Origin of the sequence: Gracilimonas sp. (genome assembly GCF_031581265.1) — a bacterium.
Taxonomy (GTDB): domain Bacteria; phylum Bacteroidota; class Rhodothermia; order Balneolales; family Balneolaceae; genus Gracilimonas.
Genome location: NZ_JAVLBQ010000024.1, coordinates 1 through 45491, shown reverse-complemented (window position 1 = coordinate 45491; position 45491 = coordinate 1). Strand labels below are relative to the sequence as shown.

The window sequence follows — 45491 nt, the reverse complement described above, 5'->3', positions numbered from 1 at the left end:
TTTATAATACTTGTTAACCATTGTATAGCAATATGTTACAAACAATCATAACATGCTATACTTCATAAGACCCTTAAGAATTACGTTTTCTTCGCTTCTTCAGAAGTGTCTTCTTTCTTATCCTTTTCTTGCTGATCACCATTCGTAGTCTCAGCAATATTATTTTCATCAGAAGACTCTGCTTCATCCCAGTCAAAAGCCAGTCCATCTCTGGATTTATTCATTTTGATCTTGATGACTGAACCTTCGTTATGCTTGTTTTCAAGGAGCTCTTCAGCTAATGGGTCTTCGATATATTTTTGGATGGCCCGTTTCAGTGGACGTGCACCATATTTCTGATCAAAGCCCTTATCCGTTATGAACTCTTTGGCTGCTTTGGTTACCTCAACATCGAATCCAAGCTCTTTAATTCTGTTAAAGAGTTCCTCGTTCATAAGATCAATAATCTTGAAGATATCTGATTTCTCAAGAGGCTTGAAGGTGATGACATCATCAATACGATTCAAAAATTCGGGATTGAATACTTTCTTAAGAGCATCCTGAATAGTTGACTTCATTTTTGCATAATCAAAAGCGGAGTCGTCTGTATCAAAGCCAATACCTTTGCCCATATTTCTGATATCACGTGCACCGATGTTGGAAGTCATGATAATAATAGTATTACGGAAGTCTACTTTTCTACCTAAACTGTCCGTGAGAATTCCATCATCCAATACCTGAAGTAAGATGTTGAATACATCGGGGTGAGCCTTCTCAATTTCATCAAGAAGGACTACACTGTACGGCTTACGTCGAACTTTCTCAGTTAACACTCCGCCTTCTTCATATCCAACATAGCCCGGAGGTGCACCTACTAATCGGGAAACGGAAAATTTCTCCATATACTCACTCATATCAATACGAATGAGCGTATCCTCTTTATCAAATAGATACCTGGAGAGAACCTTGGCCATTTCAGTCTTACCAACACCTGTTGGTCCCAGGAATATAAAGGAACCAATAGGACGTGTAGGATCTTTGAGTCCGGCTCGGGTTCTTTGAATGGCTTTTGTAAGCTTGATAATGGCTTCTTCCTGACCAATAACTTTGCCGGAAAGACTTTCCTTCATTTTCAGAAGTTTCTGTCCCTCATTTTGGCTGATTTTGTTGACAGGAACACCGCTCATCATAGCGATAACGGAAGCTACATCGTCTTCCTCAACATCATAAACAATGTTTTCAGATTCTTTTTCCCATTCTTGTTGTGCTTTCTCAAGCTCTTCAATCAGTCTTTTTTCTTTATCCCGTAATCTTGCAGCTTCTTCAAAACGCTGCTTTTTGACCATGGAATTTTTTTCTTCTCCTGTTTTCTCAATTTCTTCTTCTAAGTCGATTATGTTTTGAGGAACATTAATGTTCGACAAATGAACTCTTGCTCCGGCTTCATCCAGAGCATCAATAGCCTTATCAGGTAAGAAGTGATCTGAGACATATCGGTCAGTTAATTTTACACAAGCGTCAATAGCTTCATCTGTATAGTGAACACTGTGGTGCTTTTCGTATTTAGATTTAATTTGGTTTAAAATCTCTGTGGTTTCTTCCGGAGTTGTTGGGTCAACCATGATCTTTTGAAAACGACGCTCCAAAGCACCGTCCTTTTCAATAAACTGACGATACTCATTTAAGGTTGTAGCTCCAATAGCCTGAACTTCTCCCCGAGCCAAGGCAGGCTTCAACATATTCGAAGCATCAAGTGAACCACTGGCACCGCCGGCTCCAACAATAGTGTGAAGTTCATCAATGAATAGAATTACATCTTCTGTTTTTTCGAGCTCAGTCATAACTGCTTTCATGCGCTCTTCAAACTGACCACGGTATTTAGTACCTGCTACAAGTGCCCCAAGATCTAAGGCAATGACTCTTTTATCATATAGCACGCGCGAAACTTTGCGTTCTACAATTCGGGTGGCAAGCCCTTCGGCAATGGCAGTTTTACCAACGCCCGGTTCACCAATAAGTACGGGATTGTTCTTTTTGCGCCGACTTAGAACCTGCGCTACTCGCTCAATTTCTTTTTCTCGCCCAATAATTGGATCAAGTCCGCCTTCTTCAGCAAGTTCAGTTAAATCGCGACCAAAATTATCGAGTACAGGTGTTTTTGATTTTTCCATTTTCTTTTCTCTGGAACTCCCTGATCCGGATGGACCTTTTGAAGTGGAAGCACTCGCTTTCATAGAAGATGAATCTTTTTGATCATCGCGAGACTTGCCTGATATTATTAAATCCAGTTCTTCACGAACTGCATCATACGAAATGCTAAACTGTTGCAATATTTGAGCGGCTATATTCTCATCATCTCTTAACAGAGAAAGAAGCAGGTGCTCAGTTCCTATGGTGTCACTTTTGTAGAGTTTAGCTTCCAGGTACGTAATTCGAAGAACTTTTTCGGCCTGTTTGGTAAGTGGAATATTTCCCACTTGTACTGAGCCTCCGGTTCCTCGAACGGTATCTTCAATTGTTTTTTTGAGTTTGAAGAGATCGCAGTCTAAATTTTTGAGAATGCGTACTGCTACTCCATCGCCTAATCGAACAATTCCTAATATTAAATGCTCCGTTCCAATGTAGTCGTGTCCTAACCTGAGAGCTTCCTCTCGGCTAAATTGAATAACATCGCGAACTTTGCTTGAAAAATTTCCCTCCATCTGACGTATTCCTTAGTCTTTTTTATAAAATAATATCTTTGTTGTTTGAGTAAAAAAACGAGTTAAATAAAGCTTTAGTTCATCACTGCTTCAAGGTAGTAGCGCGGTAAAGTAAATGCAAACTAAATGCCAAAGTGAAGAATTAAAATAAAGATGTACCGGACATCTCTTCAGGCTTCTCAATTCCCATAAGTTTCAATAAAGTAGGAGATACATCTGCCAAAATGCCATCACGCATAGTAATTTCTTTCGGGGAGTTTACAATAATAGCCGGGACTAGAGCAGTTGTATGAGCGGTGTGTGGACTTCCGTCTTCATTAATCATGCAATCGGCATTGCCGTGATCTGCTATAATAAGCGAACGATATCCATGATTGTTTGCAACTTCAATTATTTTTTTAAGCTCCCTATCAATCGTTTCAACAGCTTTGATAGCCGCTTCCATCACGCCGGTATGCCCTACCATGTCGGGGTTTGCATAATTGAGTACTACAAATTGGTATTCTTCTGATTGTAGTTTTTCAACCAAGGTATCGGTGACTTTCTCGGCACTCATTTCAGGTTGAAGATCGTATGTTGCAACTTTTGGGCTTGGAATTACCACTCGATCTTCGCCTTCGTTGGGTGCTTCAATTCCTCCATTAAAAAAATAGGTTACATGTGGATACTTCTCAGTTTCAGCAATACGAAATTGTTTTAATCCTTGCTTACTGATCCATAGACCCATTGTATTTGGGAGCGTTTGAGGGGGATAGGCCACTCTCGCAAAATCGAATGTTTTATCGTAGGAGGTAAATGTAGTGTAATGCAGGTTCAAATCCTCCACTTCAAATTCATTAAAACCAGGTTCATTCAATGCACGGGAAATTTGGCGTGCCCGATCTCCCCGAATGTTATAAAATAAAACTGCATCTCCTCTTTCAATTCGGGAATCAGGGGAATCATTCAGAACAATTGGCTTAATAAATTCATCAGTAATACCATTATCGTATGAACTTTGAAAAGCTTCTTGGAAAGAATCGAATTTTTCTCCTTTTCCATGAACCAGTAAATCATGTGCTTTTTTGATACGCTCCCAGCGGTTATCACGATCCATGGCATAATATCGGCCTATTACAGATGCGAGTTCGCCAACACCAATATCTTCTGCTTCTGAAAGAAAGGATTTAGCATAATCGATGCCACCATGAGGAGATGTGTCTCGCCCGTCGGTAAAAGCGTGAATATACACATTATCAATTTTGTGCTTCTTACACAGCCGGAGAAGTGCGAATAAATGGTCGTTATGGCTGTGGACACCTCCATCTGAAAATAAGCCCATGATATGGATCTTATTTTTCTCTTTAGCCTTTTCTATAGCCTCAAGGAGATGTTTATTTTCAAAAAACGAACCGTCTTTAATGGCTTTATTAATTCGGGAAAGCTCCTGCCAAACAATTCTGCCGGCACCAATATTAAGGTGCCCCACTTCAGAATTACCAAACTGTCCGTTCGGAAGACCTACATTTTCTCCGCTGGCAGACAGTTTTGAGTGTGGATTTGTTTGGAAGAGCGAATCAATGAAAGGGGTGTCAGCTTTATCAACGGCGCTAACTGATGGATCTTCAGCCAACCCGAATCCGTCCAAAATGACAAGTAATGCTTTTGACTCAGGGTTGGTCATCCAATTTATTTTATAAGTTATTTACGTACTTGGTAAGCTGAGCTTTTTTACGGGCTGCGTTATTTTCGTGAATAATCCCTTTCACACTCATTCTGTCGAGGTAAGAAACTGCTTCTTTCAGTGCTTTTTCTGCTTCTTCTTTATCAGAGATTTCGTACACTTTTTTAATCAGTGATCTCATTTTAGAACGACGGCTGCGATTATGTTTTCTGCGCTCTTCAGCCTGGCGAACTCTTTTCTTTGCTTGTTTGGTTATTGGCATTTCGAAATATGCTTTTAGAATTAATTATTCCTCGAAAATTTTCGAGATTCCAAAATTAAGAGTTATGGAAATATTAAACAAGAAATGATTGAATAATTAACAATATAAGTTTAATTTAGCTGATCTGTATGATAGTGGTAATTGATGGGCCGGCAGGATCCGGTAAAAGTTCAACAGCAAAAGCCGTAGCGGCGCAACTTCAGATTCAATTTCTTGACTCGGGAGCATTGTATCGTGTGGCTACGCTAATATATTTGAACTCTCAAAAAGATTATCCAACGTTCTTTGATCAGCTTGAAGAAACTGAGATTTCCTTTTATTTCAAAGAAAAAAAATTCCATGCGTTCATAGATGGTCGCGATGTAAGTGATGAGATACGAAGTATGGAGGTTTCTGAGAATGTAAGTGAGGTTGCCTCAAATCCACGGGTGAGGACATTTATTAATGAACTCATGCGAGAAGCTGTCAAACATGATGTATATATAGCTGACGGCAGAGATTTGGGAACCGCCGTATTTCCGGATGCAGATCTTAAATTTTTTATGATCGCAGATTTGGAAACCCGGGCTGAACGAAGATACAGGGAAGTCAAGGAAAGTGATATGAATGTGACGCTTGATGAAGTGAAACAAAATATTACTGAAAGAGATGACAGAGATTCCAACCGAAGCTCCGATCCTCTTAAAAAAGCCGATGATGCTATAGAAGTGGATACTTCAACTATGATGTTTGAAGAACAAGTCGCTTTTATAAGCAACAAAATCGAAGAACTAATATCATCACAGAACAAAACTTAAATTTTAACTTATCCCACAGTTGAAAGTCAATTGTGAGGTAAACCCATAACCAATACATAATGACAGAAGAAGTAAAACAAGAAAATCAAGAACAAGAAACAGCCGAAGAGCAAGTTGAAGAAACTGCAGAAAAAGTAGAAAAAACGAACTCTGAAGAGCAGGAAGAAGCAGCTGAAGTTGAAGAAACTACGGATGCCGAAGCGGTTGAAGAGAATGAAGATGAAGTAACTGCTGAAGAAGAAGTTACTGAAACAAGTGAAGAAGAAACTGCTGAATCAACTCAAGAAGAAGAGGCTGAAGAAAAGAGAGAAGAAGCTCTTACTCATGTATACTCCGGTGATGTTGAAGGAGATGTGTACAAGCTCGAAGATCTGCAAAGACCATCTGATGAATATTCTGATGATGAGTATAATGAGATGGTGGGGATGTATGAAGATACCCTCAACGAAATTGAAGAAAAAGAAATTGTACAAGGACGTGTAGTCTCAGTTGATGAGAAATATGTTGTTGTAGATATTGGATTCAAATCTGAAGGTATTATCCAGGTTAATGAATTTACTAATGAAGCCCTGGAAGAAATGGAGCCGGGCGATGAAATTGAAGTATTCCTGGATAGAGTAGAAGATAAAGAAGGACAACTGATCCTTTCTCGCCGTAAGGCAGATATTCTGCAGGCATGGGAGAAAATTGAATCCTCTCATGAAGATGGTGAGATTCTTGAAGGATATATTAAACGTCGTATTAAAGGCGGTATGGTTGTTGATGTCATGGGCATCGATGCTTTCCTTCCCGGTTCACAAATTGATGTACGTCCGGTCAGAGACTTTGACGCTTATGTTGGCAAGACCATGGAATTCCAGGTTGTTAAACTCAACATGGCTGCTGAAAACGTAGTTGTTTCTCACCGTGCTCTAATCGAATCTGATCTTGAAGAACAGCGCGAAGAGATTCTCGAAACTATTGAAGCCGGACAGGTTCTTGAAGGAGCTGTTAAAAATATTACTGACTTCGGTGTATTCATCGATCTTGGTGGTGTTGACGGCCTGTTGCACATTACAGACCTATCTTGGGGTCGTGTAGATGATCCAAATGAAATCGTATCGCTCGATCAGCGCATGAACGTAGCTGTTATCGACTTTGACGAGAAGAGCAAGCGTGTTTCTCTTGGATTGAAACAATTACAACCACATCCATGGGAGAAAATCAACGAGAAGTATCCTGAAGGTAATAAAGTTCAGGGTCGCGTTGTTTCCATAGCTGATTACGGTGCGTTTATTGAACTTGAGAAAGGCGTTGAAGGATTGATTCATATTTCTGAAATGTCTTGGACACAGCATATTAAGCATCCATCTCAGTTGGTAGAAAAAGATGACATCATCGAATGTATTGTCTTGAATATCAATGAAGAAGAGAAGAAAATTTCTCTTGGTGTTAAGCAACTTGAGGAAGATCCTTGGGCAGATATCCTTGATCGATTCCCTGTTGGTTCCAAGCACACCGGTGTGGTTCGAAACCTTACCAACTTTGGAGTATTCGTTGAACTTGAGCCCGGTATTGACGGCTTGATTCACGTTTCTGACCTAAGCTGGACTGAGAAAGTAGATCACCCAAATGAAGTGGTTGAAAAAGATCAGGAAATCGAAGTAGTAATTCTCGGTGTCGATTTTGATAACCGACGAATCACACTTGGCCACAAGCAAGTGGAAGAAAACCCTTGGAAAAAATATGCTGAAGAGTACGCTCCCGGAAGTAAAGTTGAAGGGGAAGTTGTTAAAACAACCGATAAAGGCGTATTTGTTAAACTTCCATTAGGTGCTGAAGCATTCTTAAGCTATAATAAAGCTACTGAAGCTGAGCATAAAGAAGGAGATAAGGTTGAAGATGCTTTTGTTCTTAACTTTGATGAAAACAGCAAGAACATCGAACTAAGTCAGCTTGATTCAGATAAAACAAAGGCCAAAGAAGCCAAGAAAAAAGTTGAAAGTGCCAATACTGAAACCGGAGCTCCAACACTTGGAGAAATGTCTGGCCTTGCAGCACTGAAGAAAGACATGGAAGAAAAAGAAAAAGTAGAAGCTCAGGAAAAAGCGGATGCTGCCAAAGCAAAGAAAAAGGCAGAAGAAGAAAAAGAAGCTAAAGCTGAGAAAGAAACTGAAGCTAAAAAAGAGGAAGACGAAGACGCTTCTGATGAAGAAGAGTAATTCCCGAATTAGCTAAAGGTTATTAAAAAGCCCCGTTCATTAGCTTGAGCGGGGCTTTTTTAATGGGATATGATTTTTAAGGATGCTTATTGGTGAATTTCAAAAAATAGAAAGGCAATTTGGCAGGTAAAGAAACACTTACACCTTGCACCTAAAACCTTTCATCTCCTTTAGGGAACCTGAACCGTATTCATAATCTTAGTTACGATATCTTCCGGACTTATATCCTCGGCTTCAGCCTCAAAAGTTGGAATTATGCGGTGACGTAAAACATCCATCGCAATTGTCCTGACATCTTCAGGGGTTACGTATGCTCGGTGCTCCATAAAAGCATTTGCCTTTGAGGCAAGGTTTAAGTTGATGGTAGCACGGGGAGAAGCACCAAAACTGATGAGGTCTTCCAGATCATCAAGGTTATAATTTTTGGGCTTTCGTGTGGCAAATACCAGATCAACGATATACTGTTCTACCTTTTCATCCATGTAAATTTCGTTGATAGTTTGCCGGGCCTCAAGAATTTTTTCAGGACTTACCACTTTGTCGAGTTGTTTCTTTTCCCCGGTTCTTGCCTGCGCTCGCATAATCTGCATTTCTTCTTTCTCGGTAGGATAGTCGATCTTTAATTTCAACATAAAACGATCTACCTGTGCTTCCGGTAGCGGATAGGTTCCCTCTTGCTCCACAGGATTTTGAGTAGCAAGTACCAGAAATGGTTCATCCAGTTTGAAAGTAGTTTCACCAATAGTAACCTGTTTTTCCTGCATGGCTTCAAGTAAAGCACTCTGCACTTTAGCTGGCGATCGGTTGATCTCATCAGCTAAAATAATATTCGCGAAGATGGGACCCTTTTTAACCAAAAATTCGGCTTCTTTTTGATTGTATATGAGCGTCCCAATAAGATCGGCAGGAAGTAAATCGGGGGTAAACTGAATACGCTGAAAGGCAGTATCCAGCACAGTTGCTAAACTTGAAATTGTTAATGTTTTGGCTAACCCGGGTACTCCTTCAAGTAAAACGTGCCCGTTAGTTAATAATCCAACTAAAAGTCGGTCAATCATATACCGCTGACCAACTATTACTTTATCCAATTCATTTCGGATGTCGTCTATAAAAGCACTTTTCTGTTGAATTTTTTCAGTTAGTGCTTCCATGTCCACTGCGTATTCACTCATATTTCTTAAATTCTTTTTAGTATTAGCTTATGATATGACTATTTTTTCGCCTTAAAAAAGATATCAAATATAATAATTGAACATGGACGTTTTACAATCTTTTTTATTGGGGATTATTCAGGGGTTAACCGAATTTTTACCAATAAGCAGTTCCGGACATTTGGTGTTGGGAAAACAGATTTTAGGGGTTGAAGTTGAAACCGGTATAACATTTGAGATCGTCGTTCACTTCGGGACTTTATGCAGCATCCTTATTTATTATCGTAAGATTATTTGGGATATCATTGTATCGGGAGTAGGATTTATAAGATCACCGGCGCAAAAGAAAGAAGATCCAAAAGTAAAACTTATCGGGTTTATCCTGATTAGTATGATACCGGCTATGGCCATAGGATTTACCCTTGAAGATCAAATTGAGGCTATTTTTTCGTCTCCACTCTTGGTCTCAGTAATGCTTATTGTAACCGGGCTCATTTTGTTTTCAACCCGTTTTGTTGGGGAGGTAGATAAAGAGGTCAACACCGCCCGAAGTTTCCTGATTGGAATAGCTCAATCATTTGCCATGATTCCGGGAATTAGCCGCTCTGGTTCAACTATTTCCGCAGCACTATGGCTTGGAGTGAAGAGAGAAGAGGCCGCAAATTTTTCCTTTCTTATGCTGATCCCTGTAATTGCAGGTGCCATGTTGCTAGAAGTTTCCGATTTGATTGAAGTGGGGCTATCAGATGCTGCACTCATCAATTTAGTGACTGGATTTTTAGCCGCTTTTATATCAGGCTACTATGCGCTGACGTATTTGATCATCATCTTAAAAAGAAAAGGGTTTCACTACTTTTCTTATTATTGTTGGGCCATAGGTGGAGTTGGACTTATTTATTATCTATCCGTGTAACTTTAAGTGAAAAATTCGAAAAATAGCACCTGAACTTCTTGAAGGCGGAGACAAATATGGGTACCTTTGTCGCTCATAAAATAAAAGAATTATGATCGTATATTTTTTCATCATGTTAGCTGTCTTGGCCGTTGGTTCGGCTTTGGCTATGGTTATCAACAAAAATGTGGTAAACAGTGCATTATTCCTTGTAGTGAATATGGTATCGCTGGCGGGAATTTTTCTCCTATTGAACGCCCAGTTTTTAGCTATTATTCAAATACTGGTGTATGCCGGTGCTATTATGGTGCTCTTCCTTTTTGTGATTATGTTATTGAATGTACAGGATGAAGAAAACCTTTTCGATAAATTCAGGGTGAAGTACTTTTTAGCATTTTTCCTGGCTATCGGAGTAATGGGGCAGATATTTTACAGCCTTGCCGGGGTTACCGATATGCTCCCCGCAATTTCAGAAAGCATGGCCACAGTTGGTACCGTAGAAGCAGTGGGTGATGTATTATATACCAAATACTTGCTTCCATTTGAACTTACTGCCGTTTTACTTACAGCTGCGGTAGTTGGTGCCTTAATGATTGCTCAACATAAAATTAAAAGAACGGAAGAGATTTAATTATGGTAGGAATTGATTGGTTTTTAGGCCTTAGTGCTATTTTGTTCACCATTGGAATTGTGGGAGTTTTAATTCGTAGAAATGCGATTGTGGTGTTTATGTGTGTTGAGCTGATGCTGAATGCAGTGAACTTGTCACTGATTTCATTTGCAAGTCACCATGGCAATATTGACGGACAGATGTTGGTATTTTTTGCATTGGCTGTTGCAGCCGCAGAAGCCGTAGTGGGATTGGCCATTATCATTGCAATCTTTCGAAATAATCTTACGGTAGATGTTAGCAAGATCAATTTACTCCGCTGGTAAATAAGAAATCAGTAGATAACGAGTATTTATAAGCCTTTTCGAAGTTAATTCGGAAAGGCTTTTTTAGTGTTTAATTGTCAGGCCAGTTAATCAAAAAAGATATCCCGCAGTAAAGTAAATTCCATACCCTTCCTCAGAAAAACCTACATCTCCTCTGAATATAAAGTTTTCGTTAAAGAAAGAACTGTTCCCGCCAAATCCGTAGGTGAATTTCAGATCATTGAAAACATTATCGAGTGTAGCATTGTTTGAGAATGTTCTGCCGACATCAAAAAATAAAGTCCCCCCAAGTTTTACACTGTATGCCGGAAATTCCCAAAGCCATGTACGTAATTCTGAATTCAATAGAATTGCATTATTATCTAAAAAACGGTTTTCGGGATAACCACGCATTGTTTTCTCACCCCCAATCTCAGCAAGTTTCCAATAGGGCAAATTTCCTGATGTATGTACAAACGAAAGTCGGTTGGCAAAGGTAATATTCCTCAATAAATGAAATGACTGGTAGGTTCGGATCTCAGTCTCAGCCCTTACAAAATTAGAATTACTACCAAAGGCTTTCTGACCAACCTCAATTCCTGCCTTGGCATAATTACCCCGAGTTGGATTAAATTCACTGTTCCGGTTTTCCCACACTATTCCACCTCCCAAAGACGCGGTTCTGAAATGATCTATTCCAAGAGGTGCCTGAATTCCTATAAGTCTACTATCATTGTTCCCAAATAGTGTTCGATAATCAAAGTTTACCGAAGTGTATACATCGAGCTTTGATTGGGATGATTTGTTGAAGATCGGGCTTCGCAGTATAACCTCAAATCCTGCCAAAAAAGATTGGTACAAGTAATAATCAGAATTGTCTTCGGGAGCATCTGGCAAAATTGTGTAATTACCAATACCATAATATTGGTTTTGCAGAAACCGGGATAGATAAATTTCAGTTGTTAAACGTCGGGTTGAATCAAAAACTTTTGGTTTATCATAGAAAATCGAAGAAGATATTACGCCTTTGGTAGAAGCAACCGCATTCAGATTCAGATATGAATAGAAAGGACGTATCCCATTTTTATAGTGATATCGACTTACGAGCCCACCACCTATGAGCCCCATATCTGAGTTATAAGCCAAAGCAGGCAGAAAGGCGACATCTACAGTGTCTGTGGACATTCCGTTGCCTGATAAAGGAGCTTGTGCTTCTAAAGTAAAAGGGAATACAAGGATCACTAAAAATAAAAGGAAAAAGCCGGTTTTTATCTTCCGGTGTGTGAGTTTGTTGCAATTCACTTATTCAATAATTGATGATAGGGAAGCTTTAAGCCCTGTTCAGTTAAGCTAAAACAAGAAGAAATTAAAGAAACGAGATTAAAGCAATACTACTAAACTGGCGATCAAAAATCCGAAAAGGATGAAAGCTAAAGCAGCACTTATCGGTGCGGTGAAACCGTCAGATTTAATTTCACGACCTTGCATAGTGAAAGAGGGCAAAATCAAGTCCATCGGATTCTTGGACGCGGCCGATAAACGCTTTGCAAGTTTTAATGAAACAGTCTCTGCAACCCCAAACAGCCTATTTGGAATCTTAACGAAAGCATATCGGACTACACCAGCCGGCTTTCTGTAGAACCAATCAGTATCAATTGAGATAGTTGAATCCACATTCAGATGATTTTTAAAGAACCAGAATCCAACAAAAGCCAATACCAGGATTTGTGTCATTTCAACGAAATTATAGACAGAGAATGGCTGGAAGTCGGTTGGGTAGGGAAGCTGGTTGTAGAGCAAATTAGGTGCTACTCCAAAAAGAATACAGAAGAAAGCCCCGATGCCCATGGCTACTTTCATGTTGGCTGGAATAGAAGAAACTTCAAATTCACTTTTCTTTTCAGCAAACCAAGTGTAGTAGGGTAGTTTTAGTCCGGTATGGAGAAATGTTCCTATCGTGGCGATGAGTAGCGATAATATAGGCCACTCCAAATGGGCATCACCCATTGCACCCGATATCATCGTTTTACTCACAAATCCATTAAGAAGAGGTGCACCTGAAATTGAGAGGGCACCGACCATATAGAGACCAATAATCAGCGGCATTTTCTTCGCAAATCCACCAAGCTCACTGAGTTTACTGGTTCCGGTTGAATAAATGACTGCTCCGGCTACCATAAATAGAAGTGATTTATACACAATGTGGTTGAAAGCGTGAGCGGTTGCACCATTGAGAGCCAGCTCACTGCCAATACCGATAGCCGTTACCATATAACCGATCTGACTGATAATACTGTAGGCCAGGATTTCACGAATGTCGTTGGCGAGCAGGGCATAAATAGTTCCATAGATAGCCATGATCACTCCTACCCAAATAAGGATTTCCCATCCGGGGAAAAGTCGTATCATCACGTACACGGCAGATTTGGTTGTCAACGCGCACATGAAAACTGCACCTGTAATAGTAGCTTTTGGATATGCATCTGCTAACCACGCGTGAAGCGGTGGAACAGCGGTATTAAGTGCCACTCCCAAAAGCATGAAAATGTTGGCTGTTGTGTAGGCAGGTTCAATACTCTCGATATATAAGGAACCACCGCTACTGAGATGTAATAAAATTCCTGTAAACAATAATCCCCCGCCAAAAATATGCACCAGCAAATAGCGCATTCCTGCTTTATCGGATTCTTGGGTTTCCCGTGCCCAAATCAGGTAAGAAGAAGCCGCGGCCATAATTTCCCAGAAGATAAACAGCGTGAAGAAATCCCCTGCAAATGTAACTCCTAAAGCACCACCTGCATAAGCAAGAGCTGAACTTTGCTGTCCAAGATCTTTAATGTGAAACGCATAAATACCCCCAATGAGGGTAATAAGAGCAAAAATAATCCCAAAAATTCGGCTTAATCCATCTACAGCCAACAGTTCTAATTCATAACTGGCAAAGGAGGTTTGAAGCAGGTTTCCTTCCGGCATAGTCCAAATCAAAGCCAAAGCCATGATCGGGAAAATCAAGAAGGCTGTATTTCGGGCACGCTCCGGTAGTAATGGAAGCACAAAAGCTCCTAAAATAAGAATAACAGCAGGGACAGAAAGAAGCTCAAGCATCATAATAGTCTTCGTCGCTTAAGATGAAAATTTTGCCTAATCCTTTGGAAATGAAAATCAAAGCTACACATCCGAGTCCGCCCCAAAGTGCATAAAATGCCGGAACATGATTCCACCAATGGGAGGCATAATCCGCCAAATATGTGAACTCCAGGATCAGGCTTGTAATAAGTAAAACACCAAGTGCTATCCAATGCCAGTTTTTCATAATTACAATCGATTAAAAATTGTGGATGCTACTGAAGTGGCCATATCAAAGAAATTGAAGAACAGATCGGGATTCAATCCAAATAAAATGGATAGAACGGCCGTGCTGAATAACGGAACTACCATAAATGGGGAGGCTTCTGTGTGGCCTTCCAACTCAGGGCCGCCTTTCCGGAAATACGCACGGTGAATGATGGGGAAGAAATATCCCACGTTTAACAAACCGCTGATCACTAATATAATCACGGGGAGCATCATTCCACCTTCCAGTGCTCCGGTAGCGAGATACCATTTACTTACAAATCCGTTTACAGGGGGAATTCCGGCCAGCCCCATGGATCCAATTACAAAAGCGGCCATAGTCCACGGCATCACTTTGGCAATTCCGTTGAGGTCGCTGATATTCTTTTTATGAAGATTAACCATAATGGCTCCAGCACAGAAGAAGAGGGTGATCTTCATGGTGGCGTGAAAGGAAATATGCATAATACTTCCGATCAGACCTGTTTCAGTCAAAAGGGCAACTCCCAATACGATATAGGAAAGGTGTCCTACCGTAGAGTATGCCAGTCGGCGTTTCAAATTATCTTGTGCAAAGGCGAGGAGAGAAGCCACGATTACGGTAATTCCGGCAAGTACCATCAAAATTTCATTAAGGCCGAATTCCGCCATTACCTCGGGGCCAAAAATAAATCCAACCACTCGGATCACCCCGAAAACACCGGATTTTACCACGGCTACGGCGTGAAGTAAGGCACTAACGGGAGTCGGAGCCGCCATTGCAGAAGGAAGCCAGCTATGCAGCGGCATGATACCGGCTTTCACTCCAACGCCACCCAGAAATAAAATGAAGATGGTCACAGCCATGGTTTGGGAGAGCTCAACGCCTTCAAAGATTCCACCGGCCTGAAAGTCAAGGGTTCCGGTGAGCGAATAGGTAATTCCAGCAGCGGCGATTAATAGTAGTCCGGCCGTTAAAGTGTAGGTTAAATACTTGCGCCCGGCTGCAATACCCTTTTTGGTTTCACTGTGGATAACCAGTGGGTAAGTAGCTAACGTCAGCATCTCGTAAAAAATGATAAAGGTCAACAGGTTGCCGGAAAAGGCGATGCCGATGGTGGAACTCAAACAAATAGCAAAGCTGGCAAAGTAGCGGGTCTGCTTTTTCTCGTGGTGACCCCGCATATATCCGATAGAATAGAAAGAAGTAAAGATCCAAAGTCCGGAGGCAATGAGTGCAAAAAATACGCCGAAAGTATCTGCTTTGAGCACCAGTGGTAGGTTCGGGGCAATTTCAAGCAGCTCCAGTTCAATGGTATTTCCTTCAAGTGCTGAGGGCAGTAACGTAAGCACCAGCAGGAATTTGATCACTCCGGCAAGGATTGTCCAGAACTCACGGAGATTCGGTTTTTTCGAACTCAGCAAGATGAACGGCACTGCAGCCAGCGATACCAAAACAGCATATAAAGGGATGTACGTAAGATCCATCGTTATTTATCTATTTAAAATCCTGCCGGAAACATGGTGAAAATTACATTTACGATATAGGCGTTAAAAATACCTACCAATAATAGCCCGGTCGCCATCACGGCCATAGGGAACATCATGCTGAAGCCGACTTCATCTTGTTCGAGAATTTCGGTTTCTTCGGATGATTCCGTTTCGGGATTGTTCAGATATACTTTTTCTAAAATTCGAAAGAAATACACGGCGTTCAGCAGTGAACTGATCAAAATGACGGCAAGTAACAGCCAGTTGCTGTTATCGATGGTTCCCAGTGCCAGGTACCATTTGGAAAAGAATCCGGCAAGTGGGGGAAGACCGACCATGGAAATTGCCGCAGTGGTAAAAGCCGCCATCGTCCACGGGTACTTCTTGCGATAGCTGTTATCAAATTTCGTAATGAGGGAATGTCCTTCTTTAAGCCTCATACTTCCGGAAACGAGAAAGAGCAGAGCCTTCATCATGGCGTGATTTAAAATGTGCAGCACGGCTCCAATAAACCCAAACGGATTGGCCAAGCTGATTCCCATGATAATGTAGCCAATCTGTGAAACCGAGCTATATGCCAGCATTTTCTTTAATTCACTTTGTGCGATGGCCATGATGGAACCGTACAGAATTCCAATTCCTGCAAAAACTCCAATGATAGTAGTGACCGGGAGTTGCTCGTCGATCAATTCAACCCCAAATAAAAACAGTACGACTCTGAATAAAATATACGCCGCTACTTTTGTCCCGATGGGAGCGATCAAAGCAGAAGAGGTTGAAGATGCAAAGGTATAAGAATCCGGCAGCCATCCGTGTAGTGGGAATAAAGCAGCTTTCACCCCAACACCGACTATCATTAAAATAAGTGCTGCGATTACCGAAGAATGTCCAATCACCATTGGCAGCATCTCGTGCATGTCAATGATATTCAGCGTACCGGTGACGGTATATAAAAATCCAACGCCCAATAAATAAAGCGAACCACCCACAGTTCCAATAATCAAATACCTAAAAGCGGCATAAGGAGCACGTTTCTCTCCAATGGCAATCAATGCATAACTGGAGAGGGAGGAAATTTCGAGAAATACGTAAAGGTTGAAAAGGTCGCCGGTGAGTACCATCCCGTTGAAGCCGAGCATCAGCAGCATGGATACGGTGTAGTAGGCCATTTTCTTTCCGGGGAATTCAACCTTGCTGATTTCTTTGGAATGAATGAGCACTAAAAAGGCAATGGCGTTGATAACTAATACGATGAAAGCGGCTAAGCCATCATACACAAATTCGATTCCGACCGGAGGCATCCATCCACCAAAAAAATAACGGATAGTCTCACCGGTTTGGATGAGGTGCATCATTCCCCAGGCAGAGAACAAGGTAGCAATACCGGTACCGAGCAGACTGAGGTGCCAGACGATCTCACGCTTCCAGAGCCCAATCACTGGAATCAGAATCGCAAACAAGATGTATGTGACGGGTATTAACGCCGGTATTTCGGATCCGATCATTGAATCTTATCTAAAAGTTCTTCTTCGTTGAGGGTGCCGTAGCGATTGTAAATATTGATAATCAGTGCGAATGCCACACCCAACGTTGCTACACCCACTACAATAGCGGTAAGCATCAAAGTGTGAGGTAAGGCGTTCATATAATTGGCTGCTTCACTGACAGGAAGTCCGTAGGCTTTAACAGGCACGGTAGCTCCTTCCTTCATGGCTACAGATACAAAAAATAAGATCACACCGGCCTGAAAAATGGACAGCCCGATGGTTTTTTTCACCAAATTCTTTTTCATCAGCATTCCGTATAAACCGATGGCTAAAAGGATGATCGTAAACCAATACGCATAATGTCCCAGAAAGAAATCAAGCATAGTATTCTCCTTTAACCATGTTATCGTAAATCAAAACAAGGACGGTCATTACGGTGAGTCCAATTCCTAATTCGATGATCAAAATGCCCCAGTAACGTAAGTCGGCGGCTTCAAGACCCGGTATGGGTAGTTGTTCATAGTCAAGGAAATATCCACCTGTAATTATGGCTACCAGTCCGGTTCCAAAATAGATCAAGACACCGAGTGCGGCATAGGGAGTTGCCAAATAATCTTTGAATTGAAGACTCGCAATTTGGGTGCCGCTGGCAATTCGAATCAACAATAGGGAGGCCGCCAACAAAGTTCCACCCTGGAATCCTCCACCTGGAGAATAATGTCCGTGGAAGATCACATAAAACCCAAATACCATGATGTATGGGCTCAAAAACCGGGTTCCATATAAAATGATTGGGCTTGGAGATCTATTTGTCATTATCTTCTCCTTCCTCTTCCTTTCGGTTTCTTAGTAACAGAAATACGATGAGTCCTGCGGTAAAGATCACAATTTGTTCTCCCAGCGTATCAATACTACGATAATCGCCCAATATTACAGTAACGATGTTAGGGGTGTGGGCATCGTTGTAAGCCTCTTGAATGTAGTAGTTACCGGGTACTTCCGTTCCGGTCATGCTTACTTCTTGATTCATTTGATTATCGGGATTTCCACGATACGGCAAATCCGATGCCGCAAAAAGTAGCACAAGAGTAAACGCTATGATTAAAAGTAATTTAAGGTACTTCAATCTTCTGTTGTATAAGTGGTTTGATAAATTGCGACGACTAACAAAATTCCGGTTACCCCGGCGCCAACAACGGCTTCTGTAAATCCTACATCAACGGCGCCCATGGTGGTAAATAATAAAGCCATGAGAAAACTGAATGCAGTCAACATGACTGCTGCAACCAGCAAATCCTTTGATTCCAGCGCAATAACAGCTGTTATCAATAAAAAGATGAATAATATGAGTTCAAGTTCCCAGAACATCAGCTGTCGTTGGTTTCTTCATTTTTCTTGTTCAAAGTAGGCTTCAATCCTGCGTGTAAAGCAGCTCGGGCTAAGGCATGTGCACCTACGGGATTTGCCAACAGGATAAATAATAGAATCAAAAATAGTTTTCCACTGTTGATGGTCAATCCTTCAAATATGATGAGACCTATAATCACCAGCATCATTCCCAGCGTATCACTTTTACTGGTGGCATGAGTGCGTGAGTAAAAGTCAGGCAGACGAATAATGCCAACGCTTCCAATCAGTAAAAAGAAAATACCGGCCGCTACAAAAACTATGGTCAATATGGAGGTTATATCAATCATCGAAGCGCAAGTTTACATTATCGGAGGAGAAATATTTTGCAATCACCAGAGAACCCACAAAACCAAGAATGGCATAAGCGAGAGTGATATCAATAAACATACCGATTCGATCGAATACATAACCGATCAGGCAGATCAATACAATAGTTTTAGTGGCTATGGCATTGGTTCCAACCAGCCGGTCAAAAACTGTAGGCCCTTTTACAACACGATAGGCAGGAACGGCAATAATAGCAGTTAAAATAACAGCACTATATAGGAAAAAGGATTCCATCAGCTCAGTTCCTCCTTACTTTGCAGTACTTTAAAATCTGAGACTACCGGTTGAATATCAGTGGTAAACAATTTTAAAACTTTTTGAGGCATAGTATCACTGGCTATGCCTTCGAATGAAACCGGCGAAATTGCATGAACGATAAATTCATCCCCGTTGATGTCTACCGTAAGCGTTCCCGGTGTGAGTGTAATTGAATTTCCTAAAATCATTTTGCAATGGGGATTGGGGAAATCGACTTTAAAACGGACTACTGAAGTCTCGATAGGTAAAGAAGGGCTCAATAAAATTTTGGCAACTTGAATCCCTGAGATAACAATCTGCAATAAAAGCCATCCAAAATAGTAGGGGACATATAAAAAACGCAGATCCTTAATAATGTCTGTTTCACCGGCGAAAAAGGAATGCGACTTCAACTTATAATTGATCGCCATTACAATACCCACACTGATAACCCCCATAATGGTATGAGTAATATCAAAGAAGCCACTCATGATATACCAAAAAGCCATCAGGCTCAAAAAAGAAACAATTAAGCTTTGAACAGATAATGATTTCAAGAGTTACGGGTATAGATGGTTAAGAATAAATTTTTGATGCTTTCAAACATACAAATTCTGATAATTACCTGAAATGAAAATCGACTTAAACTCGATACTATATTATATACCTTAATAAAGAGTGCAAAAATATGGCATATAAAATGTAATTTTTGTGAAAGCAGTTCCGAGTTGATGTCTGAAAAATTTATGAGCAATGAAAATTACAGACCTTCAATGGAATACATACCGAAGATCGACTTGTGGATAGAATGCCCAAAAACTTAAACAGACTTAAGTCGGGAGAATAAATATCCAATAATGAATAGCCAATATTCAATATCCAGGTGAATGGTGTTCATTGATTATTGGATGTTCGTACAATGATTTCATGTTTTTGAGCTTTAGGGGTAAATGGAAAAACACCATTTGCACCGCAGCGAACAACTTGTATATTCAGTGAGAACAAGAAGTAGTTTTGAAACCTATATCCACTAAAAAAACTGAAAACTATGACTACGACAATTATCCTGGTAGTAATCCTCGTTGTTTTGATTGCTTGGTCTATTGGAATCTACAACAAACTGGTTACGCAAAAGAATCGCTTAAAAAATGCATTTGCTCAAATTGATGTTCAGCTAAAGCGTCGATATGATTTAATCCCAAACCTGGTGGAAACCGCAAAATCATATATGTCGCACGAGCGGGAAACACTTGAGGCCGTTATCCAGGCCCGAAACCAGGCACAGCAGGCCGAAGAGAAGGTCGCCGATCAGCCCGATGATCCCGAAGCCATGCAAAACCTGATGGGTGCTGAGCAAACCTTGAGCAGTTCTTTGGGACGGCTATTTGCTCTCTCTGAAAACTACCCTGACTTGAAGGCCAACCAAAATATGATGCAGCTTTCGGAAGAGCTTACTTCCACGGAAAATAAAGTGGCATTTGCCCGGCAGGCTTTTAATGATGCTGTGATGAATTACAATACCTATCGCGAAAAATTTCCTAACGTATTGTTTGCAGGTGCTTTTGGATTTTCACCGGCGCAACAGTTCAAGATCGATTCCCCTGAAGAGCGGGAAGCACCAGAAGTATCATTTTGAGGCCATCGGTTTAGGATAACAAGATGGTTCTTTTCTGATATCACAAAAAACAATATTCTAAATTCAACGCTGTAGATGGATTTTTTTGAAGCACAGGATCGTGCAAAACGAAACACCGGGAAGTTGGTCTTTTTATACCTATTGGCCGTAACCGGTATCGTGTTTTCGGTGTACCTGGCTGTGACTCTTCTCTTTTATTCTCAAGGATTTTCAGGGGGAGTTTGGAACCCGGGATTATTTCTCATCGTAAGCGCAGTGGTTTTGCTGGTGATTTCCATTGGTACCTTATTTCGAATAGCTCAGCTTCGGAAAGGAGGATCGGCAGTGGCTGAAATGTTGGGTGGGCGAAAGTTGGAACCATCAACGACAAATCCTGCTGAAAAACAGCTTAGGAATGTGGTAGAGGAAATGTCGATTGCATCCGGTATCCCGGTTCCGGATGTGTATATCCTTGACAATGAGGAGAATATCAATGCCTTTGCTGCCGGATTGACTACTCAGGATGCTGCAGTAGGAGTAACCCGTGGCACTCTTGATCAGCTTGATCGGGACGAATTGCAAGGTGTTATTGCTCACGAATTCAGTCATATCTTTAATGGGGACATGCGCCTGAATATTCGGTTAATAGGAATTCTAAACGGCATTTTACTAATCCATATCATGGGGATGGTTCTCATCCGGGGCATGTTCTACTCGGGCGGTGTCCGTGTAAAAAGCAACCGAGATAATAACGGAGGCGGTAAGTCGAAATTAATAATTATGCTTTTTGGGTTGGCATTGATTGTAATCGGTTATATCGGAATGATTTTTGGCCGGATGATACAGTCGGCCATCTCACGGCAGCGAGAATACCTGGCAGATGCAGCCGCCGTTCAGTACACAAGAAATCCCGACGGATTAGCCGGGGCGCTCAAAAAAATATCAGAAAGTGCGGATGGGGCTAAAATCCAGGATGGCCATTCCATGGAAATGAGTCACTTGTTTTTTGCCAGCAGCTTTCACTCCTTTTTCGATAAACTCTATTCCACCCATCCCCCCATTGACAAACGTATTCAAGCTATCAGCCCGTCGCTAAGTTCTGATGATTCAAATAAAGCAAAACGAATACGAAAAAAATTCGAGCAGGATCATGTATCGGGTTCTAATGTAAGCGGTACCTCTGAAAGGGGAATAGGCGGACATGAAGCACTCACTCCAGAAGTTATATTGGCAACCATTGGTACGCTCAATTCAGATAATGTGAGTCAAGCCGGTAAGCTATTGGGAGAAATACCTGAAAAACTTGTTAAGGCCGCCCATGAACCATTTTCTGCCGAAGCATTAGTATACGCTCTGCTTCTAACCGCGGAAGAATCTGAAAAAACCTCAACACCGGCATGGCTGCATGAAAGTTTGGAGAACAGCCTGTCTGAGGAAGTGGAAAAGTTGACTTCAGAGCTTCAGGCAGGAAATCGAAAATGGTGCCTTCCGTTGGCTGAACTGTCCTTTCCGGCATTGCGGCAGATGAGTGAAGGTCAGTATAAATCCTTTCGCGGTACGTTGAAAAAGCTGGCAGAAGAAGGGGACAGTATCTTTTCATTTGCCATCGAAAAACTCATTCAGCGACAACTTGATACTGCATTTGCAAAATCAAAAGACCCCAAGATTCGGCATCATCATCTAAAAACACTGGGAGAGGAGATATCGGTTCTGCTTTCTGCGCTGTCTTATATTTCGGATGAGGACCCGGAGTCAGCCTGGCAAAACGGACTAAAACCCATCGAAAAAGTAATGCCGGATAATATTCGATTTTTACCAAAAGATGAATGTGGGTTAGGTCGGCTCAATACAGCCATAGACGAAATTGCGACATCGGCAAATCCGGTGAAGAAATATGTTGCAAGCGCGATGATTCATTGTGTGGTTGCCGATAAGAAAATTACAGTGAGAGAAAAAGAAATGCTGAGGGCGATTACAGTGTCGATTGGTTTTCCAATTCCGTTGGGAGCGATGATGGATGATAGATGATTTGTGAATTAGGCTTGATTCGATAGGTTTGCCCTTATTTTCTGAGATAAACTTCACAGGATAGTTACAATAGAAATCTCAGCTATCCCAAAATCATATATAATGTAGTTCAAAATTCAATGATCCGTGTTCTATATTCGATATTCATCCCGCATGCTAATTTTCTAAAAATTCAGTTGAAACGCTCTTTACCTTGCTGAAGTTTTTTGTATCTTTGCCATCCATTTTGGAACCGCAGTTATGTGGTTCACATTTTTAAAGCAATTAAATAAAGTTTAATAGATGGAATCCGCTGCGGCGTTATTTACACTCATTATTGCTCTTCCATTGCTTGGTTTTCTTTTTAACGGGATTATCGGGCTCTTTGTAGAAAATTACCGTACCAAAAAACATCTGATCGGCATCATTGCCAATACAGCGGTTTTTATTCCATTTGTGATTGCGGTGTATTTCTTCCTGAATATGAACGCCGGCTCCGAAGCCGTAGTCTACAAGCTTTTTACCTGGATGGAAGCCGGAAACTTCAGCGTAGATATTGCCTATCGGGTCGATCAACTTTCTATTTTGATGACCCTTGTTGTGACAGGTGTTGGATTTTTGATCCACCTGTACTCAATGGGATACATGGCCGATGATGAGGGATACTGGAAATTCTTTGCCTACCTGAACCTCTTCATCTTTGCGATGTTGAACCTGGTTCTCGGAAATAACCTCTTGCTCTTATTCCTCGGATGGGAAGGGGTAGGCGTTTGTTCGTATCTACTCATTGGTTTCTGGTACACCGATATGGCCAAATCCGATGCCGCAAAAAAAGCTTTTATATATAATCGTATCGGTGACTTCGCCTTTTTAATTGCCATGTTCATGGTTTTTCAAACCGTTGGTAGTCTTAGTTTTGATGCGATTCTTGGAAATCTCGATGCCTTCTCAAGCGAATACATTTTCGGAATTGGTTTTTTGATGTTTATCGGAGCAACCGGTAAATCAGCCCAAATTCCATTGTTTGTATGGCTGCCTGATGCCATGGCCGGCCCGACTCCCGTTTCTGCACTCATTCACGCGGCTACGATGGTAACTTCCGGGATTTATTTGATCACCCGAATGTCGCCGATGTTTGTGATGTCGCCGGAAGTGATGTTGATCATTGCAGTTATTGGAGCACTTACAGCTATTGTTGCGGCCACTATTGCCATCACCCAAAACGATATTAAAAGTGTACTGGCCTATTCCACGGTTTCTCAGTTAGGATACATGTTCCTGGCGTTAGGTTCCGGTGCGTTTACAGCCGCCATGTTCCACGTCGTAACGCACGCTTTCTTTAAAGCTTGTTTATTCCTTGGTTCTGGATCTGTGATTCATGCAATGCATCATGTAGAGCATGAGTTGGAAAACGAAGGCAAAGATGTGCATTTCGATCCACAGGATATGCGAAATATGGGTGGGCTTCGAAAATACATGCCATCTACCTACAAAACATTTTTGATCTCGACCATTGCCATTGCAGGTATTCCGCCATTAGCTGGATTCTTTTCTAAGGATGAAATTCTTGCCATGACTGCAAATGCCGGCGCGGGTGAATTTGGTCAGTATATGTATCTCACTCTTTTAGGGGTGGGGATGATCACTGCTTTCTTGACCGCTTTCTATATGTTCCGCCTCACACTGACCACTTTCCATGGAGAATTCAAGTTGGGTCAGCGATTTAAAGAAGCGATAGGGGCAGAGAAATATTTACATGAAAGTCCGGCTACGATGACTATTCCACTTTGGACCTTAGCCGTGCTTGCTGCCATCGGTGGGTTTATGGGAATCCCGAATTTTATTGTGGAAACCTTCACCGGAGAAACGGCCCATATCAATCTGCTGCACAACTGGTTGTATAATGTAGCCGCTGACTACGAACTTGTTCTTGCCAAGTCCATCAAGTGGGGCATCATGAGTCTTTCTATCGTTATTGCGGTAGCAGGAACGTGGGTTGCATTCAGAATGTATAACAACAATCAGCAATTGGAGTCGGATGCCACGCTGGCCGAACGATTTGGTGGCCTGTATCAAACCTGGCAAGACAAGTATAATCTTGATGAGGTCTATGAAGGTTTGATTTCTCGTCCGTTGGTGAAATTCTCTGATAAAGTACTCGCCGTTTTTGACATGAAAGTGGTAGATGGCATCGTAAATGCTACCGCAGGAACAGTTCGCTTGTTTGGTAGTCTGTTCCGATATGTTCAAACCGGAGTGGTTTCAAGCTATGCGCTGGCTTTTGTGATAGGCGTAATTCTTATTCTCTACTTAATGGTAATGTAATTTCCCAAATTAGTTGATGGAAACACTTTTAAATATCGTCATTTATTTACCGCTGGTTGGCATTCCGCTAATCGTATTGTCGAAGAATGAAACCACTCAAAAGTGGATCGCCTTGGTGGTGACGTCCATTACGTTTTTGATTTCATTACCACTCATGTTTGGCTTCGATGTCGCCAATTCCGGAACCGCTCAATTTGTAACTGAAGGCGGACGCCTTATCGAATCACTCGATATTAAATACCTGGTTGGTCTGGATGGATTGAGTTTACTGCTGTTTATGCTTACCACGTTTATGGGACCTATTGTTATTTTGTCTTCATGGACTTCAGTAAGTAAACACCTTGCTGGTTATTGGAGCATGTTGCTATTACTACAGACGGCTTCATTAGGAGTATTCTCTTCGCTCGACCTGATGGTCTTCTATGTATTTTTTGAACTGTCGCTGATTCCTATGTATTTCCTGATTGGAATTTGGGGTGGAGCCGGACGTATTCAGGCGACCATTAAATTCTTTATTTATACACTGGTCGGCTCACTCATCATGTTGGTTGGCTTGATTTATCTCGGGTATGACGCCGGATACGCCATGGGAGGAGCAACAAAATTTACCACTGATTGGCGCTTTCTTTCCAGCGATATGTACACCATTGGATTGGTAGAACAAACCTATTTATTCCTGGCTTTTGCGTTGGCCTTCTGTATTAAAGTGCCGCTGTTTCCATTTCATACATGGTTACCGTATGCACACACTGAGGCTCCAACTGCCGGTTCCGTAGTACTTGCGGCCATCATGTTGAAGATGGGAACCTATGGTTTGATCCGCGTTTGTCTGCCGATCTTCCCGAATGCGTTCATGGAATTTGCCCCGTGGATGGCTACGCTCGCGGTGATCGGAATTATTTATGGTGCACTCGTGGCCATGGTTCAAAAAGATGTGAAGAAATTGGTTGCGTACTCCTCTGTGAGTCACTTGGGATTTGTGGTATTGGGAATTTTTGCACTGAATACAGTTGCTGTTCAGGGGGCCATCATACAAATGATTAACCACGGACTTTCAACTGGTGCACTTTTCCTTATTGTGGGAATGCTCTATGACCGCAGACACACTCGAATGATCAAAGACTTTGGCGGTATTGCCAAGAAAATTCCAGTGTTCACCGTCATGTTTATGATCGCGACTTTTGCGTCTATTGGTCTGCCAGGGCTTAACGGATTTGTAGGTGAATTTTTGATATTGAATGGTACATTTTTCTCTGAATTGTATAGTAACAAGACCTTTGCTGTTCTGGGGGCGACCGGTGTTATTTTGGCAGCAGTGTATATGTTATGGATGTTCCAGCGTGTAATGTTTGGCCCGATTACCAATAAGGAGAATGAGAAATTAATTGACCTTAACGGTCGTGAAATTGGACTGTTAATCCCCATGGTAATTTTTATGTTCTGGATTGGAATACGTCCCGTCGATTTCACCAAATATTCAGAAGCACAAGTAACGGAATTGATTGAAGCGTCTGAAGCAAAGAGTATGGCTGTGTTGGAAGAGGCTCGAAATGAAGAGCTGCCCGACTGGACTACAAAGTTTTACGATGTAAGTGAATCAGAATCACAATTCGCATCAACCGAATAATATTATGGCACAACCACTATCCGAATCCGATATCAATCAGGTTTTGAATTCTCTGGAAGGATGGGAATTTAACGATGACAAGATCAGCAAAGAATTTAGTTTCAATGATTTCAGTGAAGCCCTTGGATTTATCGTCCGCGTGGGGTTGGAAGCTGAAAAGCAGGTTCATCATCCAGAACTGTTTAATGTGTACAACACGGTGAAGATCAGCCTTAGTACCCATGATGCAGGGGGTAAAGTTACCCAAAAAGATGTGGATCTGGCCAAAGCAATAGAAAGCGTTTCATAAATTAGCGAATGGATTATTTAGGCGACATACAAGCTTTTTTACCCGGAGTCATCACAGCCGTAGCCGGTTTGGTGGTTATCGTAGTTGAATCTTTGAAAAAAGACAGTCCGCTCAATTTTTATATCACCATAGTATCCCTTGCCGCCGGATTGGTGTTCAGCGTACTTTCATTAGGCAGTGAACTTCAAACTGCATTTTCTGGGATGTTGGTCCATGGTGGTCCTGTTGCATTTGGTAACATAGTGATTTTAGCCGGTGCACTCTTTTGTGTGTTTATCAGTGAAGATTATTTAAGGGGAATTAACCACTACTACGGAGAGACCTACGCACTTATACTCTTTGCAACTTCCGGAATGTTGGCTTTGGCAGGTTCAAATGACTTGATTACACTTTTCGTAGGACTGGAAACTATGTCCATCTGTTTATATGTAATGGCCGGCCTTATTAAAAATGAGAAGGAAGGAGCCGAGTCGGCACTTAAATATTTCTTACTCGGTGCTTTTTCTACCGGATTCTTACTTTATGGAATGGCACTGCTTTACGGTGCTACCGGTACAACAAGTATTCCGGGTATTGGAGCCGCAGCAAGTACTGATTTACTATTTTTAGCAGGAACCGCACTTCTGTTAGTCGGATTTTTATTTAAGATCTCAGCCGTTCCATTCCATATGTGGACGCCCGATGTATATCAGGGAACACCGACTACGCTTACGGCTTACTTTGCAACTGCTTCCAAAGCAGGTACTTTTGTAGCTTTTATTCTTGTGTTATCCCGAGCACTTCCCATTATGGAAGGACTAAACTGGCAGTTGGTCTTGAGTGTGATAGCCATACTAACTATGATCTTTGGAAATATCATTGCCCTCGTTCAGGATAACGTGAAGAGGATGTTGGCTTACTCGAGTGTGGCTCATGCAGGTTATGCTTTGGTTGGTTTGGCCGCAGGAACATTCGAAGGATATAATGCCGTACTTTACTACCTGTTTGCCTACACCATTATGAATATTGGAGCCTTTGGGGTGATTGCCTACTACGAACGCAACAAAGGCCTGGATTTCACCCAAGTACAAAACTTAGCCGGTCTTGGCTTTAAAGAGCCACTGATGGGGATATCTCTGTCGGTATTCTTGTTTTCTTTAGCTGGAATTCCACCTTTGGTTGGTTTTGTTGGGAAGTACTATGTATTTGCTGCAGCCATCAACGCAGAAATGATTGGTCTGGCAATAGTTGGAGTGTTGGCAAGTGCAGCGAGTGTGTATTATTATCTGCGCGTGATGGTTTATCTTTATTTCCGTGAAGAGCATCAGCCCGTTACATTATTCACCCCAACCTTGATGTACAAAGGAACTATTGTTGTACTCGCTATTCTGACTATTTATTACGGTGTTGAGCCTGTTCTGCCGTCCGAAGGATTGATGGAGATCCTGAATGGTTCCGGCGGATATAAAGAAGCGGCTACTATGCTACCATAGACGTCCAAAGAAAATTAAAAATTTTAAAAAGTCCTTTAGTTATGCTAAAGGGCTTTTTTTATGAACCCTTGAAATGTTATACATTTGAGGTACACATAAATAATGCCAAAGTTATGCGGTCAATTAGGTTATCAGAAGAAATTGAAAAAGATCTGGAGGCAATTGCAGATCAAAAGAAAACTTCCCGGTCCAATATCGTGAAAGAAGCATTGGTGGAGTATATGGCAAAAGAAAAAAAATACAACCAACCCTTTGAGCTCGGTGAGCGCTATTTCGGAAAATTTGGAAGTGGCGAAACTGATTGTTCAACGAGCTACAAATCCCGAATAAAAAAAAAAGATCCGTGATAAGCACACTGATTGATGCCGGGCCTATTATCGCACTTTTTGACAGGAGCGATCAATATCACCGGAGGGTATATGAATTCATGCGGGAATTTGAAGGACGATTGATTTCAACCTGGCCGGTGCTCACTGAAGTTTCCTACATGCTGGATTTTCACAAACAAGTGCAGCTCGATTTTTTGAGCTGGGTGAGTGAAGGGGGAATAGAGGTGGTTAACCTAGAGCAGTGGCAACTTTTGAAAATTCGTGAAATCATGGATAAGTACGACGATTTGCTCGCAGATTTTGCAGATGCTTCTCTTTTAGTGACTGCTGAAATGAGATTTCTTGATTCTATAATTTCTTTGGACAATGATTTTACGGTTTATAAGCTTGGTGGCGGAGAACGACTTTCGAATCTATTGGATACGTAGAATAATCGTTCCGGAATAGTTGGATTAGAGATTAAAAAAAGTGTATCTTTGTAAGCTCTGTTGCTCGGCAAAGTGCCAGGGCGACTGTTTTCATCTTAGAAAACAACCAAAGAAACACATACCAAATATGAGTAAAAATTATTACGAGTTTACCTATATCATAAATCCTGTTCTCGAAGAAGAGCAGTTTAAAGAAACCGTTGATAAAGTTACAAAGCTAATCGAAGATAACGACGGTGAAATTGATGAAGTTGATGAGTGGGGCTTGCGTTCGTTTGCTTACGATATCGACAAAAAGGGAAGTGGCTATTACGTAAATATGTATTTCACAGCGCCCGCCGAAGCTATCGCTTCTGTTGAACGACAAATGCGAATTGATGATAACATTATGCGTTACCTGACCTTAAAATATGATGCAAAAATGTTACGTCATCGTGAACTTCAAAGAAAAAATGAAGTTCCTGATATCTTCGCTATTGATGATGAAGATGATTCATCAAATGATGAAGACGAAGATTAAAAAGCAAAATCCTCACTAAAGAATATTGAACAATGATTAAGAATCCATCACACCCAAAAAAGAACCAGCGCAAGGTAAAGCAGTGTAAGTTTACCCGTGCCGGGCTTGAGTACATTGACTACAAAGACGTTGAGACCCTTCAGCGCTTCACGAACGACCAAGGTAAAATTCTGCCACGGCGTGTAACCGGAACCAGTGCAAAACATCAGCGACAATTGACTACCGCTATCAAGCGAGCCCGCTTTTTAGCCCTGATGCCGTATGTAGCTGATAACCTTCGATAAAATATAAGTAGACAGAATTATGAAAATTATACTTAGAGAAGACGTAGAAAAATTAGGACAAGCCGGTGAAGTTGTTGATGTGAAAGACGGCTACGGTCGCAATTATTTAATTCCACAAGGTAAAGCTGTAATGGCAACCAAGGGAGCTATTCAAGAGCTGGAGCGACTGAAGAAAGAAGCTGCTCGTCAGGCAGAATTTACGGTACAGGAAGCCAAAGAATTGGCACAGTTACTGGAAGCAACATCTTTGACCATCCCTGTAACAACCGGTGAAGAAGACAAAATTCACGGTACCGTAACCAACGCTGATATTGCAGATGCATTAGAAGAGCGTGAAATTTTGGTAGATAAAAAAGACATCAGTCTTGACCAGGATGTGAAAGCACTTGGCGAATATACTGCTACTGTGAATTTAATTGGTGATTTGAATCCAAAAGTGAAATTTTGGGTTGTTAAGGACGAATGATGTTATCGTTCGGAATTTGATACACTAATTTCGAATTAAGTAAGTTTCATTCACTGAACATCATCTCTAAATAAATTGATACATTCAGAGATTACTTAGTAAACCATAGAAATTAGTGTTCATGAAATCAGCGCAAATTAAATTAATGGGGATCATCATTCTGATGTTATCCCCATTTTTTATTCAGGCACAAATTCCTGATCCGGTTAAATTCAACGTTTCAGAATCACCCGATTCTGTATTGGCCGGAGATGTTTTTGAAGTTGTCATCGAAGCTTCCATTGAAGGCGATTGGCACCTGTATTCTATTTTAAATGATGAAGACGCCGGACCTTTCCCCACAGAATTCTCTGCCAAGACAACTAACTTTGTTATAGCCGGAGATGTTACCGAAACAGAAGCGGATGTTGAATTCGACCCCAATTTTGAAACGGAATTAGGCTGGCACAGCAGCTTTGCTTCTTTCACTATTCCTGTTGCGGTTAAAACCAATCAAACCGGAAAGCAGAACCTTGATATAGAAGTATATTACCAGGTTTGTGATGATAAGGTTTGTTTACCTCCCACTACCAAATCCATTATTGCCGGTGTAGAAGTAATCGGTGTATCAGACTCGCCGGTTGCATCTGCTGTTGATGATGGTAGCAGTGAAAACCTTTCCGGACAAGAATCTGAGATTAAAAAATCGGCATTTGGCGGTGAAGGAATTTTTTCATTTATCTGGATAGCTATCTTGGCTGGTTTTGCAGCACTTTTGACTCCATGTGTTTTTCCCATGATTCCATTAACCGTATCCTACTTTTCGAAGCAGGAAGATCAAACTAAGGGAGTGGGTAAAGCTCTTTTATTTGGTATAGGTATCGTAATTACTTTTACGGTGCTGGGCATTTTGTTAGCGGTAATTTTTGGAGTATCCGGGGCTCAAAACTTTGCTTCAAATCCTTGGGTGAATTTATTTATAGCTGCTGTTTTGGTTGCTTTTGCTTTTAGTCTTTTGGGTATGTACGAACTCAGGCTTCCCCATCAGCTTACGAATTGGTTAAACCGGAAGAGTAATCAGAGTTCCGGGTTCGCCGGAATCATATTTATGTCACTGACAATCAGTGCCGTGTCGTTCTCTTGTACTGCGCCATTTGTGGGTGGTGTATTTGCGGCCACAACAGGAGGGGAATGGTTTTACCCCATCATTGGAATGATCGGATTCTCAGCAGCATTTGCAAGTCCCTTTGTACTTTTAGCTGTATTCCCAAAATGGATGGAATCTCTCCCCAAAAGTGGTTCCTGGATGAATGTGGTAAAAGTCTTACTTGGCTTCATTGAATTGGCAGCCGCGTTCAAGTTTCTTTCCAACGCCGACCTTGTATGGGAATGGGGAATGGTTTCCAGACCAATGACTATTGCTGCATGGATCGCTATTTTCTTGTTAACAGGTCTTTATTTACTTGGAACTTATTCACTCAAACATGAGAAAAAGCCGGAAAGCATTACTACGGGACGTATGCTTCTATCTATCCCATTTCTGCTTTTTAGTTTTTATTTGATACCCGGATTACTCGGATCTTCCCTTGGAATTTGGGATGCCTTTCTTCCTCCTAAACAAGCAACAGATGTAAGTGTAGTAGCATCGATAGGTACTGCCCCCGGAACCGGTGCAACCACAAGCGCTGATGAAGGATGGTCAGATGATTACGAAGCGTCACGAGAGATTGCAAGAAGGGAAGGTAAGCCTGTATTCATTGATTTCACCGGATATACTTGCACTAACTGCCGGGCTATGGAATCGAATGTCTTTCCTCTGGAGGAAGTAGTTCAAAGGTTTGACCAAATGGAGTTGGTGAAACTGTACACTGATGGCGGACCCAAAGGTCCCGAAAATCAGCGCTTTCAATTTGAATTGACTGGCAATGTGGCTTTGCCAACTTATGCTATCGTAGATCCTGAAACAGGACGGGTTATTGAACAAAGTTTGGGTTACAGTAAACCGGATAATTTCGTGTCATTTTTAGACAGCGGGCTGGAAAAGTTTAACTCCCGTTGATTGTTGACCCTTACCGAGGAAAGCTTTAGCCTTAATAGCACCTTAATTAAATGTAAAATATTCTGGCTGCATCGGCAATCAAGCATTATGTAACAATAATAGCAGGTATTATTACCCTGTGTTTGCTCTGTTCGTCTGTTGTCAAGGCTCAACATATATTATCCAAATCTAAGCAGCTTAAGCCCTTCAAAGCTGACTCTTCCTATTTCTTGGATGATTGGGTGCTGCCGGAGTCAATCATTGTAATCGCGGACCAAGATAGCATTAGTTCAGATAGCTGGTACTTTGATGAAGCTACCGGATTAATAAGCTTTGATGAGTCCGGGTATTTTGAATTCACAGATTCACAAAATGTAATAGTTTCTTTTGAGGTATATCCACTTTCATTATCAAGGCAGTTTCAGCTCGTTGAACCGGTTGAAATAGATGCTTCTTTCTTTGAGAATCAGGACTCACTTGATCAACAGCTGACTTCTCTAAACAATACAGCATTTCAGGAATCCAATTTGAGGCAGTCCGGAAGTTTAAGTCGGGGTATTATAGTTGGTTCCAATCAGGATTTCTCCCTTGAAAGCGGTTTAAATTTTGAGCTCTCCGGAGCACTTACAAAAGATATCACCATTAACGCCTCCCTTACCGACCAAAGTATTCCAATCCAACCGGATGGAACCACCCAAAATCTTCGGGAATTTGATAAGGTTTTTATACAATTGAACGCGCCAAATGCATCCATCGAAATGGGAGATGTAGATGTGAATTTAGATAACTCAAGGTTCGCTACATTAGAGAGAAGACTACAGGGAGCGTCAGGAGTCATGAATTCTGACTTTGGAGACTATACTGCTGCTGCCTCGGTTGTAAGGGGAACTTTTAAATCCATTAGCTTTGAGGGACAAGAAGGCGTTCAAGGTCCTTACCGGCTCACCGGAGACAATGACAGAGAATTTGTAATCATCTTAGCGGGAACTGAAAAGGTCTATATTAATGGTCAAAGAGTGCAGAGAGGGGCTGAAAATGACTATATCATCGATTATGGACTGGGAGAGATAACCTTTACCAATAATCTTTTGATCAAAGATGAGACTCGAATTGTCATTGAATATGAATATGTGGATCAGAATTTCAACCGTACGCTGGTGGCAGCTGAAGGAGGGAGTAAGTTTATGGATGGAAAGTTAGAAATTGGGGCAACGGTAATTCGCCAAGCCGATGGTGATGATCTGCTATCTCAACAAACATTATCCAGGAATGATATTGAACGATTAGAGGAAGTGGGCGATAATATAGATGAGGTCTTCACCGACGGTGCCCGGATAGCCAGTGAAGAAGAAAGAGAACAGTTTGTGTTATATGTTCGTGTTGATACCACGTTAAATGGTCAGGATTTTACGATCTATGAACATCGTCCCGGTTCAGATGAATCTATATATAGAGTTCAATTTTCGAAAATAGGGGAAGGACAGGGAAGCTACCGAAGAGTCAGTGGAGAGGTAAATGGATTATTGTATGAATGGGTGGGACCTAATAATGGAAGCTACTCTTCGCAACGGCCTTTACCGGCTCCTGAAAAACAGCAAATGGCCGCTTTAAACGGGAGATTCAAAATTTCAGAAAATATAACGGCATTTGGAGAATGGGCAGTAAGTGACTTTGATGCAAACCGATTTTCACCATTAGATGATGAGGACAATACAGATATGGGATATGAATCAGGGATAGAATTAATGGGTGTTGCAACAGGGCTTGGGGAATTGAATGCAGAAGTCAGGAGACTATATTATGGAAGGAATTTTCAGGCTTTTGACCGGATTAAAGATGTAGAATTTAATCGGAAGTGGAATGTATCCGATCAGGATGCAAGTAAGGAAGCAATTAATGAAATAAGGGTTAGTCTTAGCCCTAATGATCGCTTAACAATTGGGGGTGAAATTGGGATATTGAACCGGAACAGTTACGAGGGAACCCGACAGTCTTCATTTTTAGTAAATGAAGGAAGCAAATTTTTAAATGTGAACTACAGTCAGGATTTTGTTAAAAACGATGACAGACAGATAAATCAGAGGGGGAGTTGGTTTAGGCAACAAGGAAATATGCTAAAGGAACTCTCTATTGGTGAAATAATGGCTACTCCTTATGTCAGGTTTGAACATGAAAACAGAATACAAAGAGATTTAAGTACCGATTCCCTGATGCAGCGTTCTGAAATATTTTATGATGTAGGTCCGGGACTGAGACTCAATTATCAAAATTTTGAATTTGATATAAGCTTTGCTCATCGGCAGGAAAAGGGAGTAATCAAAAACTCTTTGGAAAATAAATCTACAGCATTGGAGCAGCGTTACCGGCTTATTTATAATCCTGGCAAAGCATTCAATACCACCAATGAGGTACGATACCGAAATAAACAGTTTACTGAAGCTTTTGTAAATGAAGGGAATTCAAGCCGTAAAGGATTACTAATTAAATCAGTAACAAATTATTCGTCTCCCAATAATTTTATTGACGGGGAGCTATTTTATGAAGCGAATACGGAGCGAAGGGCACTTCTTCAGGAAAGTTACATTCAGGTAAGACCCGAAATTGGGCAATATGTTTGGGATGATATAAATAGAGATGGCGTTCAACAAATAGACGAATTTTTTCCTGAGATAAGTCCTAATGAAGGAACCTTTATCAAACAATATTTACCCTCAGATGAGTTAAACCCCGTTGTGGATTTATCAGCAAGATGGATCAATACTATTTCACCCTTCAAAAATAGGGAAGAAGAACATTGGCTTTCGGGAATGAAATTAAATTCTAGGGTTGACATCACCGAAAATTCAACTACTGATCGTTTAAGTGACATTTATTTGCTGAAATTAAAAACCTTCAGAAATGACTCCACTACGGTGCAAGGCAGGTTACTTTGGGAGCAAGAATTAGATGTGTTTTCAGATAGCAGAAAAGTGGACTTAACAGTTGGATATTTTGAAAGTAAGGGATTAAATCAGCAAAGCAGTGAATCTATAGAAAGTTTTACCAACAGCGGTTACCTCAATTCGGGTTATGATGTGACTAATAAAGTGCGAGTTACCTTTAATGCAAGAGTGGCTAAGAACAAAAGCGAAAGCAGTCGTTTCCAAACTCGTAACTATAACATAAGGTCATATAGTGTTCGCCCTGGAATAAATGGAACTATTAACAGGTCATGGAATGCAAACGTAGAAATTTCATACGCTCAAAAATCAGACAAGTATCCATTAGAAAATGTAAAAGCAGAACTTTTAAAAGTAACCACTTCTCATCGTACGTATTTGTGGAATACCGTCCAATCAAATTTCAGGGTTGAGTTGCGAAAAACTGAATTAAGTGGGCGCTCCTCTTCCTATGGAAATTATGAGTTAACTGAAGGAACCGGAGAGGGTACGAACCTAATCTGGTCGATCAATAGCACCTACAGAGCAAATAGATTAATTAATTTAAGTTTTCAATACGACGGCAGGACGGTTTCGGATCGCCCGTCAATTCATACCATTAAATTTATTGTGAGTGCAAACTTTTAGAAAGCAATTGATAATTCTTTATTTATCTGATACTTGGATAATTTGGGTAACATTAAGTAAAAAAGAGATTTTATGACCAATGTTACTTTGACATTTAGTATAAAATAAACTATTCTTTCGCTTCATTAATCTTAGCCTTTAACAATTAAACTATTAGCGGAGTAGACATGATATCGTCGATTGCTCTTTTTCTTTTACAAGCCCCTGCTGACGAAGGGTTTTTTAACGTTATTGTCGCAAAATTTAACGAAGGTAATGACAGTGGCTGGATGTGGCCGGTGCTTATCGCTCTCATATTGGGATTAGCAATTTTCCTTGAGCGGATTATTACCCTTAACCTTGCCGACATCAACACACGTAAATTTATCGTTAACGTACAAGAAGCTCTTCAAGAAGGTGGTATAGAAGCTGCCGAAGAACTTTGTGCACAAACAAGAGGTCCTGTAGCTTCAGTTTTTCAAGCTGGCTTGATGCGTTCTCACGAAGGTATAGAAGCTGCCGAAAAGGCAATATCTGCCTACGGCTCAATTGAAATGAGTTTCCTTGAAAGAGGTCTTGTTTGGTTATCACTATTTATTGCAATTGCACCACTGCTTGGATTCCTTGGAACGGTAGTAGGTATGATTCAGGCTTTCGATGATATCGAAGCTGCAGCAGATATCTCTCCAAGTATTGTAGCGGGTGGTATTAAAGTTGCCCTTCTTACAACAGCCGGTGGTTTGATAGCGGGTATCATTCTGCAAATTGGTTACAACTATTGTGTATCCAAAATTGACCGCATTATTGCTGAAATGGAAGAAAGCTCCATTACTCTAATTGACTCTATTATTTTGTTAAACGAAGGTAAGCAGATTGCTCCTAATGTAGGTCCTGAGTCTGATTCCGACGACAACTAATCATAACAGAAATCCAAAAAAATAAAAGGATATAAATATGGTTACTCTAAGTGTTGGATTAGGCGTTGGTTTAGTAGTGCTTGGTGTTCTCGGAATGATTGTTTCGGGAATAAAAAGCCTAATGAACGGCAAACAGGACTTTAAGCGAATAGGCATGATGTTTGTTCCATTCGCTGTGTTTGGAATTACTTATGGTGTATTTGGTGAAGTACCTAAAGCCGGAGTATTCACTGCATTGTTTATGTTAGGGGCTATGGTGTTAACCATTACCCTAACAGGACTGCGTGGTACCTTTAAGTTTTAAACAGGATAGCAATTTATGTTAATCAAGAAACGAAAAAGAGAAGAAGCCGAGATCAATGGTTCGTCCATGGCTGACATTGCATTTCTTCTCCTGATTTTCTTTTTGGTAACAACCACTATTAATGTGGATACCGGGATTGGTTTGGTGTTACCACCGCCATTAGAGGATGATCAGGAACCCCCACCCATTCGAGAACGAAACCTGATGAACATTCTTGTAAATGCTGAAGGTAGAATCTTAATGGATGAACAACCTACACAGATAGGTGAAGTAAAAGCAGATCTTATAGAGTTCATTAAGAACCCTAATAACGATCCTAACCTTGCAGAAACTCCCGATCTGGCTATTATCTCTATAAAAACTCAGCGCCAAACCCCATATCGAATTTACATCGATATGTTGGATGAGGTTATGGGAGCTTATAAAGATTTAAGGGATGAAGCATCGCGGGCTAACTATGGCGTGCCTTATGGCGCACTTAATGATGGCAGCCCTCAGCATGAAAATATCAAAGACATGTATCCTAAGAAAATCTCAATCGCAGAACCGGGGGATAGTTAAATGGCCGCACATTTTCAAAAGAAAAGAGGTGGAAGTAAACAGGAAGTACCGACTTCAGCTATGCCTGATGTAATTTTTATACTGCTCTTCTTCTTCATGGTTACTACTGTGTTACGAGAAGTAACTTTGAAGGTGAGAGTGACTTTAACTCAGGCCGAAAACATTGAGAAGATCGAACAAAAGAGACGTTTGTCTTATATATATATCGGTCCTGAAAGATTGCCCGGCAATCGCTTGGGGCAAGATAAAGTTCAGATTGATGATGCTTTAGTGGAAGACATAGGAGCTATAAGAAATCTGATGTATGATAAACTTCGTGAACAACCTAGATTGATTGTATCATTACGAGTTGATGAAAATTCTCAATTTGGTCTATTAACAGATGTTCAGGAAGAACTAAAGCAGGCAAGTACGTTTCAAATTAATTACTCGACTAAACGAGAGCCGAACTAAATTTTTATTACGAATTATTAAAGGCAACTGTGTCGTTTGATGCAGGTGCCTTTTTTTATTTCTAACTCAAGCAAAATAATGCCAGATTCTTTTCAAACTATACAAAGTATAGGCAGTAAAGCACTTCTTGATAAATTATCAGGTTTCGATTCTTTTAAAAATAGCGAAGTAGTAAAAGGTATTGGAGATGATGCAGCAGTAATTACGAAGTCCAAAAGCTCTTGTACCTTGCTTTCAACTGATACCTATGTTGAAGGAGTGGACTTTGATCCTACCTATACTCCTTTTCAGCATCTCGGATATAAGATTGTATCCGCCGGAGTTAGCGATATTTATGCAATGAACGGTAAACCGGTTTCCATGCTGATTAATCTTGCCGGACCCAATAAAATGTCGGTGCAGATGATTGAATATTTATACAAAGGAATTTATGCTGCTGGAAAGGAACATAATGTGGAGTTAGTAGGAGGAGACCTGAAAGCCAATCATGCAAATTTGGTAGTTTCAATTAGTGTTCAGGGGGAAGTGAATAAAAAAGCACTAACCTATCGCGCTGGTGCAGGTGAAGGTGATGCCATTTGTGTTACGGGAGATCTTGGTGGGGCACTCGCCGGTTTAAGAATATTAATGAGAGAAAAGAAGCACTGGAAAGAACACGGTGACGAATCAATACAACCCGAACTCGGTGATTATCAGTTTGTGGTTAAAAGACAATTAATTCCTGAAGCTCGCAAAGATTTGATTGAGACATTCAAAGAGCATAACGTTGTACCAACCTCCATGATTGATCTGACAAAAGGACTGGTACACGATGTTAATGAATTAGCAGATGCATCAGAATTAGGCGCACAAATTTATCAGGCCGCGATACCTATTGCGATAGAAACCCGCCAGGTTGCAGATGAGATGCAAGAAGATGTAGATCGCTATGCTTTATTTGGAGGAGAAGATTTTGAACTTATGTTCACGCTTCCCGAAAAAAAAGTGGAGCAGTTTGTAAAACACTTTAATGATTTTGTAGTAATTGGTCGCATGATTGACAGGGAAGAAGGCCTAAAGCTACAGACTGCAGAAGGTGATATCATTTCTTTTGATGAATTGTCATAACTTGTGTAATGGCACGTTTTTTGCCAACTATTGGTTCAATTGACAAAATCACTAAGGTCCTGACTTATTTGAGTTATAGGATCGTTATATTACACTCTTAAGATAATTTATAAGCTTTTTTAATGGCGCAAAAAAATTCCAACAACAAAAATAATCCAATTAAGCCTGACGGTAAGAAAGGCGGGAAATCACCAAAATTTCCAACCTGGAGTATTTTCGTACTATTTTTCGTTTTACTACTCGCTCAAGTTTTATTCTTTTCTCCTGAAACAGGAAATCGAATTAAATACAGTGAATTCCTTAACTATGTTGAGCAAGGTTATGTTTCTGAAATTACTATTACCAATGAGGTAGAAGTTACAGGTACATACTCTGATCAAGCTATTTCAGATGGTGTTATAACTCGTCCCGAGAGTAGTGATAATAACATGCCTTTCGCAACAGAAAGCTCGGATCAGTTTAAAAATTTCAATACTACAATGCTCAGGGATGATGACATTCGTCCTCTTCTGGAATCAAATAATGTAACTTTTGATGTTCGGGTTGAAGAAGATTGGTTCAGTGGAATTTTTATTTGGCTAATTCCAATAGCCCTGCTCATTGTTATTTGGATTTTCATCTTCAGGAAGATGAATCCGGGGCAGCAAGTGCTCAATATTGGAAAGAATAAAGCTTCCTTATACGATCAACAGACTGAAACCAAAGTTACATTTGAGGACGTAGCAGGTTTACAAGAAGCCAAGGCTGAAGTGGAAGAGGTTGTAGAGTTTCTCAAAAACCCCCAAAAATTTACAAGATTGGGTGGTGTACTTCCCAAGGGAGTTCTCTTGGTAGGCCCTCCGGGAACGGGTAAAACCTTACTCGCAAAAGCAACTGCCGGTGAAGCCAGTGTACCTTTTTTCAGTTTAAGTGGTTCCGACTTTGTCGAAATGTTTGTAGGAGTTGGTGCAGCACGGGTACGTGATTTATTTAAACAAGCTAAGGAAAAAGCTCCTTGTATCATTTTTATTGATGAAATTGATTCTATTGGTAGAACCCGTGGACGTGGTATGGCAATGGGTTCCAATGATGAGCGAGAAAATACGCTCAACCAGTTGCTTAGTGAAATGGATGGATTCAACTCTGATAAAGGCGTCATTCTAATGGCAGCTACCAACCGTCCGGATATTTTGGATTCAGCTCTGCTTCGACCCGGTCGATTTGACCGACAAATAATGATTGATAAGCCGGATTTAAATGGGCGGGTTGAAATTCTTAAGGTTCATTCGAAGAAATTAAAACTCGGCAGTGATATTGATTTAAGAGTCCTGGCATCTCAAACACCCGGATTTGCAGGAGCAGATCTCGCCAACTTATGTAACGAAGCAGCGCTGCTTGCTGCACGCAGAGAAAAAGAGAGCATTGAGATGGAAGACTTCCAGGATTCCATTGAGAAAGTTATTGCCGGATTGGAACGCAAAAATAAACTTATAAGTCCACATGAGCGAAAAATTGTGGCTTATCATGAAGCAGGCCATGCTATTGTTGGATGGTTCCTTGAGCATACTGATCCTGTACTTAAAGTGAGCATCGTACCACGTGGTCTTGCTGCATTGGGATACACTCTTCAGACCCCTCTTGAAGAAAGGTTCTTAATGACTACCGAAGAACTTGACGATAAAATTTGTGCTTTACTTGGTGGAAGGGTAGCTGAAGAAATAATATTTGGCCGAATATCTACCGGTGCTCAAAACGATCTTGAAAGGATTACAAAAATGGCATTTGCCATGGTGGCCGAATATGGTATGAGTGAGAAGCTTGGATATATTTCGCTCAAAGATTCCCAAAGCGCACAAGATAGTTTTGGGTTTAATAGAAAATATTCTGAGTCAACCAGTCAGCAGATAGATCAAGAAATACGTCAAATTGTTGATCGTAATCACGAGAGAACAATTCAATTGCTTCAAGATCATAAAGAGGATCTGGAGAAACTTGCAAAAGCACTTCTTGAGAGAGAAGTTCTGGATCATCATGCACTGAGAGAATTACTTGGAGACCGCCCTCACGGAAAATATCCGGATGGTATTTTTGAAAAACCTTCGGATTCAAATAAAAATGGAGTCTCAAAAAAAGAGGCAAAAGCTGAAGAAGAAAACTCCGTTTCCAACGATTCCGAAAACACCGGGGAAGAGGAAAACTCTAAATCTGATGAAGATCCGAAAAATAAAAATAAGGAAAACGAAGAGTCTGAAGTCTGATTTATGGTGGACTTAACACTGAGTTAACCTCACCATAAAGAATAGGTAACCTACCCGTAAAGAAAGGATAACCTCACGGTAACAGTACCGAAAAGGCTGAAGTTTAGTTTTGCATTGTAATCATGAAAGCAAAACTAAACACATCAGCACACGTGAAAAAACACATAATATCAGCACTCGTTTGTTTTGCGCTTTTCTTTACAACTAACCTAAAAGCGCAAAGTACCGGTACTATCTCAGGTACCGTGGTAGACGCCGAAACCGGCGAAACCCTTATAGGGGTTAATGTAATCATTCAAGGTACTGCCAAAGGTACGGCAACCAATCTTGATGGAAAATATACCATAGATGGACTTCAACCAGGTACATACAATCTCGAAGTCACCTATGTTTCCTTTCAAAAGCAGACCATAACCGGCGTTGAGGTCACTGCAGGTGAAGTAACCAAACTCGACCTCACCTTACAGCCCGAAACAGAACAGCTTGGTGATGTTGTCATTTCAGCAGAAGCTGTATTAGATAACGAAGCAGGTTTATTGAGGCAGAGACAAAAGTCGATTTCTTTCAGTGACGCTATCTCTGCCGAATCAATTTCCAGCTCCGGCAGTGGTGATGCTGCAGGTGCCCTCAAAAAAGTAGTAGGGGCTTCCGTGGTTGACGGTAAATACGTGTACATACGAGGTCTTGGGGACCGCTACACCAGTACCCATCTCAACGGTTCAGAACTTCCCAGTGCCGATCCCAACCGTAAATCTTTTCAACTGGACATTTTCCCAAGTAACCTGCTTGAAAATATTGTAACTCTAAAAACCTTTACTCCGGATAAGCCCGGAAATTTTAGTGGTGGACTTGTAGACATCGCGACCAAAGATTTCCCGGAGCAGTTTTCTTTTCAGTTATCAGCTTCCTCAGGTTTCAATACCAAAGCTACATTTAATGATCTGCTCATTGGAGATCCAAGCAGCACTGACTATTTAGGCTTTGATGGTGGGCGAAGAGATATTCCGGAGGTCGTAAAGGAGTACCTGGAGTCGGGTAAAGAATTTCCAACATTACGTGATACCCGAACTGATGAGGAAGCTGCACAAACACTAAATCAGCTTTCACAGGCATTTAATAATGAATTTCGCCCTCGTCAACAGCAAGGAGCAATGAACCAAAGTTACGGGATTTCTATTGGGAACCAGATTCCTCTTTTTGGCAATGATTTTGGATATACAGCGAGCTTCTCATACGGTCAAAATTTCTCAGGATATAATGACGGAACGGTATCTAGGTATGACTTGGTAGGTAACTATGATGATTCTGAGCTTTTGTTCAGAAGACTTGAAGTTGCAGATGATAAGGGTGAACGAAATGTAGACTGGGGAGGGATGGCAACAGCCTCATATCGTTTGTCTCCAAATCATAAAATTTCAGCTCGTTTTCTTAGAACCCAAAGTGGAACGGCTCAGGGAAGATATTTAGAAGGGTATCAGGTGGATGTGCCCGATGCTTTGTTTCAGACACGAACCATTCAGTACATCGAACGTAGTTTAACTTCATACCAGATAACAGGGATAAATTATTTTGAGAACTTCCTGAAGACAACGGTAGAATGGAAGGCATCTTCAGCTACAAGTATTCAGGATGAGCCTGATTTACGATACTTTACTACCCAGGTTGATACATTTCCATCAGGCGCAATACTACACTCAAGCCCAACGAATAATTTTCAGCGTCCCGGCCGGTTTTATAGAGATTTGGAAGAAGGCAATAAAACCGCAGGTGTAGATATTTCTATACCGTTTAATTCTTTCAACCAAACATCCGGAAATATCAAATTTGGTGGCAATATCGTAGATGTGGATCGGACCTTTAGAGAGCAGCGATTCGACTTCTACACTGACAACCAAAATCTCACTTTAAATGATGTAGAAGGGAATGAAGATGCATTTTTTGACTCTGTTGGAATTTTAGGATATAGCAATAACGGGAGACCACAGTTTGGCAACTATGTCCAAAATGCAACAGCACCTCGTAGCAGCTACGATGCGACAAGTCAGGTGAATGCAGCTTATGCAATGGCTGAATTACCAATCGCCAGTTGGTTTAAAGTGATTGGTGGGGTAAGGGTAGAAGATGCATCAATTAATGTAGCCAGTTTAGATACATCACTGGCAGTAGGGAAACTGCAAAACACAGATCTCCTTCCTTCTATTAATACCATCGTGAGCCTATCTGATAACATGAATATTCGTACGGCATTAACGCGAACAGTAGCGCGCCCAACTTTCAGAGAACTAGCCCCTTATATCACCTTCGATTTTGTAGGCGGGCTGTTATTCCAGGGAAATGCAGAACTCAGAAGAACGCTTATTACCAATTATGATGTCCGTTGGGAATACTTTACAGCACCGGGTGAAATATTTGCGGTAAGTGGTTTCTATAAAGAAATGGAAAACACGCTTGAACGGGTCATAAGAACAGACCTTGGTAACGATGCCCTTTCTATCCAGAACGTTGAAAATGGTAGAGTTTATGGACTCGAAGTTGAAGTGCGTAAAAATCTCGCATTCATCGCAGATCCATTCCGCTTTTTCACTGTAGGCTCGAACCTAACTTTGGTTAAATCCGAAGTTGATATTCCTGAACTTGAGCTCAAAGTGATAAGAAATGCGAATCCGGATGCGAAAACAACCCGCGATCTTCAGGGGCAATCACCCTATCTCTTGAATTTCGATATTGGGTATTCAAATCCAAACATCGGTCTTAATTCGTCAGTAAGCTATAATTATTTCGGAGACCGATTGTCCATTGTTGCTGAAGGAGCGACCCCAAATATCTATGAAAGGGGATACCCAACGCTGAATTTCACAGCAAATAAAACTATTGGATCTCATTTTGAAATCAGTTTAAAAGCTTCAAACCTGATGGACCCTGATATGGTCCAGTCACAAAAGTTTAATGGCGATGAGTACATCTATCAGCGCTATAATCGTGGAAGAACTTTCTCTTTAGGAATTAAATACAAGATTTAATCAAACACCTAAACCTATAAACCAACCATAAAAATGAAGAAAGCAACGCTACTAATATTGTCACTTGTGCTGATTCCGTTCTTAGGAATGGCTCAGTCTGTGGTGACTGTAAGTTCTAACATAACAACTGATACAGAGTGGACGGCAGATAACGAATATCTGCTGGACGGAATGATCTTCGTAACCGAAGGCGCTGATCTCTACATCGAGGCAGGAACGACTGTTCGAGGCGCATTCGGCCAAGATCTTGATGCATCTGGGCTGGTAATTACCCGCGGATCTAAAATTTTCGCTGAAGGAACTGCCAGCAACCCAATTATATTCACTGCTGAAGACGACGAAGGCCTTACCAAAGACGACGTCGGAGAATGGGGAGGATTAATCCTTCTTGGCCGTGCATCTACAAACAACACGGTAGAAGCAACCATTGAAGGCGTTAATGAGATTACCGATGATCCTGCTTTAGTGGGTTACGGTGGTGATGATGACATGGACGACTCCGGTGTACTTAAGTATGTATCCATCCGTCACAGTGGTATCAATATTGGTTCCAGTTCAGGAAATGAAATCCAGGGACTGACCATGGGTGCCGTTGGAGCCGGAACAACCATTGAATATGTTGAGTCCTTTGCTTCAGGCGATGATGGCTACGAATGGTTTGGTGGTACCGTAAATGCCAAATATTTGGTATCAGCTTTTAACAACGATGATTCGTTTGACTGGGACCAGGGATTCCGAGGAAAAGGCCAGTTCTGGTTTGTGATCCAGGACAGCGACCAAGCCGGTCGTTCTGCTGAGATGGACGGAGCAGGAGGAGATGAAACAGGAACTCCGTTCGCCTATCCAATGATCTCGAACGCAACTTATATAGGTCCTGGAGTGAATGCTACTCCATCAGGAGACCCGGGACAGATGTTGGAATTCCGTGATAACACCGGAGCACTATACACCAACTCGGTATTTACCGACCACCCCGGAAATGCACTTCGTGTAGAAGATGTAGATGGTGTTAGTAACTTTGACTCCCGTGCACGGTTAGAAGCCGATTCATTGAACATTACCAACAGTATCTTTTTCAGCTTTGGCACCGGAAGTACCTTAGATGCAATGGCCACAAACGATTACGAAGCCACAATGCTAAA

40 protein-coding genes and 2 pseudogenes are annotated in these 45491 nt (G+C 41.2%); 26 read left to right on the top strand and 16 right to left on the bottom strand.

The window, feature by feature from the left end; genetic code table 11:
* Positions 1-80: 80 nt before the first annotated feature.
* The 3 genes from RI561_RS09550 to rpsT all read right to left on the bottom strand — a co-directional run bounded on the left by RI561_RS09550 (position 81) and on the right by rpsT (position 4606).
* Positions 81-2681 carry an ATP-dependent Clp protease ATP-binding subunit gene (locus RI561_RS09550; RefSeq protein ID WP_395080007.1) on the bottom strand — a complete coding sequence of 867 codons (2601 nt, stop codon included), beginning with the start codon at positions 2679-2681 and terminating at the stop codon, positions 81-83.
* A 142-nt stretch (positions 2682-2823) separates the two neighbouring features.
* The gene (gene gpmI, locus RI561_RS09545) at positions 2824-4344 is read right to left on the bottom strand and encodes a 2,3-bisphosphoglycerate-independent phosphoglycerate mutase (protein WP_395080006.1); all 1521 of its coding nucleotides are present in this window, start codon (positions 4342-4344) and stop codon (positions 2824-2826) included.
* Positions 4345-4354: 10 nt separating this feature from the next.
* Positions 4355-4606, bottom strand: a complete 252-nt coding sequence (gene rpsT, locus RI561_RS09540; RefSeq protein ID WP_395080005.1) for a 30S ribosomal protein S20 — start codon at positions 4604-4606, stop codon at positions 4355-4357.
* 128 nt (positions 4607-4734) lie between these two features.
* Here rpsT and cmk point away from each other — a divergent pair, with 128 nt between their 5' ends.
* Both cmk and rpsA read left to right on the top strand, forming a co-directional pair.
* Positions 4735-5403 (top strand): (d)CMP kinase, encoded by a 669-nt coding sequence (gene cmk, locus RI561_RS09535; RefSeq protein ID WP_395080004.1) that lies wholly within the window; start codon positions 4735-4737, stop codon positions 5401-5403.
* Positions 5404-5462: 59 nt separating this feature from the next.
* The gene (gene rpsA / locus RI561_RS09530) at positions 5463-7604 is read left to right on the top strand and encodes a 30S ribosomal protein S1 (protein ID WP_395080003.1); all 2142 of its coding nucleotides are present in this window, start codon (positions 5463-5465) and stop codon (positions 7602-7604) included.
* A 170-nt stretch (positions 7605-7774) separates the two neighbouring features.
* Here the strand turns inward: rpsA and RI561_RS09525 are convergent.
* Positions 7775-8788, bottom strand: a pseudogene (locus RI561_RS09525) (AAA family ATPase); the annotation flags it as partial.
* A gap of 70 nt (positions 8789-8858) precedes the next feature.
* On the opposite strand from RI561_RS09525, the gene RI561_RS09520 reads away from it, so the two are divergent.
* From RI561_RS09520 to nuoK, 3 genes are all read left to right on the top strand, one after another.
* Positions 8859-9668, top strand: coding sequence for an undecaprenyl-diphosphate phosphatase (locus RI561_RS09520; RefSeq protein ID WP_395080002.1), 810 nt, complete (start codon positions 8859-8861; stop codon positions 9666-9668).
* Positions 9669-9759: 91 nt separating this feature from the next.
* Entirely contained in the window at positions 9760-10278 is a 519-nt protein-coding gene (locus tag RI561_RS09515; RefSeq protein WP_395080001.1) for an NADH-quinone oxidoreductase subunit J, read from the top strand.
* A gap of 2 nt (positions 10279-10280) precedes the next feature.
* On the top strand, positions 10281-10583 hold the full coding sequence (gene nuoK / locus RI561_RS09510) for an NADH-quinone oxidoreductase subunit NuoK (protein ID WP_395080000.1): 303 nt from the start codon (positions 10281-10283) through the stop codon (positions 10581-10583).
* A gap of 90 nt (positions 10584-10673) precedes the next feature.
* Here the strand turns inward: nuoK and RI561_RS09505 are convergent, their stop codons facing one another.
* The 12 genes from RI561_RS09505 to RI561_RS09450 form a co-directional block, all read right to left on the bottom strand.
* Entirely contained in the window at positions 10674-11747 is a 1074-nt protein-coding gene (locus RI561_RS09505; RefSeq protein WP_395079999.1) for a BamA/TamA family outer membrane protein, read from the bottom strand.
* A 195-nt stretch (positions 11748-11942) separates the two neighbouring features.
* A complete protein-coding gene (locus RI561_RS09500; protein ID WP_395079998.1) occupies positions 11943-13670 on the bottom strand; it encodes a Na(+)/H(+) antiporter subunit D in 1728 nt (575 codons plus the stop codon).
* Positions 13660-13875: a hypothetical protein gene (locus RI561_RS09495; protein WP_395079997.1), complete on the bottom strand. Its 216-nt coding sequence runs from the start codon at positions 13873-13875 to the stop codon at positions 13660-13662. Before RI561_RS09495 ends, RI561_RS09500 begins: the two co-directional genes overlap by 11 nt.
* A gap of 2 nt (positions 13876-13877) precedes the next feature.
* Positions 13878-15362, bottom strand: a complete 1485-nt coding sequence (locus RI561_RS09490) for a monovalent cation/H+ antiporter subunit D family protein (protein ID WP_395079996.1) — start codon at positions 15360-15362, stop codon at positions 13878-13880.
* A 14-nt stretch (positions 15363-15376) separates the two neighbouring features.
* Entirely contained in the window at positions 15377-16870 is a 1494-nt protein-coding gene (locus RI561_RS09485; RefSeq protein ID WP_395079995.1) for a complex I subunit 5 family protein, read from the bottom strand.
* Positions 16867-17235, bottom strand: a complete 369-nt coding sequence (locus RI561_RS09480; RefSeq protein ID WP_395079994.1) for a cation:proton antiporter subunit C — start codon at positions 17233-17235, stop codon at positions 16867-16869. The genes RI561_RS09485 and RI561_RS09480 overlap by 4 nt, the downstream gene beginning before the upstream one ends.
* Positions 17228-17668, bottom strand: coding sequence for an MnhB domain-containing protein (locus RI561_RS09475; protein WP_395079993.1), 441 nt, complete (start codon positions 17666-17668; stop codon positions 17228-17230). The genes RI561_RS09480 and RI561_RS09475 overlap by 8 nt, the downstream gene beginning before the upstream one ends.
* Positions 17658-17978 carry a hydrogen gas-evolving membrane-bound hydrogenase subunit E gene (mbhE, locus tag RI561_RS09470; RefSeq protein WP_395079992.1) on the bottom strand — a complete coding sequence of 107 codons (321 nt, stop codon included), beginning with the start codon at positions 17976-17978 and terminating at the stop codon, positions 17658-17660. Before mbhE ends, RI561_RS09475 begins: the two co-directional genes overlap by 11 nt.
* Positions 17975-18220 carry a Na(+)/H(+) antiporter subunit B gene (locus RI561_RS09465; protein WP_395079991.1) on the bottom strand — a complete coding sequence of 82 codons (246 nt, stop codon included), beginning with the start codon at positions 18218-18220 and terminating at the stop codon, positions 17975-17977. The genes mbhE and RI561_RS09465 overlap by 4 nt, the downstream gene beginning before the upstream one ends.
* Complete coding sequence (gene mnhG / locus RI561_RS09460) at positions 18220-18549, bottom strand: monovalent cation/H(+) antiporter subunit G (RefSeq protein ID WP_395079990.1); 330 nt, start codon at positions 18547-18549, stop codon at positions 18220-18222. Before mnhG ends, RI561_RS09465 begins: the two co-directional genes overlap by 1 nt.
* Positions 18542-18823, bottom strand: a complete 282-nt coding sequence (locus tag RI561_RS09455) for a monovalent cation/H+ antiporter complex subunit F (RefSeq protein ID WP_395079989.1) — start codon at positions 18821-18823, stop codon at positions 18542-18544. Before RI561_RS09455 ends, mnhG begins: the two co-directional genes overlap by 8 nt.
* Entirely contained in the window at positions 18823-19383 is a 561-nt protein-coding gene (locus tag RI561_RS09450) for a Na+/H+ antiporter subunit E (RefSeq protein ID WP_395079988.1), read from the bottom strand. The genes RI561_RS09455 and RI561_RS09450 overlap by 1 nt, the downstream gene beginning before the upstream one ends.
* Before the next feature lie 491 nt (positions 19384-19874).
* Here RI561_RS09450 and RI561_RS09445 point away from each other — a divergent pair, with 491 nt between their 5' ends.
* The 21 genes and pseudogenes from RI561_RS09445 to RI561_RS09345 all read left to right on the top strand — a co-directional run.
* The gene (locus tag RI561_RS09445; RefSeq protein WP_395079987.1) at positions 19875-20462 is read left to right on the top strand and encodes a LemA family protein; all 588 of its coding nucleotides are present in this window, start codon (positions 19875-19877) and stop codon (positions 20460-20462) included.
* A gap of 75 nt (positions 20463-20537) precedes the next feature.
* The gene (locus RI561_RS09440; protein ID WP_395079986.1) at positions 20538-22469 is read left to right on the top strand and encodes a M48 family metalloprotease; all 1932 of its coding nucleotides are present in this window, start codon (positions 20538-20540) and stop codon (positions 22467-22469) included.
* Between the two features lie 282 nt (positions 22470-22751).
* Positions 22752-24773, top strand: coding sequence for an NADH-quinone oxidoreductase subunit L (nuoL, locus tag RI561_RS09435; protein WP_395079985.1), 2022 nt, complete (start codon positions 22752-22754; stop codon positions 24771-24773).
* Between the two features lie 16 nt (positions 24774-24789).
* The gene (locus tag RI561_RS09430; protein WP_395079984.1) at positions 24790-26400 is read left to right on the top strand and encodes a NuoM family protein; all 1611 of its coding nucleotides are present in this window, start codon (positions 24790-24792) and stop codon (positions 26398-26400) included.
* Positions 26401-26404: 4 nt separating this feature from the next.
* Positions 26405-26689, top strand: coding sequence for a 4a-hydroxytetrahydrobiopterin dehydratase (locus RI561_RS09425; protein WP_395079983.1), 285 nt, complete (start codon positions 26405-26407; stop codon positions 26687-26689).
* Positions 26690-26697: 8 nt separating this feature from the next.
* On the top strand, positions 26698-28161 hold the full coding sequence (locus RI561_RS09420; RefSeq protein ID WP_395079982.1) for an NADH-quinone oxidoreductase subunit N: 1464 nt from the start codon (positions 26698-26700) through the stop codon (positions 28159-28161).
* Between the two features lie 113 nt (positions 28162-28274).
* Positions 28275-28508, top strand: coding sequence for a CopG family ribbon-helix-helix protein (locus tag RI561_RS09415; protein WP_395079981.1), 234 nt, complete (start codon positions 28275-28277; stop codon positions 28506-28508).
* Positions 28505-28918 (top strand): type II toxin-antitoxin system VapC family toxin, encoded by a 414-nt coding sequence (locus tag RI561_RS09410; protein ID WP_395079980.1) that lies wholly within the window; start codon positions 28505-28507, stop codon positions 28916-28918. The genes RI561_RS09415 and RI561_RS09410 overlap by 4 nt, the downstream gene beginning before the upstream one ends.
* 127 nt (positions 28919-29045) lie before the next feature.
* Positions 29046-29438 (top strand): 30S ribosomal protein S6, encoded by a 393-nt coding sequence (gene rpsF / locus RI561_RS09405; RefSeq protein WP_395079979.1) that lies wholly within the window; start codon positions 29046-29048, stop codon positions 29436-29438.
* 32 nt (positions 29439-29470) lie between these two features.
* Positions 29471-29722 (top strand): 30S ribosomal protein S18, encoded by a 252-nt coding sequence (gene rpsR, locus RI561_RS09400; RefSeq protein WP_395079978.1) that lies wholly within the window; start codon positions 29471-29473, stop codon positions 29720-29722.
* A 19-nt stretch (positions 29723-29741) separates the two neighbouring features.
* On the top strand, positions 29742-30188 hold the full coding sequence (gene rplI / locus RI561_RS09395) for a 50S ribosomal protein L9 (protein WP_395079977.1): 447 nt from the start codon (positions 29742-29744) through the stop codon (positions 30186-30188).
* Between the two features lie 121 nt (positions 30189-30309).
* Positions 30310-32226, top strand: a complete 1917-nt coding sequence (locus RI561_RS09390) for a cytochrome c biogenesis protein CcdA (RefSeq protein WP_395079976.1) — start codon at positions 30310-30312, stop codon at positions 32224-32226.
* 209 nt (positions 32227-32435) lie between these two features.
* Positions 32436-35771 carry a hypothetical protein gene (locus RI561_RS09385; RefSeq protein WP_395079975.1) on the top strand — a complete coding sequence of 1112 codons (3336 nt, stop codon included), beginning with the start codon at positions 32436-32438 and terminating at the stop codon, positions 35769-35771.
* 167 nt (positions 35772-35938) lie between these two features.
* Positions 35939-36667 carry a MotA/TolQ/ExbB proton channel family protein gene (locus RI561_RS09380; RefSeq protein WP_395079974.1) on the top strand — a complete coding sequence of 243 codons (729 nt, stop codon included), beginning with the start codon at positions 35939-35941 and terminating at the stop codon, positions 36665-36667.
* Positions 36668-36704: 37 nt separating this feature from the next.
* Entirely contained in the window at positions 36705-36971 is a 267-nt protein-coding gene (locus tag RI561_RS09375) for a hypothetical protein (RefSeq protein WP_395079973.1), read from the top strand.
* 15 nt (positions 36972-36986) lie between these two features.
* Positions 36987-37532 carry an ExbD/TolR family protein gene (locus RI561_RS09370; protein ID WP_395079972.1) on the top strand — a complete coding sequence of 182 codons (546 nt, stop codon included), beginning with the start codon at positions 36987-36989 and terminating at the stop codon, positions 37530-37532.
* Entirely contained in the window at positions 37533-37985 is a 453-nt protein-coding gene (locus RI561_RS09365) for an ExbD/TolR family protein (protein ID WP_395079971.1), read from the top strand. It begins immediately after the preceding gene.
* A gap of 78 nt (positions 37986-38063) precedes the next feature.
* Positions 38064-39092: a thiamine-phosphate kinase gene (thiL, locus tag RI561_RS09360; RefSeq protein ID WP_395079970.1), complete on the top strand. Its 1029-nt coding sequence runs from the start codon at positions 38064-38066 to the stop codon at positions 39090-39092.
* A gap of 122 nt (positions 39093-39214) precedes the next feature.
* A complete protein-coding gene (gene ftsH, locus RI561_RS09355; protein ID WP_395079969.1) occupies positions 39215-41329 on the top strand; it encodes an ATP-dependent zinc metalloprotease FtsH in 2115 nt (704 codons plus the stop codon).
* A gap of 152 nt (positions 41330-41481) precedes the next feature.
* Positions 41482-44349, top strand: a complete 2868-nt coding sequence (locus RI561_RS09350) for a TonB-dependent receptor domain-containing protein (RefSeq protein WP_395079968.1) — start codon at positions 41482-41484, stop codon at positions 44347-44349.
* A 33-nt stretch (positions 44350-44382) separates the two neighbouring features.
* Positions 44383-45491: pseudogene (locus RI561_RS09345) on the top strand (T9SS C-terminal target domain-containing protein); the annotation flags it as partial.

Excerpts from the sequence above, each read along its gene's own strand:
- RI561_RS09550 (WP_395080007.1), bottom strand. The coding sequence starts at position 2,681 with ATGGAGGGAAATTTTTCAAGCAAAGTTCGCGATGTTATTCAATTTAGC.
- gpmI (WP_395080006.1), bottom strand. The coding sequence starts at position 4,344 with ATGACCAACCCTGAGTCAAAAGCATTACTTGTCATTTTGGACGGATTC.
- rpsT (WP_395080005.1), bottom strand. The coding sequence starts at position 4,606 with ATGCCAATAACCAAACAAGCAAAGAAAAGAGTTCGCCAGGCTGAAGAG.
- cmk (WP_395080004.1), top strand. The coding sequence starts at position 4,735 with ATGATAGTGGTAATTGATGGGCCGGCAGGATCCGGTAAAAGTTCAACA.
- rpsA (WP_395080003.1), top strand. The coding sequence starts at position 5,463 with ATGACAGAAGAAGTAAAACAAGAAAATCAAGAACAAGAAACAGCCGAA.
- RI561_RS09520 (WP_395080002.1), top strand. The coding sequence starts at position 8,859 with ATGGACGTTTTACAATCTTTTTTATTGGGGATTATTCAGGGGTTAACC.
- RI561_RS09515 (WP_395080001.1), top strand. The coding sequence starts at position 9,760 with ATGATCGTATATTTTTTCATCATGTTAGCTGTCTTGGCCGTTGGTTCG.
- nuoK (WP_395080000.1), top strand. The coding sequence starts at position 10,281 with ATGGTAGGAATTGATTGGTTTTTAGGCCTTAGTGCTATTTTGTTCACC.
- RI561_RS09505 (WP_395079999.1), bottom strand. The coding sequence starts at position 11,747 with ATGTCCACAGACACTGTAGATGTCGCCTTTCTGCCTGCTTTGGCTTAT.
- RI561_RS09500 (WP_395079998.1), bottom strand. The coding sequence starts at position 13,670 with ATGATGCTTGAGCTTCTTTCTGTCCCTGCTGTTATTCTTATTTTAGGA.
- RI561_RS09495 (WP_395079997.1), bottom strand. The coding sequence starts at position 13,875 with ATGAAAAACTGGCATTGGATAGCACTTGGTGTTTTACTTATTACAAGC.
- RI561_RS09490 (WP_395079996.1), bottom strand. The coding sequence starts at position 15,362 with ATGGATCTTACGTACATCCCTTTATATGCTGTTTTGGTATCGCTGGCT.
- RI561_RS09485 (WP_395079995.1), bottom strand. The coding sequence starts at position 16,870 with ATGATCGGATCCGAAATACCGGCGTTAATACCCGTCACATACATCTTG.
- RI561_RS09480 (WP_395079994.1), bottom strand. The coding sequence starts at position 17,235 with ATGCTTGATTTCTTTCTGGGACATTATGCGTATTGGTTTACGATCATC.
- RI561_RS09475 (WP_395079993.1), bottom strand. The coding sequence starts at position 17,668 with ATGACAAATAGATCTCCAAGCCCAATCATTTTATATGGAACCCGGTTT.
- RI561_RS09465 (WP_395079991.1), bottom strand. The coding sequence starts at position 18,220 with ATGTTCTGGGAACTTGAACTCATATTATTCATCTTTTTATTGATAACA.
- mnhG (WP_395079990.1), bottom strand. The coding sequence starts at position 18,549 with ATGATTGATATAACCTCCATATTGACCATAGTTTTTGTAGCGGCCGGT.
- RI561_RS09455 (WP_395079989.1), bottom strand. The coding sequence starts at position 18,823 with ATGGAATCCTTTTTCCTATATAGTGCTGTTATTTTAACTGCTATTATT.
- RI561_RS09445 (WP_395079987.1), top strand. The coding sequence starts at position 19,875 with ATGACTACGACAATTATCCTGGTAGTAATCCTCGTTGTTTTGATTGCT.
- RI561_RS09440 (WP_395079986.1), top strand. The coding sequence starts at position 20,538 with ATGGATTTTTTTGAAGCACAGGATCGTGCAAAACGAAACACCGGGAAG.
- nuoL (WP_395079985.1), top strand. The coding sequence starts at position 22,752 with ATGGAATCCGCTGCGGCGTTATTTACACTCATTATTGCTCTTCCATTG.
- RI561_RS09430 (WP_395079984.1), top strand. The coding sequence starts at position 24,790 with ATGGAAACACTTTTAAATATCGTCATTTATTTACCGCTGGTTGGCATT.
- RI561_RS09425 (WP_395079983.1), top strand. The coding sequence starts at position 26,405 with ATGGCACAACCACTATCCGAATCCGATATCAATCAGGTTTTGAATTCT.
- RI561_RS09420 (WP_395079982.1), top strand. The coding sequence starts at position 26,698 with ATGGATTATTTAGGCGACATACAAGCTTTTTTACCCGGAGTCATCACA.
- RI561_RS09415 (WP_395079981.1), top strand. The coding sequence starts at position 28,275 with ATGCGGTCAATTAGGTTATCAGAAGAAATTGAAAAAGATCTGGAGGCA.
- rpsF (WP_395079979.1), top strand. The coding sequence starts at position 29,046 with ATGAGTAAAAATTATTACGAGTTTACCTATATCATAAATCCTGTTCTC.
- rpsR (WP_395079978.1), top strand. The coding sequence starts at position 29,471 with ATGATTAAGAATCCATCACACCCAAAAAAGAACCAGCGCAAGGTAAAG.
- rplI (WP_395079977.1), top strand. The coding sequence starts at position 29,742 with ATGAAAATTATACTTAGAGAAGACGTAGAAAAATTAGGACAAGCCGGT.
- RI561_RS09390 (WP_395079976.1), top strand. The coding sequence starts at position 30,310 with ATGAAATCAGCGCAAATTAAATTAATGGGGATCATCATTCTGATGTTA.
- RI561_RS09380 (WP_395079974.1), top strand. The coding sequence starts at position 35,939 with ATGATATCGTCGATTGCTCTTTTTCTTTTACAAGCCCCTGCTGACGAA.
- RI561_RS09375 (WP_395079973.1), top strand. The coding sequence starts at position 36,705 with ATGGTTACTCTAAGTGTTGGATTAGGCGTTGGTTTAGTAGTGCTTGGT.
- RI561_RS09370 (WP_395079972.1), top strand. The coding sequence starts at position 36,987 with ATGTTAATCAAGAAACGAAAAAGAGAAGAAGCCGAGATCAATGGTTCG.
- RI561_RS09365 (WP_395079971.1), top strand. The coding sequence starts at position 37,533 with ATGGCCGCACATTTTCAAAAGAAAAGAGGTGGAAGTAAACAGGAAGTA.
- thiL (WP_395079970.1), top strand. The coding sequence starts at position 38,064 with ATGCCAGATTCTTTTCAAACTATACAAAGTATAGGCAGTAAAGCACTT.
- ftsH (WP_395079969.1), top strand. The coding sequence starts at position 39,215 with ATGGCGCAAAAAAATTCCAACAACAAAAATAATCCAATTAAGCCTGAC.